Origin of the sequence: Kocuria dechangensis (assembly GCF_014636775.1) — a bacterium.
In the GTDB taxonomy this organism is placed as follows: domain Bacteria; phylum Actinomycetota; class Actinomycetes; order Actinomycetales; family Micrococcaceae; genus Kocuria; species Kocuria dechangensis.
Genome location: NZ_BMEQ01000002.1, coordinates 56,439 through 110,773, shown reverse-complemented (window position 1 = coordinate 110,773; position 54,335 = coordinate 56,439). Strand labels below are relative to the sequence as shown.

Here is a 54,335-nt window from a genome sequence, read left to right as displayed (position 1 = left end):
CTGGTGCTCGCCGCCTTTGTGCTCACCAACAAGGTCTACTCGCCGCAGTTCGTCCTGTGGCTCGTGCCCCTGCTGGTGCTGGCACGGTTCCGGACGGGGGAGTTCGTGGTCTGGCAGCTGGTCGAGGTGGTGCACTGGGCGGCCGTCTTCACCTGGCTGGGCCACGCCACGGCGCAGCTGCCGGGTGCCGAGGCCGCGGAGGACGTCTACTTCGCGGCGGTGGCCCTGCACACGGCGGCGGTCGGGTACCTGGTGCTGCGGGTCGCGGCGGACGTGCTGCGCGGACGAGGAGGCGGACGATGAGCACGGTCAGGATCCGGCGGCGCGGTGGCGGCGCGCTCCTGGTGGCAGGACTGGTCCTGTACGCGGCGGCGATGGCGTGGCTGCTGCGCCTGCCCTGCCGGGCCCCCGGCGGGGGCGAGCGCTTCCCCGACCTGTGCGCGGGGACCGCCCCGGCGGGCGGGAGCCTCCTCGCGAGCGGCCCCGACGCGGCGGCGCCGCCGCTCGTCGGGATGATCACCACGGTCGTCGGCTGGTTCGCCGCGAACCTCTCCATGCTGCTGGGCGCCGAGGCGGACCGGGGCGCCCTCGCGGAGCTGCCCGTCCTGCTGCTGGTCCTCGTGTGGCTGGCCACGGTCCTGGCCGTCCACCGGTCCGTGGGGCGCGGGCCGGACGCCCTCGTGATGGCGATCGCCCCCGCGGTGCTGCTCGCCGGCTTCACCACGTGGGACCTGTGGGCGGTGCTGTTCCTGGTGCTGGCGCTGCTGTTCCACGCCCGCGGCAGCTGCACGACCTCGGGCGTGTTCCTGGGCCTGGGGGCGTCCGTGGCCCTGTTCCCCGTCGCCGCGCTGCTCGCCGTCCTGTTCCTCGCCGCCCGGCGCCGGCAGTTCCGGGACTTCGCCCTGGTGCTCCTGGGCGCCGTGCTCACGTGGGCGCTGGTCAACGGACCCTCCGTGGTCACGTCCTGGGACCGCTGGACGGCCGGCCTCGGGACGCTCGCGCAGCGGCCCGTGGCGGACTCCTCGTTCTGGGGCGTGTGGGGCCGGCTCGTGCCCGCGCTGATCGGGACGGCCCCGGCGGGCACGGGGCAGGGGGTGCTGCTGACCCTCGTCCTGTGCCTCCTGGGGGTGCTCGTGGCCGCCCTCGTGGCCCGCCAGGACCCGGGCGTGGTGCAGGTCTCCTTCCTGGTCCTGGCCGTGTTCGTGCTCTTCGGGACGGACTACTCGCTGGTGCAGGTGCTGTGGCTGGTGCCCCTCGTGGTCCTCGCCCGCCGGCGCTGGCCGGAGTTCGCGGCCTGGCAGCTCGTCGAGCTGGCGCACTGGGCCGTCCTCGTCCTGCCCGGGCAGACCTGGCCCGAGCTGCCGTGGACCGGCCCCGGCGCGCTGGAGCTGCTCGCCGTGCTGCGCCTCCTGTTCCTCGTCTACTTCGTGGTGGTCGTGACGGTCGACCTGCTCCGCGGCCGCAGGGCCACGGCGACCAAGGTCTCCGAGGTCGGCTGAGGACCCCACTCTCCCGCGGACGGGGCGTCCACGGGCTCGTCCTTCCGGCCGCGTCGCAGCCGCTCCCGTAGGGTCGGAGGAGGCCGGACCAGACGAGCGCTCGGGAGGAGCCCCGGTGATCGAGATCGAGAACCTGACCAAGACCTACGGTGACAGGACGGCGGTGGACGACGTCAGCTTCACCGTGCGGCCCGGTCGCGTCACCGGCTTCCTGGGCCCCAACGGTGCCGGCAAGACGACCACGATGCGCCTCGTCGTCGCCCTCGAGCCCGCCACGCGCGGGCACACCCGGGTCAACGGCCGGCCCTACGCCCAGCACCGGGCGCCGCTGGCCGAGGTCGGGGTGCTCCTGGACGCGAAGGCCGTCCACCCCCGCCGCACCGCCCGCGCGCACCTCTGCGCGCTCGCGGCCACCCACGGCATCTCCCGCAGCCGGGTCCAGGAGGTCGTGGACCTCACCGGGCTGGGCGGCGCGGCCGACAAGCGCGTGGGCGGGTTCTCCCTGGGCATGGGCCAGCGCCTCGGCATCGCCGCCGCCCTCCTGGGCGACCCGCAGACCGTGATCCTGGACGAGCCCGTCAACGGCCTGGACCCCGAGGGCGTCGTGTGGGTGCGCCACCTCGCGAAGCACCTCGCCGCGGAGGGGCGCACCGTGTTCCTGTCCTCCCACCTCATGTCGGAGATGGCGCAGACCGCCGACCACCTGGTCGTCATCGGCCGGGGCCGCATCCTCGCGGACGCCCCCATCGAGCAGGTCCTCGCCGGGGGCGGCACCCGCACCCGGGTGCGCACCACCGACCGCCGGGGGCTGCGCCACGCCCTGAACGGCACGGGCGCCGACGTCACGGACGTCGACGACGACGGCGCCGTGGTCGCCGGCCCCGAGCCGCGGCGCATCGCCGAGGCCGCGCTGGCCGCCGGGATCCTGATCTACGAGCTCACCCCGCTGACCGAGACGCTCGAGGACGCCTACATGGCGATGACGCAGCACGAGGTCGAGTACCGCTCCGGCGGCGCCCCCGCACCGAGGACACCGGCGCCCTGGGCGGACGCCGCAGCACGAGACGGAGACCGAGCATGAGCACCAGCACCTCGACCGCACCCCGACCGGAGGCGGAGCACCCGCGACCCGACCGCCCGGACCGCGCCGTCCCGCGGGCGCGGCTGAGCTTCGGCGGGGTGCTGCGCTCCGAGTGGATCAAGTTCCGCTCCCTGCGCTCGCACTGGATCCTGCTGGGCATCGCCCTGGTCCTGGGGCTGGGCTTCGCCGCCCTCACCGCCTCCAGCGCCACGACGTTCCAGGAGTTCAACGAGCAGGCCGCCCAGGAGCAGGTCGACGCGGCGCTGGGGGGCCGGTCGGCCGAGGAGCTCGGCCTCAGCGAGGAGGAGGTCCAGCAGCAGAAGGACGAGATCCTCGCCGAGCTGGACCGGCAGACGGCCGAGAGCTCCCAGGTGCCCCTGCCGGAGGGCATGGGGTTCAGCGAGTACCTGGCGATGTCCAGCGCCAACGGCGGCCTGCAGCTGGTGATGCTGCTGATCGGCGCGCTCGCCGTGCTGGCGATCGGCTCCGAGTACGCCACCGGGTCGATCAGGACCACCATGACCGCGGTGCCGCGCCGCACGCCGGTGATGGTGGCCAAGGCCGTGGTGCTCTCCGTCGTCGCGCTCCTCTTCGGGCTGCTCAGCGCCGGGCTGGCCCACCTGCTCGTGCAGCCGGTGCTCGCCGCCGGGGACATGGCCTATGACGTGGCGCAGGAGGCCGTGCTGCTCAACATTCTGGCGGTGGGCCTGTTCCACATGGCCACCGCCTGGCTGGGCTTCGGCCTGGGCGCCCTGCTGAGGTCCACCACGTGGGGGATCGTGGTGCTCGTGGTCCTCCTGCTGGTGCTGGAGATCGTCCTGTTCGTGCTGTCCTTCGAGTGGGTCGAGGACCTCAGGCCGTGGTCCCCGGCGGCCGCGGGCGGGCAGCTGACCACGATGTACCAGTCCTCGGACGCGGTGCTCGACCAGGTCCAGTCCGGGCTCGTCTACGGGGGATGGGGCCTGCTGCTCGTGCTCGCGGGCGTCCTCGTCACGAAGCGACGCGCGCTGTAGCCGCCGACCGGCGCGGGAGCTCCCGCCCTACGATGTGAGCTCTACGATGTGATCCGGAGGACGAGAGCCGGGCCCGTGGCCCGGGCGGACAGGGGGCGGCGGTGCCAGGGATGCGCGGGGCCCCCGGGCTGCTCCGCGCCGAGCGCGCCCGCGCCCTGCACCGCGCCGAGCTGGGCTGGTTCGTGATGGTGCTGGTCCTCGTGACCGTGGTCAGCACGACCTTCAACTGGGCGTTCGTGGACCGGCGGCCCGAGGACCCGGTGCGGGCGTGGCTCGGCGGCATCCAGGACGGGCGCTCGCGCCAGCTGCTCTCCCACGCCGCGGAGGTCCGGGCGGACCCGACGCTGGGCATCTTCTCCAACCGGGTCTACCGCGGCGCCGCGGGGCGGATCAGCGGCCACGAGATCCTCGACGTGCGCCCGGACGGCGACCGGGCCGAGGTCCGCGCCCGCGTGTGGTGGGACGACCCCGAGGGCGGCCCCCGCCGCGAGGAGGTCCACGCCTACGCCGTCCACCGGGTGGAGCGCACCGGGCCCCTCAACGACCGGTGGGAGCTGGACTCCCCGGACGCCGCGGTCGTGTCGGTGCACCTGCCGGCCGCGCTCGACGAGCTGTCCGTCAACGGTGAGAGCCTCCGGCCCGCGGCCGACCGGCGGGTGCCGGACCCCGAGGGCCCCGGCGGGACGTGGCGCTTCGAGGCGCTGCCCGGTGAGTACGCGATCGGGCTGCCGGGAACCTCCTACTACCGGGTGGCCGAGCCGCTCGCCCCCCGCACGGTCGCGTTCCGCGACCCGCAGCCGGTGGCCGTGGCCCTCGACATCGAGCCGTCACCGCGCCTGTGGGAGGAGACGGACCAGCGGATCCACGACTGGCTCCTGGGCTGCGCGGGCGCGGACGAGCTCGCCCCCGAGGGCTGCCCCGCCTCCCGGCGCTACACCGCCTCCGGCGAACCGCTCGTCCCGGCCCCGACCCCCGGTGAGGGTCCCGGGGCGTCCCTCCCGCCGGGGCGCGAGGGCGCGGACATCACGGACGTCCGGTGGCGGATCCTCTCCCGGCCCGGCCTCGTGCTCGTGCAGGACGAGGCCGACCCGCTGCTGTGGCGGGCGGACCCCTGGCGGCCCGCCGTGGCGGAGCTGACCTACCGGGAGGACGGCGAGCGGGTCGTGGAGCGGATCGAGTTCCCCCTCCGCGCGAGCGCGCGCTCGACGGGCCGGAGCGCGGAGTTCAGCGTGGGGACGGGACCGGCCGGGTGACGGTCTCGCCCACCGGGACGGCAGCGACGGCGCCGTCGACCAGGACGAAGACCCGGTCCCCGGGACGGTAGTCGACCAGCGGGCCGTCGACCATGCGGGACATGGCCTCCGTCCCGTCCGCCAGCTCGAAGGCCACCAGCGTGTCGTGGCCGTGGTAGTCGACGCGGCGCACCACGGCGGGCACGCCCCGTCCGGCCTGCGGGGTGCGCCGGTGCGTCATCAGCACCTGCTCGGGCCGGACCACCGCGGCCATCGGGCCGTCCCACGGACGGTCGTCGTCGCGCAGGGTCAGGGGGCCCAGGGGGGAGGTGTGCCGGCCCCCGGGTGCCTCCCCGTCGAGCGGCACGATGACCGCTTCGCCCACGAACCCGGCCACCCAGACGTCGGCGGGGTGGCGGTAGACCTCCGCCGGGGTGCCGACCTGCCGGATCCGCCCGCCGTTCATCACGGCCACGCGGTCCGCCATGGACAGGGCCTCGGCCTGGTCGTGGGTGACGAGGATCGCGGTCGCGCCGTCCTCGCGCAGCGCGCGGCGGACGTCCCGGCGCAGCTCGGAGCGCAGCGCGGCGTCGAGCGCGCTGAAGGGCTCGTCGAGCAGGACCAGGGGAGGGCGGGGGGCGAGCGCCCGGGCCACGGCCACGCGCTGGCGCTGCCCGCCGGAGAGCTCGTGGGGCATGCGCCGGCCGTAGCCGCCCAGGCCCACCAGCTCGAGGCACTGCTCGACCCGGGCGGCCCGGTCCCGGCGGCCGCGGCCGAGCCCGTAGGCGACGTTGCCGGCGACGTCCAGGTGCGGGAACAGGGCCCCCTCCTGCGGGACCACGGCGACGTGGCGCCGGTGCGGGGGCACGTGCACGCCGGGGAGGGCGACCAGGCGCCCGCCCAGGGCGATGCGCCCCTCGTCGATCTGCTCGAAACCGGCCACGCATCGCAGCAGGGTGGTCTTGCCGCACCCGGAGGGCCCGAGCACGGCCAGGAACTCGCCGGAGCGCATGCTCAGGTCCACTCCGGACAGGGCCCGGAGCGTGCCGAAGAACTTCCCGACGTGGTTGATCTCGACGTCAGTCATGGGTGAGCAGCTCCTCCTTCAGGGTGCGTGCCTGCTTGGCGGGCGGGGCGCCCCCGACCACGCCGCTGCGGCGCACCAGCGCCCACGTGGGGACCGCCGCCAGCAGCACCAGCAGGAAGGCGTAGGGGGCCGCCTCGGCGTAGCGCTGGTAGCTCGTGGCCTGCCACAGCTCGGTGGCCAGGGTGTCGAGTCCCGTGGGGCGCAGCATGAGGGTCGCGGGCAGCTCCTTCATGCAGGTCAGGAAGACGAGGGCCGCGCCGGCGCCGATGCCGGGCAGCGTCAGCGGGAGGGTCACGGTGCGGAAGACCTGCGCGGGGGAGCGGCCCAGGGACGTCCCCACCTCCTCGAGGGCGGGCGGGGCCTGGGCGGCCGCGCCGCTGACCGCCGCCACGCCCAGCGGCAGGAAGAGCGTCGCGTAGGCGAACGCGAGCAGCCACGTGGTCTGGTAGAGCGGGAGCAGCACCGTGACGCCCAGGAAGACGAGGGACAGGCCGACGACGACGCCGGGCAGGCTGTGCGCCACGTAGGCGGCCCGCTCGGTCAGGGCGCTGAGCCGTCCGGGGTGCCGGGCGGCCAGGATGCCGATGGGCAGGGCCAGGACCATGGTGAGCAGCGCGCCGGCCAGGGACACGGTGAGCGAGCCGGCGGCGGCGCCGAGGAGCTGGCCCCACGAGTCCGCCCGGGAGGTCCCGGCCGTCATCCACCGCACCATCGACAGGGCGGGCACGCCCAGGGCCAGCACGGCGACGGCGGCGAGCCCTCCCGCGGCCCACCAGCGGCCGCGGCCCAGGCCCACCACGTTCGTGCCGTGGCTCGCGCCGCCGGACTCGTAGCGGGCGCCCCGCCGGCGCGTGCGGCCCTCGAGGAGCAGGACGAGCACGGTCAGCAGGACCAGGACGGTGGAGAGGCTCAGGGCGGTCGCACGGTCGAAGCCCGCGCTGAAGGCGGTGAAGATGGCCCGGGTGAACGTGTCCACCCGCAGGATGGACACCGCCCCGAAGTCCGAGAGGATGTAGAGGATCGCCAGCAGCCCGCCGCCGGCGATGGCGGGGCGCACCTGCGGCAGGGTCACCGTGGCCAGGGTGCGCCAGGTGCCACGTCCCAGGGACCGCGCGACCTCCTCCTGCGCCGCGTCCGCGCCCGCGAACGCAGCCGCCACGGGCAGGTACACGTACGGGTAGGTGTAGAGGATCAGCACGGCGACGGCCGGCCAGAACCCCTCGAAGCGCGCGGTGGAGGACCACAGGTCCGCGACGGACACCCACGTGTAGGCGGCCACGTAGCTGGGCACCGCGAGGGGGAGCGCCGCGAGCACCGCGAAGGCCCGCCGGAACGGGACGTCCGTGCGGGTGACGAGGTAGGCGCTGCCCACCCCCAGCAGCAGGCAGCCCGCGGTGACGACGACGGCGAGCGCGAAGCTCGTGCCGGCGAGGCGCGCGGTGCGCGCGGTGGTGACGAGCTCCCACCACTCGCCCACCCCGTTCTGCCCCGTGCGCAGCAGGATGTAGAAGAGGGGCACGAGCGCGACCACCGCGGCCAGGGCGGCCGCGGTGGTCAGGACGGGACGGGGACCTCGGCCGCTCAGCTGAGACCCGCCTCCGAGATCATCGTCACCGTGGTCTGCAGGTCGTCGAGGTCGTTGAGGTCGACGTCGGGCACCTCCAGGGTGTCCAGGGCGGGCAGGCCCTCGGGCGGCTCGACGCCCTCGGCCATCGGGTACTCGTGGGTCTCGTCGCGGAAGTACTCCTGGCTCTCCTGGCTCAGCACGAAGTCGACGAAGGCCTGGCCGTCGCCGTCCTCCTGCTCGTTGACCAGGCCCACGCCGGAGACGTTCACCAGGGCGCCGGTGTCCCCGCCGGGGAAGAAGTGCAGGGCGGCGTTCAGGTCCTCGACCGGCACGCCGTCCTCCTGCGCCTTCTCGTAGACGTAGTAGTGGTTGACCAGGCCCACGTCGATCGCGCCGCTGTCGACGTCGGAGACGATCATCCCGTTGCGCTCGCGGATCTGCGGCTCGTTGGCGGCCAGGTCCTCGAGCCACTGCCGGGTCCGGTCGTCGCCGTGCTCGACGCGCATGGCGGTCACGAACGCCTGGAAGGAGGCGTTGGTGGGGGCGATGCCCACGCGGCCCTTCCACTCCGGCTCCGTGAGCTCGAAGACCGACGTCGGCAGCTCGGCCTCCGGCACGCTGTCCTTGTTGTAGACGAGGACGCGGGAGCGGCCGGTCACGCCGACCCAGGTGTCGTCCTGGGCCCGGTAGGTCTCGGCGACCTTCGCCACGGTCTCGGCGGGCAGCGGCTGGAGCATGCCCTCGTTCGACACGGCGGAGAGGGCCCCCGCGTCCTGGGCGAGGAAGACGTCCGCGGGGGAGTTCGCGCCCTCCTCCAGCAGCTGCGCGGCCATCTCGGAGGTGCCGCCGTAGCGGACCTCGACGCCGACGCCCGTCTCCTCGCTGAACCGGTCGATCAGCGGCTGGACCAGGCCCTCGTCGCGGCCGCTGTAGATCACGAGCTCCTGCTCGCCGGCGGGGGTCCCCACGGTCCCCTCCGGCTGCTCCTCGGAGGAGCCGCACGCGGCGAGGCCCAGGGCCAGGAGGGAGGTGGTCAGCAGTCCCGCGGTGCGGGCGAGACGTCGAGTCGTGCGCAAGGTCGGCTCCTGGGATGGCGCGGGGTCACGGTCCCGTGGGGGCCTGTGACTCAGGTCATCCTAAGTTCAACACGGATCGGGGGGCGGAGGCAATTCGAGCACACGCGTGTGCGCTTATGGGGACAGCCGGGGCGCCGGCCGCGGAATACCGGCCCCCCGGAGGCCGTTGGACCGTTCGAGGGCCAGGCGTCCGCCGCGGCCCCGATCCTGTTCTCCCGAAAGGACCTTCGTGGCCCCCGAGCCCGAGTACTACCGCCCCGTCCCCCTGGACACCGACCCGCGCCGCGCCGGCCACCCCGGCGCGGCCTACGGCTCCCCGTTCGGCCGCGGCCCCGGGGTGCCGGCACCCCCGCCCGTCGTGCACGTGGTGGGCGGGAAGTCCCTGGCCCTGGCCTACGTCCTGTGGTTCTTCCTGGGCTGGCTGGGCGTCCACAAGTTCTACCTGCGCCAGCCGATCTGGGGGCTGATCTACCTCGTCCTCGGCGGCCTGGGCTGGGGCATGGCCGGGATCGGCATCGGCTTCCTGTTCCTGGTCCCGTGGGCCCTGCTGATGTTCCTGGACATCTTCACCATGCCGTTCCGCACGGCGATCGTGAACGCCTCCATCGCCCGCAGCGCCTACCGGTACTGAATGGGTCGCTCCCGCACCGTCGTCCGGAGCTCCTCCGCGCACCCCCGCCCCCGTTGGGCGGGGGTGCGCGGATGTAGTAGTGTTGGAAAGTCTGTGTGCCCGCCGCCCGACGTGCGGCGCCGGCGCCCGGACGACGCACAGAACCTCCTGCTGCGGAAGGACCGCAGCCGCTCAGCCCGAAGGAGGTGGGTTCGAACATGCGTGAATACGAACTGATGGTGATCATCAACCCCGAGGTCGAGGATCGTGCCGTGGAGCCGACTCTCAAGAAGTTCCTCGAGGTCGTCACCAAGGAGAACGGCACCGTCGACAACGTCGACATCTGGGGTCGCCGTCGCCTCGCCTACGAGATCCAGAAGAAGTCCGAGGGCATCTACGCGGTGGTCCGCTTCACCGCGACCCCGCAGACTGCCCAGGAGCTCGACCGCGTCCTGAACCTCAACGAGGCCATCATGCGCACCAAGATCACTCGCCCGGAAGAGCAGAAGATCTCGGCCGAGTAAGGACTTCACAGGCTGACCACCAGGGTGCCCCTCCGGGCGCGCCGGTGAGATGCTGAGAATTCCCAGTACGTCCCGTACGACCGCGAACTTCTTGACCCGGGAGGTCCACATGGCTGGTGACACCGTCATCACCGTAATCGGCAACCTGACCGCTGACCCCGAGCTGCGCTTCACCCCCTCGGGTGCGGCCGTGGCCAACTTCACCGTTGCGTCCACGCCCCGCACCTTCGACCGCCAGTCCAACGAGTGGAAGGACGGGGAGACCCTGTTCCTGCGCTGCTCCGTGTGGCGCGAGGCGGCCGAGAACGTGGCGGAGTCCCTGCAGAAGGGCATGCGCGTCATCGTCCAGGGTCGGCTCAAGTCGCGCTCGTACGAGACCAAGGAAGGCGAGCGGCGCACCGTCACGGAGCTCGACGTCGACGAGGTCGGTCCCTCCCTGCGCTACGCGTCCGCCAAGGTCAACCGCAACGCCCGCTCCGGCGGGCAGGGCGGCGGCTTCGGCGGTGGCGGCGGCCAGGGTGGCGGTGGCTTCGGCGGCGGCCAGCAGGCCGGCGGATTCGGGGGCGACTCCGGGTTCGGCGGTGGCGGTGGCCAGCAGGCCGCCGGCTTCGGCGGGGGTCGTGGCGGTGGACGCCAGTCCGCCCCCCAGGCCGCGCCGCAGGCAGCACCCCAGAGCGACCCCTGGAGCCAGTCCTCCGGGGGGAACTACGACTGGGGCGGCGGCCAGGACGACGAACCGCCGTTCTGAGCCTTCCCCCTACCAAGACAGAACACCCCATCCCGCGGTGACAAGCCGCGGGCTCCACTGGAAGAACAAGGAGCACCACGATGGCCAAGGCTGAACTTCGCAAGCCCAAACCAAAGCAGAACCCGCTCAAGGCGGCCAAAGTCACTGAGATCGACTACAAGGACGTCGCGCTGCTGCGCAAGTTCATCTCTGACCGCGGAAAGATCCGCGCCCGCCGCGTCACCGGTGTGACCGTGCAGGAGCAGCGCAAGATCGCGCTGGCGATCAAGAACGCCCGCGAGGTCGCACTGCTGCCCTACTCCGGCGCCGGCCGCTGATCAGAGAGGACAGACACTCATGGCAAAGATCATTCTGACGACCGAGGTCACCGGCCTCGGCTCCGCCGGCGACGTGGTCGAGGTCAAGAACGGGTACGCCCGCAACTACCTCCTCCCGCGCGGCTTCGCCACTCCCTGGTCCCGCGGCGGCGAGAAGCAGATCCAGAGCATCAAGGCCGCCCGCGCCGCGCGCGAGGTCGCCTCGCTCGAGGACGCCCAGGCCCTCGCCCAGAAGCTGACCTCGGCGACCGTGACCATCCCGGTCAAGGCCGGCGCCGAGGGTCGTCTCTTCGGCACGGTCAAGGCCGAGGACGTCGCCAACGCTGTCGAGGCCGCAGGCCTCGGCACGGTGGACAAGCGCAAGGTCGAGCTGAACCAGCACATCAAGACCACCGGTGTGTACCAGGCCTCCGTGCGTCTGCACGAGGACGTCAACGCGAACGTCGAGTTCGAGGTCGTCCCCGCCTGATCGGCTCTGCTGACACGGAAAAGGCCCCCGCGGTTCGCCGCGGGGGCCTTTTCCGTGCCCGGGTGACCCGTCCCAGTCCGGGGTCCCTCCGTGCCCGGAGCCTGGCCGGGCTCAGCGGGCGCGGACGGCCTCCAGCACGACGTCGAGCGCCGTGCCGCTGGTCCGCACCTCCTCGGCTCGCCGGACAGCCAGCCCCGTGCCCTCCAGCGCCCGGAGCGTCTCCTCCAGCCCGGGGCGGGGGACGCCGGCGGGCGGGCCGTCCACGCTGTCCGGGGCGTGGGTGAGCCACAGCAGCGTGCCGCCGGGGGCCAGCCACCCGGAGGCGTTCCGGAGCAGCTCCAGGCTGTGCTGGAAGTAGGCGGCGAGGACCAGGTCGAACTCCTGCGGGACGTCGGCGCGTCCCTGCTGCCGGGCCTCCTGCGGGGACCAGGTCCGGAGGTCGCCCACCACGCCCCGGCCGGGCAGCCCGTGCCGCCGCAGGGCGTCCTCGAGGACGCGGACGGCGGTGGGGGAGAAGTCCACCCCGGTGGCGTCGTAGCCGGCCCGCGCGAGCGCCAGGACGTGCCGGCCCGGGCCCGAGCCCAGGTCCAGGGCCGTGCGGGTCCCGGCCCGGGGCTCCCGCTCCAGGCGCTCCAGCAGGGCCACGACCTCGGGGTGCGGCGCGACCCCGTCCGGGGACTGCTCCCCGGCGGCATACCGCCGCTCCCACATCTGCTGCATCTCGTCCACGGTCGCTCCTCGGGTGCTCGGTCGTCCAGGATCCGGTCAGGCGCCGCGGCGCTGCCGCTCGGAGGCCCGGGGGACAATGGACCCATGCCGTCCCTGATCTCCCGCGTCACGCCCTCCGCCCTGTACTGGTTCGGAACGGGGTGCCTGCTCTTCACCGTACTGGCATTCGTCGTCGCCTTCGTGGGCGGGAACTCCGGCGGGGCCGGGACCGCCATGACGGTGTTCGTCGTCGGGCTGGTGACCGCCGCGGTCGCGGCGAGCGTGACGGCGGTGGTGGCCCTCGCCGGGATGATCGCGTTCTCGTCGGCCCGGATCCGCTTCCTGGTGCTGCTCGGCCTCTCGGTGCTGTTCCACCCCCTGCTGTGGCTGTGGCTGCTCGCCTCCGTGGCCTGATCCCCGGCTCTCCCGCGCCGGGAGCTCGCACCGTCACCCCCAGGTGTGCTGTGGACGACACCGGTGGTGTCCACTTCCTCCCTGCACAGGGTGTGCATCGACGTCGTCCCAGGTCAGAGAGGACATTGGGGTAACCTGTGGAGAACTTTCCACAGAGTTTCCCCCAACCTGTGCACAGCCGTCCTCGGCGTTTTCCATAGGTTGTCCACAGGTGGGGATTCCACGTCACGCCGGACACCGGAGCACCGTGTCCCGGGCGCGCCCGGGACGGGGAGCGCTACCCTCTGAGGACCCGGCCGGCAGCACGGCGGAAGGAGCCGTCCATGTCCAGCCCGACGCGCGTGGCGCTCGCCCTGGGCAGCGGCGGCGCCCGCGGCTACGCGCACATCGGCGTGCTCCAGGTGCTCGAGGAGCGGGGCTACGAGATCGCCGTCATCGCGGGCAGCTCCATGGGCGCGCTGGTGGGCGGTCTCCGCGCGGCCGGGCAGCTGGACGCGTACACGGACTGGGTGCGGGGCCTGACCCAGCGGGACGTGCTCCGGCTGCTCGACCCCTCCCCGTCGGCGCCCGGGGTGATCCGCGCCGAGAAGATCATGGCCAAGGTCCGCGAGCTGCTCGACGGCACGCTCATCGAGGACCTGCCGATCCCCTTCACCGCGGTGGCCACGGACCTGCTGGCCCGCAAGGAGGTCTGGTTCCAGGAGGGGCCGCTCGACGTCGCGATCCGGGCGTCGATCGCCCTGCCGAGCATCATCACCCCCGTCATGCTCAACGGGCGGCTGCTCGCCGACGGCGGCATCATGAACCCCGTGCCGATCGCCGCGACAGTGGCCTGCCACGCGGACGTGACCGTGGCGGTCTCCCTGGCGGGCGAGCAACTCCTGGGCGAGGGCAGGGTGCCCGCGCAGGAGACCTCCGCGCCGCGGCCCACCGAGGAGTGGGCGGAGCGGTTCCGGCGCAGCGCCTCCCACGTCCTGGACCGCGAGCTGACGCGCAGCTTCATGGAGCGCTTCGCCGAGGCCCGCGGCCGGGGCGCGGACGGCCGGGCGCCGCGCGTCCCGGAGGTGCTGCCCGAGGAGGTGTTCGGCACGCTGCCGCCGGGGCTGCGCACGCTCGACGTCATGCAGATGTCCCTCGAGGTGCTGCAGGGCATGGTGCTGCGCTACCGGATGGCCGGCTATCCGCCGGACCTGCTGATCTCGGTGCCCAAGCGCGCGGGCCGGCTGCTCGACTTCCACCGGGCCGGGGAGCTCATCGACCTGGGCCGGCGGCTGACCGAGGAGGCGCTGGACCGCGCCGACGAGTTCCCGCCGGCGCGGCCCCGCACCGCGGATCCCGGTGCGGGAGAGACGTTCTAGCCCTCCGCCCGCCCCGAGCCGATTGCTCCGGGCCGTCTACTCCGGGCCGGCTACTCCGAGCGGATGATCTCGTCCAGCTCCGGCTCGTTCTCCACCACGCCGTACTTCACCATGAGCTCGGAGAGCTGCTCCAGCTCCTCGCGGTCCGTCTCGGCGTCGAACTCCTCCAGCCGCAGCTCGCCGGCGACGTCCTCCGGCATGTTGAGGAGGCTCACGATGGTCTCCTGCACCCGCTCCGGGTTCTGCTGGGCGAACTCGAGGGTCTCGGCGACGGCGGCCTCGTAGTCCTCCACGACCTCCGGGTTCTCCTCGACGAACTTCTGGCTGCTGAAGGTCACCATGGTGTCGAGGCCGGGGACCGTCTCCTGGTAGTTATAGCCGACCAGCTCGGTCGACTCCCCGTTGACGAGCTGGGTCAGGAAGGGCTCCGGGACCCAGGCGGCGTCGATCTCGCCGCGGTCGAGCTGGGCCGGCATGTCCTGGAAGGGCATCTCCACGAAGTTCACGGCGTCCGGGTCCCCGCCGGCCTTGCTCACGGCCTCCTTGATGGTCAGGTCGCCCTGGCCGTTGATGGTGTTCACCGCGACCGTCCTGCCGGCGAGGTCCGCCCAGGACCCGATGCCGGCGTCCTTGTTCGCCGCGACGCCCGTGATGTCCTCGCCCTCGGGCAGGGAGCTGCTGTAGCCGCTGAGGATCTGCATCTCCAGGCCCTGGTCCTTCGCGAGGATCACCGACAGCGGGTTGCCCACGCCGATGTTCATGGACCCGCCCGAGACGGCCGGCAGCATGGCCGCGCCGCCCTGCGCGGTCTCGAGGGTCACGTCCAGGCCGTGCTTCTCGAAGATGCCCTCGTCCACGCCCAGCTGCATGGCGGCCGAGGGCGCGATGGGGATGATGCCGATGGTCAGGGGCCGCAGCTCCCCGTCCCCGCCCCCGGTGTCCCCGGAGCCGCCGCAGGCGGTGAGTGAGAGCGCCAGCACCGAGCCGACGGCGGCCGCTCTGGCGAGTACGTGCTTCATGGGGAGTCCTCTTCCTCGGGTGGTCCGTGCCGGGCCGCAGCCCTCGCGCACCGGCTGTGATGCGCGTCACGCGCAGCGGTGGACCCACCGTAGGCGTCAACCATTGTGTTCGTCAACGGTTGAGGATGTGCATGTTCGTACGGTCGGGGCCACGAGCGCGCCCGCGGGGTCACCGCTCCTGCAGCAGCGCCTCGACCGTCCGGGCGAGGTCCAGCAGCACGGCGTCCGAGAAGGGGCCGCCGGCGAGCTCGAGGCCCACGGGCAGCCCCGCCGCCGTGCGCCCGGCGGGGAGGCTGATGCCCGGCGTGCCGAGGACCCCGGCGAGGTTCGCGTGCCGTGTGAAGGTGTCGAACGTGGGGGCCCTGCGGCCGTTGAGCTCCACGGTCTCGTCGTCGCCGACCGGCCGGGCCGTCAGCGGGCACGTGGGCTGCACCAGCGCCGTCAGCCCCTGCGCCTGGATCGCCCCCGTGTACAGCCGCAGGGCGGCCTGGCGCTCCACCAGGGCGGCGCGGTAGTCGTCGTCGGCCGCCCGGAACACCTCCGCCATTTCCCAGATCCGCCGGACGTCCGGGCTGCCGATGCCGGCCCGGAGGTCCTCGAGCGCCGGTCCCGTCCCCCGGGCCGCCAGGTAGGCCTCCACGTCCGGCAGGAACTCGTGCAGGGCGATCGTCATGCCCGCAGGCGTGGCCCGTTCCCACGCCTGGGAGATGTCCACCTCGACCAGCTCGGCCCCCGCCGCCTCGAGCGCTCGCAGGGCGGCGCCGAAGACGGCGTCCACGCCCTCCTCCAGGTCCCGCAGGAACAGCCCCGGGACGCCCAGCCGGACGCCGTGCAGGACGCCGTCGTCCTCCTCGTCGAGCGGCGGGAGGTGCCGCGGGCTCGGGGCGCCGTGGGGGTGCTCGCCGGCGAGCAGGGCGTCGAGCAGGACCACGTCGTCCACGGTCCGGGCCATGGGCCCGATCGTGTCCCGGGAGTGCGCGATGGGCAGGACGCCCGACGACGGGTAGCGGCCCAGCGTCGGCCGGAACCCCACGATCCCGCAGAGGGCCGCGGGGATGCGGGAGGACCCTCCGGTGTCCGCGGCGATGGCGGCCGGGACCAGGCCCACCGCGACGGCCACCGCCGAGCCACCGCTGCTGCCGCCCGGGCTCAGGGCCGGGTTCTCCGGGTGCCGGACCGCGCCGAAGCAGCCGTTGTTGGAGGTGATGCCGAAGGACAGCTCGTGCAGGTTCGTCTTCACGGGGAACAGCGCGCCCGCCACCCGCAGGCTGCGCACGGCCGCGGCGTCCCGGCCCACCACGTCGTGCTCGAGCGCGCGGGTGCCGCCCGTGGTGGGAAAGCCGGCGACGTCCACGATGTCCTTGACCGCCAGCGGGATCCCCGTCAGCGGCCCCCGGGTCTCCCTGCGGTCCAGGGCGTGGCCGAAGGCACGGGTCAGCTCGGGGTCGGCGGCGATCACCGCCCCGAGCCGCTCCGCGACCGGCAGCCGCTCCAGCAGGGCGTCGAGGTGCTCCACGTGGCTGATCCGCCCGGCGGCGAGCTCCTCCCGCGTGGTCCTGATGTCCCACGAGCAGGGGCCGGTGGAGCTTGTTGCGGAAGTCATGGCTCATGGTGCCCGCGCGCGGATCGGCCCGGCAAGCACCGGGCGGCCGTGTGTCGGCCCCCGTGCCGCTCACCTGGGCCTGTGTCGAGGCTCATGGGCGACGGTGCCCACAGGAGGCTCCCCGCCGGTCTGCGGCGTCCGGGGTCGGTGCGAGAATGGAGGGGCTGCCCGGAAGGCCGGGGCGGCGTCGTCGTAGTTTGCGCATCGTGCCCCCTCACGGTGCGCGGGGGAGAGGTGGACTCGTGTCGGAGCAGTCGTCCGGGAGCGACCGGGAGTACGGTCGGACCCCGCCGCAGGACAACGTGGCGGAGCAGTCCGTGCTCGGCGGCATGATGCTGTCCAAGGACGCCATCGCCGACGTGGTCGAGGTGCTGCGCGGCGTCGACTTCTACAAGCCGGCCCACGAGTCCATCTACGAGGCCATCATCTCCCTCTACGGGCGGGGCGAGCCGGCCGACGCCATCACCGTGTCCGACGAGCTGACCAAGCGCGGCGAGATCGAGCGGATCGGCGGGCCGGCCTATCTGCACACCCTCATCTCCTCGGTGCCCACCGCGGCGAACGCAGGGTTCTACGCGGAGATCGTGCGCGAGCGCGGTGTGCTGCGCCGCCTCGTGGAGGCCGGCACCAAGATCGTGCAGCTGGGCTACAGCGCGGACGGCGAGGTCGACGACATCGTCAACGAGGCGCAGGCCGAGATCTACCAGGTGGCCGAGCGGCGCTCCTCCGAGGACTACACGGTGCTCAAGGAGGTCGTGGAGGCCACGGTCGACGAGATCGAGGCCGCCGGCACCCAGGGCGAGGGCATGCGCGGCGTGCCCACCGGGTTCATCGAGCTCGACGAGCTGACCCAGGGCTTCCAGGGCGGGCAGATGATCGTCATCGCGGCGAGGCCGGCGATGGGCAAGGCGCTCGCGCTCGACACCGCCATCCCCACGCCCACCGGCTGGACCACCATGGGTGAGATCGCGGTCGGCGACGAGGTCATCGCCGCGGACGGCACTCCCTCCCGCGTGGTGGCTGCCACCGAGGTCATGACCGAGCGCCCCTGCTACAGGGTGACCTTCGACGACGGGTCCGAGATCGTGGCGGACGAGCAGCACCAGTGGCTGACCTCCACCGACGACACCTCCGCGGTACGGACCACTGAGCAGATCCTGGCGTCCATGGTGGTGGGCGAGCGGCACGTCGTCGCCAACGCCCCTGCGCTGGACCGGCCCGACGCCGTGTACGAGCCCGAGGGACGACGACGCATCACTGCGGTGGAGCCGGTCGAGTCGGTGCCCGTGCGGTGCATCGAGATCGACCACCCGTCGCACCTTTACCTGGCGGGGAGGACGTTCATCCCTACGCACAACTCGACGCTGGCACTCGACGTGGCCCGGTCCGCGGCGATCAAGCACAACATGACCACGGTCATCTTCTCCCTGGAGATGAGCCGCAACGAGATCGCCATGCGCCTGCTCTCCGCCGAGGCGACCCTCAACATGCAGGACCTGCGCAAGGGCCGCCTGCAGGACGAGCAGTGGGCCAAGATCGCCACGACGATGGGCAAGATGGACACCGCTCCGCTGTTCATCGACGACTCCCCGAACATGTCGCTCATGGAGATCCGCGCGAAGTGCCGCCGGCTCAAGCAGAAGCACGACCTCAAGCTCGTGGTCCTCGACTACCTCCAGCTGATGAGCTCCGGCAAGAAGGTCGAGTCCCGCCAGCAGGAGGTCTCGGAGTTCTCCCGTGCGCTCAAGCTGCTGGCCAAGGAGCTCGAGGTGCCGGTCATCGCGCTGTCGCAGCTGAACCGTGGCTCGGAGCAGCGCCAGGACAAGAAGCCGATGGTGTCGGACCTCCGCGAGTCGGGCTCGATCGAGCAGGACGCCGACATGGTCATCCTGCTCCACCGCGACGACGTCTACGACAAGGAGTCGCCGCGTGCGGGCGAGGCCGACGTGATCGTGGCGAAGCACCGTAACGGCCCGACCAAGACGATCGTGGTGGCGTTCCAGGGCCACTACTCGCGCTTTGCGAACATGGCGCACGAGGGGCTGTAGGACTGGGAATCTCTTAAGCGCCCAGCTCAGCTTCCCCACGTGAGGACTGACCGCACCCGCCGCCGGTCACCGGACCTGCGACCTGCGGTGCGCGTCGACTGCTACGGTCGCTCCAGCAGGCACCGGACGCACCGGCGCTCCAACGCCTCCGACTCCACCAGGAGCACCACGTGGCCGATGAGCCCACCGCTGCGCTTCGTCGCATGATGGGACGCACGGTCGACTGAGACGAGAGGAACGGGCGCGGTGGAGGAGCGGAGGATGCTCAACAAGGACGGGGCCGTCTACGTCGGCGCCCGCGCGGTGGTCATCCCCGCCCGGACCGGCACCACTGGCGAGCCCACCACCCGCCAGGTGGTCGTGGCCTCCGACCACAAGAGCTTCACCCTCGACGACGGGCACATCTACGAGCGGCTCTCCGGGGCGGTCTGGGCCAAGCGCTACTCCGTGGACATCGGCACCCTGATGGTCCGGCAGGCCTACACCGAGGGCGCGGCCCTGTTCGAGAGCCTGTGGCGTTCCGCCACCGACCCAGCACCCCGGACACCGGACGAGGTCGCTCAGGAACAGGAGCAGTTCCTGGTCCAGACCCTGCGCGCCCGGCACCGCATCCCGCCGTGGGCGAGGGCCGACTTCCACTACGACGTGGCCCGGGCGCGGACCACCCTTGCGGGCCTGGCCACGGACTTCGCCCGGATCCCGGAGGAGAAGCTCTGGGCGGTGCTCGAGCACTACCGCCGCACCCCGGAGGAGATCGCCGGGCTGAACCAGCCGGTGGGCCCGGACTGCCTCACGACCGAGCACGGCACCTGCGACCGGTGCCGGCCGGTACTGGTGTGGGCCTGGGCCGCCGAACGCCGCTGGAGCCACCACGGCGGGGACCCGTCCGTGCACTACGACGTCGAGGCGATCCTCGCCGCACTGGAGAGGATCGACCCCGAGCACCGCAACACCCCCGGGCGGGTGCTGTCCCGGGTCCTCGACGAGCACCACCGACCCGACCAGGGCGCCTCCCGCTGAGTGCTCCGTCCCCGACGTGCCAGCTGAGATCCCCGGAGTCGGCCGGCGACCGCGATGGCACACCGAGGAGTTCGGCCGATGGCGGTCACTTCAGTTCCGCCCGGACGCATACGCGTGCCACATGTCCTCAATCTGAAAGACCCGCAGCCTTAACGTGCTCGTGACACAGCCTGCCGGGTGCGCTTCTATCGTGGGTCACATCCCGAGGGTTCGTGCTGGAGAGAGCCAGCCCGTGGCCTGGCCGCCGAAGGAGCATGTGTCCGCCCACCCTCAGGATCCACAGCAGGGCGGAGACGGGGCCTCTGGAGAGCAGTCGCCATGCGTCTCACCGATGGGGCACGCGGTCGTGACATGGCCGTTGATCTCCACGTTCCAGGACAGAGAGGACACGCCATGATCCCGATTTCCGCCTCGGCCCAGGCATGGGCTGTGAAGGTCTGCGCGAATGCTTCCGAGGACAAGGTCCGAGCTCTCGTCCACCACCTCTACGACCACGAGTCGCGCCTGCTGGCCGAAGTCTGGGGTCTCTTCTGCGGCGACGAGGTCGAGGCCGCCGTGCTCGACGCCGACGCGTGCGTGGAAGGTGCCTTCCTGTGCCGCGGCGACGCGGCCAGGGCGGTCCGGGACGCCCGCAACGCCAGGGTCGCCAAGGACGCCGTCGCGGCCCAGGAGCACGCCGGGGTCGCCCGACGGACCGCCGCGAGGGCCGAGGCGTTCGCCCGGAACGCCGAGGACCTGCTGGCCGCCGTGGGCTCCCGGGCCGGGATCGGGGAGGCCGAGCTGAAGGCCCTGGCGGCCCGTGCCGACCACGCCCGCAGCCTGGCCGAGGAGGTCGGGGCCTCGGCCCGGGAGGCGGAGGCCCACGCGGCGGAGAGCTGCGCGCAGACCGGCTGAGAAGCGGGCCGGCTGAGAAGGGCCACGCTTTGCCGACGCATCTCTGCACTGCTCATGCCGACGACCGCCTGTATGGGCACCCATCGATGAATCACGTGCTACGCATGCCGCGCTGCGGGTTCCAGTGGTGCTAGTGCTTCTCGTGATGTGGCCGCTGGAGCAAGCGAGGCCGAAGCGAAAGGAGTCAGGCTCCGGTCCCGTCAACGGTGCGTCAGCGAAGTCTGGGGAGGTGGTCCGAGGCTGTCCGGTGGCTCATTCCGGTGGCCTCCAGCAGGTCCACCACCAGCGGCCGCAGCAGCAGGATCACGCCTTCGCCTTCCAGTCCGTGCACGCCCAGGGGCTTCGGGTGCAATCGGGCTGCTATCGCGATGAGCTCCTCACAGGCCCGGCGCATGTCCAGTTCCGGGCCTCCGCCGGCGGCCGGTTCGGTGAGGGCGCGGCCGAAGGTTTCGACGGCCTCTGCGGCATCGGTCAGCAGCCCCTGCAACGACTCCATCGCCTCGTTGCTCAGGGCGGCATTGTCGATGGCCGAGGCCAGTCGCCGCACCAGCGCATCGCTGTCGCGCAGGGCGCGGTCGATGAAATCCAGTGACCGGTTCAGATCTTCCAGTTCTGTCCGGTGCCGCCGATAGGCCGGTGCCAGCCGGGCCACCTCCTGGGCCGCCGGCAGCGAAGCCAGCAGCTCATCGACAAGCGGCTGAGCCTTCCGGGCGCGGGTCAATGCGTACCATGCGGTCCTCGCGTCATCGGTCTCCAGCGCGACAGCAGAGGACCGCAGGATCTTGGCGAGCTCGTCCAGCACCTTTCGGACATCGGTGTGGGGTTCCCGGCGCGGATCCCGCGGGACAAGGGCGGTGAGGGTCAAGGCCACAGCGCCTCCCACGAGGGCGTCGATGCTGCGGGTGAACGGTCCTCCGGCGGGAACCGGCAACAGCACCACGAGCACCGACTGAATGGCCATCTGGGTGGAGAAGAGCGAACCACTGTCGAGGAACCGGGCCAGCAGAATCGCGGTCAACAGCACCGTGGTGGCCTGCCACAGGCCCTCGCCGAACGCCCCCAGCAGGAGATCGCCGATGAGGATGCCGATGGTGCAGCCAACAGCCACTTCCAGCACGCGGCGCAGTCTCGGGTCGCGGGAGAACCCCAGGACGACGATGGTGGAGGTCGCGGCAAAAATCGGTCCTTCATGGCCCAGCAGCTCCTGGGCGATGGCATAAGCGGCGACGCTGCCCACGGACATCTGCAGTGCAGGCAGGACGGACTCCCGGGCCCGGCGCAGGCCCGAACGTGTCCGGGTCCGGGCCAGGTGCGGAAGAGTCCTGGACCATGAGAGGGCGGGCATGGCGTCAGTGTAGGGCCGGCCGCCGGAGGCTGCTGGAATGGTCTTCCCTGGGCGGACGCCTCCCGCGTTGCCCTGTGCCGGTCATGAATTGCCGTTCGACGTCGGGGTCGAAGTAATCGCTCTGCGGGCGCCGACAGCGGGAGGCACAGAAGCCTTCGAGGAAGGCGGGACCGTGCCCGCGCAACACGCTGCTGCGGGGGCGGTCCCGGAGCTCTCCCGGATCTCTCGAGGTGGTGGTGATGCGCCCGGCCGCGAGCTGAAGGGCTATGGTGCCCTTGACAGGTGACGACATGGTGCTGGACAGATGTGGCACTACATCACCAAGTATGCGGATGTTTTCTCCCCGAGGTTTCCCGAGGTTTCCCGAGATTTTCCGAGGTCTTCTCGGAGCGACCTCGAGCGGGGTGATCGTTGATGAGTGGCTGGAGGAGTCATGTTCGGGCCGGAGACGCCGAGCGAGCAGATCGAGCAGCACGTCGAGGCGGTGGTGGTGGAGCTGGTCGAGGAACTGGACCACTGGGCACAGCAGGACCCCGTGGCGGAGGGGTCTGATGACCGGGCCTACGTGCGGGCTTTCTCGCAGGTGCGGGACAACAGCACCCGGGACCAGACGGCGCTGCTGCACGCCGCGGTGGCCAGGCCGCACCTGGCCGAGTCCCTGGTCCAGCTCAACCGCCGGATGGACCGGGAGGACCTGGACCCGGGACACCCAGCAGGAATCATCGGGGTGATCGTCCGGCTGGCCATGGACGGACTGTGGGTCAGCGACATCCTCGACTCCACCCGCTTCAGTGATGATCAGCGCTGTCGGATCACGAGCATCCTCACAGGCCTGACCTATCTGACCGACGAGCGGCTGGAAGCGGTGCTGACCGAAGCAGCCCCCGGTGACAGTGCGTCCCAGGCAGGGGACTCAGCTCTGTCCTCGGACTGAGATCCGACCGGATCTGCCCCTGGTCCTCCGAGCGGAAAGCAGGCATCCCCAGTAGTGGAACCGTCAGAGCGGTACCGTCTACTGGCCCGCGCCTCGGGACGCCACGGCACCGAACGTCCACATCATGGAGGCTGCACCATGGGGATGCCGGTTGTTCCTGGCCGGGGTGGCGGGGGCCTCGACGTGTCCCGAGGGCATCGGCTCCGGCGGGAGAGAACGCTGTGCGAAGCGGCTCGTGGGAGCCCGTACGGCCGGCATGTGCGGTGTCGCGGAGGGGACAGCACGCATGTTTAGTCTTGCCGGCGGCAGCACAGTATGGTCGGCAGCAGTGCTGCCCTGCGGGCGCGATCGCAGCGCCGACGGGACAGGCACCACCACCCCGCCCAGTCAGGAGAACCACCCGAGACAGGCGATGCGACAGAAAGAGCGCCTGATGAACCACCGTTCCGCCCACCCCGTCCAGCCCTGGGACCCCCTCGACCTCCCGGATGCCCAGGAGATCTATCTGGAGCCCACGACCGGCTTCCCTTCGGATCTGTCGCACATGGCACTGTGGGAGCTGCAGGTGCTGCACAGCAGGCTCTGCCGCCAGCTCAACCGGGATCACCTCCACCGTGTCGGCGGTCCCCATCCGGTGACCATGGCCCGGTACTGCAAGGTGGTCTTCGCCCTGGACGCGCGAGCCGGAGTTCTCGGCTCCGTGCCGCCGGCCCGGCCGTAGGAGACGTGCCCCCGGCAGGCCGGGCTCCGGTGCACCGCAGGCGTCCTGCTGCTGAACGAGGGCCCCGAGAAGCGGCCACCGGCACATCGCATCGCCCGACAGGTCGTGATTGGCGAGGTGCCCCTCACCTCCCACGTCGTGGGCGTACCTGGGCTGCTCGGGCGGCGCGGGGAAGGGGAGGACGCGGTCCCTCGGGGTGAGTGCCTCCCTGGTCCGGGAGGCGGCTTCCGCTCGGGGCTTAAACCCCCGCGGGGTATCGAGGAACGGGCTATGGTCGGAAGGACAGTGCCTTTCGGGTGCCGCCTCTGCCCCGGATGGCAGACGAGACCCGCAACGCCCAGTCAGGAGTACCCCGAGACAGGCGACTGACCAGAAAGAGCCTCACATGGCGCCTCTGCATGCCTACCCTGTCCACCCCCTGGATCCCCTCAGCGGCTCCACCGCCCACCGGGTTTCCCCCGAGTGGATCTACCTCGAGCCCACCGATGCGTTCCCGGAGGACCTTCAGGTCCTGACGGTGACCCAGCTGCAGGTCCTGCACAGCCAGATCTGCAGCCAGCTCGACTGGGAGTACCTCACCGACCCCGCCGGGCCCCATCCCATCACCCTGGACCGCCGCCGCGCGCTGGTCGATGCCCTCGACGCCCGCGTCGGCACCCACGACCCGTACGGATGACCTAAGCGGCTCCCACCGCGGGCCACCAAACTCACAGACGCGAGCACCAGTGCGGAGCCAGCTCCGTGTGACAGATGCGCAGGAGAGGGTCCTGCACCGATACCAGGAAAGAAGCAGCGCCGCGGAGTGCATCGCACCGATCCCTGTTGTGCTGTCCGAGCAGGGTCGGGGTCGTGGCTGCCGGTCGAGTCGCTCACCTGGGTGGTCCCCGTCCTCTCCCGGGGCCTCGTCCGGCAAAGGACTCTTCCGGGTTCCATGCCGGTTCTCACCGCTCTGCCCAGCGAGGGCAACGTGGCCTGCGGTCGTCCATGGAAGTCCCGGCAGCACGCGCTTCCGATGGCGAGGTCGGACCGTCCCTCCAGAGAAGCAGAGACGAGGAAAGATGAGCACGAACAAGTACCACGTGAGGGTCCGGCGGGTCTATGAGGCTCCCTCGCCGGCGGATGGCACCCGTGTGCTGGTCGATCACCTCTGGCCACGCGGCCTGAGCAAGGACAGAGCAGCCTTCGACGAGTGGTGCAAGGCGGTGTCACCATCGACAGCGCTGCGCCGGTGGTACAGCCATGCTCCCGACCGTTTTGAAGAGTTCAGCTGCCGTTACCGTGCCGAACTCGAAGAACCCGAGCGCGCAGCAGCCTTCCACCACTTGCTCACCCTGGCCCAGCGCGGACCTCTCACACTGCTCACCGCCACGAAGTCCCCGGACCTCAGCGAAGCCAGAGTGCTCGCCGAACTGCTCCGCGGGTGACCGGACCGGCTAGGAACCCGCGCTTTCACAGAACACATCGCAGGGCATTGCCCAACTCCGCGCCTGCCGACCTCGCGGCGCCGCGGCCGGAGGGCGCGAAGGCATCAGACAGCCGGCACGTCCGATCTTCTGGTCCGGGCCGCCCCATGCCCCCACGTACAAGGAACCCACACCACCATGAATCCCAAGCTTTCCGTCCTCGTCCAGATCGACCTCGACGGCCGGCACGTGACCCTGGATGTCACCGGCACCCTGACCGAAACCAACCAGCAGGTCCTGTCGCCCCTGATCCACCGCGCTCGAACCACCTTCCCGGAAGCCGGACTGAGCGTGAACCTGCACCGGGCCCGACTGGGCGATTCTGCCGCGATCGATGCGCTGGCCGGGAGCCTCCAGGAGGATTTACCGGGCACGGTGCCGGTGCAGATCACCGCGCCGGCACACCCGGTCCCGCACCACCCCGGGCAAGCGACATCGGCGGCAACGGCCGGAGCCTGGACCGCGTCAGCACGCAGCGACAGGTTCGCCCCCTCGACAGGGCACTAGCCCTGGCAGCCCCCTTTCCAGTGCGTGCAGGGGGGAGGAGGACCGGGGAGGCCGTCGTCCGTCAGCTCACGGTCGCGGGGATGTGGGCGATGGCGGAGACCTCCACGAGGAACTGGGGCCGGGCCATGGGGGCGACGATCACGGTGGAGGTCGGGGGAACGGGGCCGGTGAAGTACCTGGTGCGCACCTGGCCCACGGTGGCGGCGTGCTCGGGTGCGGCCAGGTAGGTGGTGGTCGACACGACGTCGTCGAGGGTGCCCCCGGCGGCCTCGAGGACGGCGGTGAGGTTGTCGAAGACCTGCACGGCCTGGGCGTGGATGTCGCCTTCGCCCACGTAGGAGCCGTCGGGGGCGAAGGCGACCATGCCGGAGACGTGCAGGGTCTCCCCGTCGAGCACGCCGTAGGAGTAGGCGTTGGTGTCGGCGACCTCGGCGGGCAGTGCGGCGGGGGTGATCCTGCGTCGACGGCGCGGCATTCGGTTCTCCTCGATCTCTCCGTGGGACGGCACACGGGGTGCCGTGGAACTCCCACACTGGCACAGCCCCGGCCCCGGGAAGCGGCTGGGGGCGGACCAGCCGCGTGTCTTGTCCTCGGCCTTGGCGCAACGATCATCGCGCCGGACCCCCTGGGGCGCTCGACGCAGCACATGCCGGCGCTCGCGGAGGCCCTCCCTCGCCCGTTCTCATGTCCCGCTGCGTCGACATATTCCACCGGGCGGTTCCGGTCCGTGATCTCGTTCACTAATGTCGGGTGCACCTGCGGGCGAACGCGCGTCCCCCACCGGCGCGCCGTCTGCACCTCTGGGAGTCCTCCGCGTCCCCCAGTACGCCCGGTTCCACCCGGACCACCGAGGCCCAGCGACGGACCAGGGGTCACGGAAGCGGAGCACTCCACCGGTGTCCTCACGCCCTGCGTGGGCGGACACCGGCCCAGAACACCACTACAACGACGTAGGGAAGCGCAATGACCACAACGGCAACCAGCATCCACACCGGACCGATCCCGCCCGCACAGCTGGCACTGCAGGAGATCGAGGGCACCCTTCGGGGGCTCCGGGCTCATCCCCTGGAGCAGACCCGGCACGGCGCCTCACCGGTCGAGAACCTCGGGCATGTCCCCGGCCGTCGGAGTCCCGAGCGGGAACGCCCGGAGGACGACGAGGCGGTCCTCATCGCGGTGCCGGCTACCGTCGCCCACCGCTCCTTCCGGGAGCGCCCCGAGGACGACGAGGTGGTCCTCACCTACACGAGCGAGCCCGCCTGCCGGCGCATGAGGTGAGGCCTCGGACCGGGCGCGGTGGGGGCGGGTTCGGGCCCCGGCGCAGCGTGCGCCGGGGCCCGACTCGTGCTTTACGCCGGAGGCGTCCGGCGCTCAGCCCTTGCAGCCGTCGGCTGCTGCGTGGGCGGACGACGGCTCAGATCCCCCGTCGCATGATGCACCCGGGTACCTGGCCGGTGGCGGACGCCGGAGAGCACGTCATGCGGTGACCGTGGAGCCCACGGGACCATCGCTGGGCTGAGCAGCCGCCTGACCTGCATTGCGGAATGCCGGGACGACGTGCTTGACGAACAGCTCCAGCGACTCCTTCTTCTGGGCGTGGGTCATGCCGTTGTCGATCCAGTAGGCGAACTCGTCGACGCCCAGCTCCTGGTAGTGCTTGATCCGCTCGATGACCTCGTCGGGCGTGCCGATCATCGCCGACCTGTGCAGGCTGTCCAGCTCGAACTCGGGACGGTCCGCGAACTTCTCCTCGGGCGAAGGCTCGAGGAAGCCGTTGACCGGGGTGGTCTTGTTCCCGGCCCACGCGTCGAAGGTGCGGTAGTAGCGGTTGATCGCGGCGGCCCCTGCGCGCCAGGCGTCCGGGTCCTCGGGCGCGTGCACGTAGGTGTGCCGCAGGCACAGGATCTCCGGCTTGCGCGCGCCCGGGAACTTGGCCATCGCGGCCTCGGTCTTGCCGGTGAGGTCGGCGACCTCGGCGTCGTCCTTCATGAGGGGGGTGACCATGATGTTGAAGCCGTTCTCGACGGCGAACTCGTGCGACTCCGGGGAACGGGCCGCCACCCAGATGGGGATCTCCGCCTGTACCGGCTTCGGCACGCTGGTCGAGGTGGGGAACTGCCAGATCTCCCCGTCGTGGGCGTAGTCGCCCTGCCACAGGGCACGCATGGCCGGGAGGATCTCGCGCAGGTGCTGGCCTCCGGCGGCGGCGGGCATGCCGCCGGCGAGCCGGTCGAACTCGAACTGGTAGGCGCCGCGGGCGACCCCGAGCTCGAGGCGTCCGCCGCTGATGACGTCCAGCAGTGCGGACTCGCCGGCAGCGCGGATGGGGTTCCAGAACGGCGCGATGAGGGTGCCCGCACCCAGGCGGATGGTCTTCGTCTCGGCGGCGAGGTAGGCGAGAAGCGGCATGGGGCTCGGGGAGACCGTGTACTCCATCGCATGGTGCTCGCCGATCCACACGGTGCAGAACCCGCCGTCCTCGGCGACGTGCACGAGGTCGACGAGGTCCTCGAAGAGCTGCCGGTGGCTCACCTGGTCGTCCCAGCGTTCCATGTGCACGAAGAGGGAGAATCGCATTGTGGTTGCCCTTCTGTAGGTTGACTGCCTGCGGTCTGTTCCGGGGTGGCCGACCGGGGGCCGTCGGATGAAAGCCCCGGGTTGCGGCTCCACATCCGGCGACAGCGGCGTCTCCGGATGGCGTGTTCGGTACTGAGGTGGTTCTGCTCGCGGCCCAGGGGCCGTCAGCTCGGTCCGGTGCCGCTGTTTCTTTCCGCGATGGTCCGGTCGGCCTTGGACCAGTGGGTGGTCGGCACCTCCCGGACGATCACCGTGGTGTTCTCCGGCACCGCGCCGACGGTCTCCTCGGCGGCACGGTGGAGGGCCGAGACGAGGGCACGCAGCTGCTCGGGGCTGCGGCCTTCGGCGATGGACACGTCGATCAGGGGCATGACGGGGCTCCTCAGCTGCGCATGACGAAGGGATCCGCCACGGGGCCCTCGTCGGTGTTGATCCACACGCTCTTGAGGCGGGTGTACTCGTTCATCGACTCCAGGCCGTGCTCGATGCCCACGCCGCTGTTCTTGAAGCCCTGGCGCGGGGACATCGGGGACATGGCCCGGTAGGTGTTCACCCAGACGGTGCCCGCCTCCAGGCGCCGGGCCATCCGGTGGGCCCGGGCCAGGTTCTGGGTCCAGACCCCGGCGGCCAGGCCGTAGTCGGTGTCGTTGGCCAGTCCCAGGACCTCCTCCTCGGAGTCGAAGGGCATGATCGCGGCCACGGGCCCGAAGATCTCCTCCCGGGTGACGCGCATGCAGTTGTTCACCCCGGTCAGCACGGTGGGGGCGTAGAAGTAGCCCGGGAGCTCGACGTCGGGTCGGCCGCCGCCGGTGAGGACGGTGGCGCCCTCGGAGACGCCGAGCTCCACGTAGGAGTTGACCTTCTCCTGCTGGGCGGCGAAGGCCAGCGGTCCCAGCTCGGTGGTCTCGAGCATGGGGTCCCCGATCACGATGCTGCGGGCCCGCTCGGCGACCTTCTCCAGCAGCTCCTCGTAGATCGAGCGGTGGGCGAAGACCCGGCTGCCGGCGATGCAGGTCTGCCCGGCGGCGGCGAAGATGCCGGCGATCACGCCCATGGCGGCGTTGGACACGTCGGCGTCCTCGAAGACGATGTTGGGGCTCTTGCCGCCCAGCTCCAGGGTGCAGCCGATGAACCGGGAGGCGGCCGAGGCGGCAATGGCCGATCCGGTGGCGGTGGACCCGGTGAAGGAGATCTTGGCGATCCCGGGGTGGTCCACCAGCGGGGCACCGGCTTCGGTGCCGTAGCCGGTGACGACGTTGATGACCCCGTCGGGGAACCCGGCCTCCGTGGCCAGTTCGGCCAGGCGCAGCACGGTGCGCGAGGTGTACTCGGAGGGCTTGATGACCAGGGTGTTGCCGGCGGCCAGGGCCGGGGACAGCTTCGAGGTGGTCAGTGTCAGGGGCGAGTTCCAGGGGGTGATGGCCCCGACCACGCCCAGTGCTTCGCGCTGGGTGTAGTTGAGCATCTGCACGGAGCTGGTGGGGATCTGGCTGCCCTGCACCTTGTCGGCCAGCCCGGCGTAGTAGTAGAGGTACTCCGGCAGGGTGGTCAGCTGCCCGCGCATCTCCCGCAGGAGCTTGCCGTTGTCCTGGGACTCCATCCGCGCCAGTTCCTCGGCGTGCTCGCCGACCAGATCGCCCAGGCGACGCAGGAGGTGACCGCGCTTGGTGGGGGACAGGTCCCGCCACCGCGGGTCGTGGAAGGCCTGCCCTGCGGCCTGGACCGCGGCGTCGACGTCGGCGGCCGTGCCGCGGGCCGCCGAGTACAGGGTCTCCAGGGTGGCGGGGTTGGTGCTCTCGAAGTACTCCCCCTCGAGCGGGGCGACGGACTGTCCGTTGATGAAGTGGTCGTAGCGCTCAGGCATGGTCTTCTCGGCTCGATTCCTCGATGAAGTGGTGGATGATGCGGGCCAGCTCGCCGGGCTGCTCCACGGGGAGCATGTGGCGGGCGCCGGGCACCACGACGGCCTCGGCGCCGGGGATCGCCGCGGCCAGGCGACCGGTCATGGCCGGGGAGGACCCGGGGTCCAGTTCGCCGGTCACGGCCAGGGACGGGACCCCGATGCCCTGGAGCTCGGGGCCGATCTCGGCGTCCGCGGTGGCGAAGACCTCGTAGGCGTGCAGGTAGGACTCCACGGAGTTGGCCAGCAGGGTGCTCCGCGTTCCGGCCACCGTGTCCTGGTCCACCGCGCTGCCCGCGGGGTACCAGCGCTGGATCGAGGCCTCGACGCTGCCGGGGAAGTCCTCCCGGGCGCTCTCCAGCCGCCGGTGCACCGAGGCCGCCTCCTCGGGGGTGCGCCGGCAGACGGAGCTGACGCTGGTCAGGGTGGCGACCAGCTCCGGACGGTGCCGGGCGAGGTGCTGGGCGACGAGCGCGCCCAGGGAAAACCCCACCAGGTGGGCTCGCCCAGGCAGCCGGGCGGCGACGTCCTCGGCCAGCTCGGTCAGGGTGGCCGGTCCGGTCAGGGGCGGCTGAGCACCGTGGCCGGGCAGGTCCAGGGCCACGACAGGGCGGTCGGTGAGCCGGCCCAGCTCCGCGCGGAGGGGCTCCCACATGGCGTGGTCCAGCCCCACGCCGTGGAGCAGGACGATCGGCAGGGGCTGGACCATGGTCACTGCTCGGTGCTCAGCGGGGCGAGGCGCTGTTGGGGCCGTCCCTGGGCGGCCGCGGCCAGGGCGATGACGATCTCCCCGGGGTGCGGGGCGTCAGCCAGGCGGACCTCGATGCTCTGGTGGTGGGAGCGGATGGTGGCATCGGTGATGTGCTTGAGCGGGATGTCGAAGACGACCCCGGCGGGTCCGCGCTTCTCCACCGCCGGCAGCAGGGTGGTGGCGGAGGCGGCCTTGCGGAAGTGGTCGCCGAACTTCAGGGTGTGGATCAGGGCCGAGCCGTGCTCGATCTCCCCGTCCAGGCCCACGATGGCGGCCTTGCCGTAGGCCTCCACCGGAGCCCCGAGGGCCTCGACCACCCGGGCCGCCAGCAGGGCGCCGACGTCGGAGGCGGTCGCCTCGATGCCGGGGGCGAGGTCCTCGACGAAGCCCTGGCCCTCCCAGGGGTTGGCGATGATGGCGGCCACGACGGCCACGCGCGCGGCGGGCTCGACGGGACGACCGCCCTCGGTGACGACTTCTTCGACGAGGGTGACGATCTTGCGGGTGCTCATGCGGAGGCTCCTTCGAGGATGGCGGAGGTGACGGCGGGGTCGGTGGTGCGGTCCCCGATGCGGGGGTGCGGGCGGGGACCGGTGGAGCCGGCGACGACGACGACGATCTCGTCGGCACGGGGCCCGTCGCTCACCCGGGTGGTGATGGTCTGGTAGTGGCTGCGCGTGGCCGCCTGGGTCTTGTGCCACATGGGCACGACCAGGGCCTGGCCGGCGTCGGCGCGGTCGTCGGCGAAGCAGATGATGGAGGAGCCCTCGAGGAACTCGCGCACGAGGTTGCCGAAGTACGGGGTGTGGATGAGCGCCCCGGCGTGCTCGATCTCCCCGGCGGTGCCGACGATCGCGGCCTTGCCGAAGGCCTCGACCTGCTCGGTCCCGCCCAGGCTCTCCAGCAGCCGGTCGGTCAGCACGCGCGCCAGCAGCGGTGCCAGCTGCTCGGTGGCGGGGGAGAGGTCCGTGTCCGGGCCGGTCCCGGCCCAGGGGTTGGACACCACGGCCGCGACGGTGGCACGCACCGCCGGCACGGCCGGGGCCTGGCCGTTCTCCAGGAGGATCTCCTCCTGGTAGTGGACGATCTTGCGGATTCCGGCCGGCTCGGGAAAGCGGGGCGTCATGGTCGTCATCGCCCACCCACCAGGTGCGGGGTGTGGGGGGAGCGAGGCACGACCTTCTCGGAGAACAGCTCCAGGCGGCGCATGGCGTGGTCCTTTCGCGCCGGCGCGCAGCCGGCAGGGGTCGAAGCGGTGGTCAGGAGTGGAGGGGGCCGCCGGCCGTGCGGGAGTCGGTGAGGACCTCCCGGGCCGAGGCGTAGACGTGGTTGCGCATGGCGGCCTCGGCACCGAAGTGGTCCTTGTCCCGGATCATCTCCAGCACCACGCGGTGCTCACTGGTGGAGGCCTTGATGCGCCCGGGGTGCTCGGCGGTGCGCAGGACCAGGCGGTGGTAGGCCAGCTGGTTCATCAGCCGGTCGTAGTGCTCGGCCAGCTTCGAGTTGTCCGACCCGGTGATGATGGTGCGGTGGAACTCGTGGACGAGCTCCGCGTACCGGGTGGCGTCCTGGTCCGCTGCGGCCTGATCCGATTCGGCGATGTTGCGCTCGAGCACCTCGAGCTCGGGAACCGGTCCGCGGCGGGCCAGCAGACCGGCGGCCAGGCCCTCCAGGCCCTCCTTGAGCTGGAAGAGCTCGACGATCTCCCGGCGGGTGGGCTCCCGCACGAAGGTGCCCACCTTGGGGCGGATCTCCACGAGGCCCTCGTGCTGGAGCTGTTTGAGGGTCTCGCGGATGGGCGTGCGGCTGACGTCGAACTCCTGGGCCAGGAACACCTCGGACAGCGGGGCACCCGGCGGGAAGTCCCCGCTGAGCACCAGCTGCCGGACCCGGTCCAGCAGGGGCACCTCGGTGGAAGGCACCGCCTCCCCGGTCTCATTAGTCATCCGTTGCATGCATCACACGCTAGGCCCACTGCCATGCATCGTCAAGAGTGCGTCGCGGAAATCCATGCTTAACGGCTTGTTTACCAGGAGAAGCAGAAAATTTACCCCCACCCATTGACCGGGGCGTGTGACGGGGATTACGTTCTGTGCCATGCAACAGGAACTCGAAGCTACGCTCACCACCGTCTGGCAGGCCGCCTGGGACCGAGGAGAGGTCGCAGCGCTGGAATCCGTCGTCGCCCCCGACTACGTGCGGGTGAGCCGCTCCAGCGGACACACGTCGACGCTGGCGCAGGTGCAGGAGGAGATCCGCACCGTCCGTGCCGGCTTTCCCGACCTGGTCACCACCATCGACTCCGTGGTCACCCAGGGGGACGCCGCGGCGATCTTCTGGACCAGCACCGGCACCCACACCGAGACCTTTCTCGGGGTGCCGCCCACCGGCCGCCGGGTCCAGACCCGCGGGTGCAACCACGTGACCCTGGTGGACGGGCGGATCACCCGGGAGGAGGTGACCTGGGACGGCTCCGAGCTGCTCCACAGCCTGGGCGTCCGTCATCTCAGCGACACCCCGCTGCAGCCGGACGAGGTCGTGCTCGACGACCTCTCGGGCGAGCCGGACCCGCAGGTGATGAAGACCTTCAACCGGCAGTTCATCACCGGGGTCACCGTGGTCACCACCCAGGACAACGGCACCCCCAAGGGTCTGGCGGTCAACTCCTACGCCTCGGTGTCCCTGGAGCCGCCCCTGGTGATGGTCTGCATCCAGAAGACCTCCTCCACCTACCCCGCCCTGTTCGCCGCCACCCACCTGGGGATCAACATCCTGGGCACGGAGCAGCGGGCCACCATCGCCACCTTCGCCTCGAAGTCGCCCGACAAGTTCGCCGACGTCGACTGGCACCCCGGGCCCAGCGGCAGCCCCCTGATCGACGACTCCCCGGCGTCCCTGGAGGCAGAGATCCGGGAACGCTTCCAGGCCAAGACCCACACCGTGTTCATCTGCCGCGTCCGCCACGCGGAGGTGACCGAGGCCAGCCCCATCATCTACAAGGCCGGCCGCTTCTACGACAGCGACGACCTCACTCAGCTGTGACACCCGCCCGGAGAGCCGGCCGGTCCTCCATGCGCCAGAAATCGGAGAAACCCGTGGTCCAACAACTCGACCAACCTGTCTCGACCCGCCGCTCGGAGAACCGTCCGGCGTCCTCCACCAGACCGGGTGCGGTCCTCGCGGTCTCGGTCGGGCTGATCGCCGCCTTCGTCCTGTGGGCCGCGGTCTCCCCGGACGGCCTGGGCGCCGTGATGACCAGCAGCATGAACTGGGTGGCCGGCTCCGTGGGGTGGAGCTACCTGGTGGTGCCCCTGCTGTGCATCGGGCTGCTCCTCTACCTGGCCCTCAGCCGCTACGGCGACATCCGGCTGGGCTCCAACTCCGCTCGCCCCGAGTTCAGCACGTGGGCCTGGCTGGCCATGATCCTCTCGGCGGTGATGGGCATCGGGCTGATCAGCTACGGAGTCGCCGAGCCGATCTCCCACTACATGGCCCCGCCGCACGCGCTGGCCGAACCCGAGACCATGGACGCCGCCGTGCGGGCCATGCAGTTCAGCTTCTTCGACTGGGGGCCGCACGCCTGGGCGGTGTTCGGCGTGTTCGGTCTGGCCATCGGCTACTCCACCCACCGCAAGAACCGCCCGGGCCTGGTGTCCCCGATGCTGCGCCCGGTCCTGGGCAAGCTCGTCGACGGCTGGTTCGGCAAGGCGATCGACGTCTTCGCCATCATCGCCACCCTGTTCGGGACCACCACGTCCCTCGGTCTGGGCGCCTCGCAGATCGCCGAGGGCCTGAACCGGGTCTTCGGCCTGCCCACGGACCTGCCGGTCCAGATCATCATCATCGCCGTGATCACCGTGCTGTTCACCCTCTCCGCGCTGTCCGGGGTCCACCGCGGCATCCGGTACATCAGCGAGATCACCATGACCCTGTCGATCCTCCTGGCGGTCTTCGTCTTCGTGGCCGGGCCCACGAACTTCGTCTCGAACCTGTTCTTCCGTTCGATCGGGCAGTACGCCAGCGAGTTCTTCACCACCAGCCTCATCACCCCGTCAACGCCCGACGACCTGCAGTGGATGCAGTGGTGGACCTACTTCATGATGGCCTGGTGGCTCAGCTGGGGCGCCTTCGTCGGGGTCTTCCTGGCCAAGATCTCCAAGGGGCGCACCATCCGCCAGTTCGTCGCCGGCGTTCTCGGGGTTCCCAGCCTGGTGTTCTTCGCCTGGTTCACCATCTTCGGCGGCACCGCCATCAAGATGGACATGGACGGCGCCGGCATTGGTGAGGCCACCACCGCCAACATCAACTCCGCGTTCTTCGCCATGCTCGAACAGCTCCCGCTGGTCCAGGTCACCGCGGTGCTCACCGTCGTGCTGGTCGCGCTGTTCTTCATCTCCGGGGCCGACGCCAACACCTACGTGCTGAGCATGCTCTCCTCCAAGGGCACCCTGAAGCCGGCCAAGCCGGTGCTGACCCTCTGGGGCGTGCTCACCGGGGTGTGCGCCGTGCTGCTGCTGGTCGTCGGCGGACTCGTGGCCCTGCAGCAGGCGGCGATGCTCTCCGCCCTGCCGTTCACCATCATCGTGGCTCTGCTGGGCATCTCACTGATCCTGGAACTGCGCAAGGATCCGGAGTTCCAGCTGCTGCGCCACGCCCGGCTCCACGAGATCCCCGGAGCCGACGGCGAGCGCTCCCACTAGCAGCGTGTCCGAACGCGGTGCGGGACGGTCCCACGGGCCGTCCCGCACCGCACCCCTTGCCCGCACGACTCATCAGAAGGAGAACCAGGTCATGACAGTGGTCGAAGGCATCGTCGAGCACGGGGACGCCCGGGGCAGGACCATCGGATTCCCCACCGCCAACCTCCCGCTCGCCGGGCCCGGGATCGAGGACGGTGTGTGGGCCGCGCAGGTGCGGATCGGATCCCAGGACCGGGCCGTCGCGGCGGTGTCCGTCGGCCGGCGCCGGACCTTCTACACCGGCGAGGGCCCCCGGCTGCTCGAGGCCCACCTCCTCGACTTCGACGGCGACCTGTACGGGCGCACGATGCGCGTCGAGCTGACCTCCAGGCTGCGGGGTCAGCAGAGCTTCTCCTCCGTCCAGGCGCTCATGGAGCAGCTGCACCGCGACGTCGAGGCCACCCGTGAGTGGGCCGCCGCTCACTGTCCCTGGCTCCTGGGCCAGGGTCGCGGCGCCACCGTGGGACAGTCGCACTGAAGCCGGCAGGGCCTTCTGGGGCGGCGGACGTGCCGGGCGTCACTGCCCCGCATTGTTGAGCAGCGGTCAACTCTGTTGGGCAGTGGCCAACGCATGCGTCCGGCCCTCCCGTGCTGTGCGCCGGAGACCCCATGATCCTGGCCTCTCCGGCAGCGCCTGGACTGCTCGCCGACGGTCTGCGGCCGGCCCCTCGTGGGAGCGCCGTGGTGACCGGATCCCATCTGGACGCCGTGTCCGGCGGCGCCTGTGACGACTCGCCGGGGTGCGGGGACATCGACCTGAAGGGCTGGAGCGCATCGGACCGGTCCTGGAGCTGCACGTCGAGCAGATCTGCGCCGCGGTCCGGGCTGTCGCCGCGGAGGAGGAGTGCACGGTGGACCTGGTGGAGGAGGCGCTGCGCACCACCACGGCGCCCTCGCCGGCCCTGGTGTGCAGGGCCTCGCGGTGGTCTCCAGGCCGCGGAAGAGCACGGTCACCGGCACGCCCAGTGCCGGCCGTCTCCTGATCACTGGTCGTCATCAGCCCATGGCAGCCGGGGCAGGAAGCCTTGGTTGCCGGGTCCAGGACGTGGGTGGCGACGATCCGGGGCGGTCACGTTCATGGCATCTCCTGCCGCGAGACGGCGACCGGGGCGGCGGCATCCCGTCAGAGTGTCACCGCCCCGGCCGACCGGCGGGAGAACCCGGTGGTGCCGGCTCGGGCGGGCAGGCTCAGCGCGCGAGAGCGGCGGTCCCCGGCCGGAAGACGGGTGGGACGCCCCCTGTGCCGGTGGCGAGATCGGCGGCCATCGCCCCGATCAGCGGGGCGAACTTCCCCCCGTGCCCCGAGCACGGGGAGACCACGGTGATGCCGTCGGCGGTGTCGAGGACGAAGTGCTCGTCGGGGGTGTTGGTGAACAGGCAGGTGGTCTCGGCGTAGGGCTCCGGGACCAGCCCGGGCAGGTACCGCTTCACGTACTCCACGACCCGGTCCCGGTTGGCGGGGTCGACCACGCCGTCCTGGGCGGCGGCGGAGCGGATCGGGCGGCCCCCGTTGAACTCGGCGACCTTCTGCCCGGCGAACCCGGCGTCGCGCCCGCCGGGCAGGGTGTAGACCTGCATGGCGTCCTTGTGGATCGTCGTGGGCCAGGGCCGGCCGGGGTCGCGGTAGGGGAAGTGGTAGGCGTTCTCCTGCATCACGGTGAACTCCGGCAGCCCTGTGAGGAACGCACCCGGCAGGGACAGCTGCCCCAGCAGCTCCGGCAGCCAGCCGCCGGCGGCGACCACCACGTGGGCGGCCTCCAGGATCGCCCCGTCCGGGCCGGTGAGGGTGAACCCCGACCGGGTCCGGGTGATGGAGGTGACCGGCCACCGGGTGTGCAGCTGCGCCCCGGCGGCCACAGCGAGCTCCACCATGGCCTCCACCGTGGTCCGGGCGTCGAGGACCCCGGCGGAGGGCTGGTGCAGGACGGGGGTGTCGACGACGAGCTGCGGCCAGCGATCCCTGGCCTCGGCCGGGGAGTAGAGCGCGTGCTCCACCCCGACCTGCTCCAGCACCCGGGCCAGGGCCTCGGGGTCGCGGCCGGGGCCGTGGTCCAGGCAGCCGACCCGGTCGATCAGCTGCCGGCCCGACTCGCGCTCCAGCTGCACCCACAGGGGTTCCGCGTGGACGAGGAGCTCGGCGTAGAAGGGGTCGGGGTAGGCGTAGCGGTAGATCCGGGCCGAGCCGTGGGAGGAGCCCTGGTCGCCGGCGGGGACCTCGCGCTCCAGGAGCACGACCTCCGCACCACGGGTGGCCAGCTGCCACGCGGTGGCCGCGCCCATGAGCCCGGCACCGATCACCGCGTACGGGCCGGCGCTCACCGGGACACCCCGGCGATCCAGGTGGTGCCGGCCGGCGTGACCTTGGCCGGCGCGGCGTACTCGGCCCGGTGCTTCGGGTTGTTGTCCCCCAGGACGGCCAGTGCCGCGGTATCGATGGCCACGGCGTCGGCGTCGGCGACGGCGGGGGAGGGTGCGGCGGTGGGCAGGTCGGTGAGGGTCACTGGGAGCTCCTGATCGGTCGGGGGCGCGTCAGTACGCGGCGAAGTTGTCGGCGTGGAAGTGGTAGAGCGTGCGGGCCGAGCCCTAGCGGCGGAAGCCGGCGGGGTCGTCGTCGGGCAGCGGCGAGCAGCTCGGCGAGCTCGGCCAGGTGCTCGGCGCGCATCTCCTTCTCGACGCAGTCCGAGCCCCGCGAGGCCACGGTGTCCTTCACGCAGATGCGGGTCCGTAGAGGGATTCCCCTGAGGCTGTCCCCGGCGTCCCCGCAGACCACGAGGGGCCCAGCCTGGGCCGTGAACGCGGACATATGGCCCATGTCGCCGCCCACCACGATGTCGACGCCTTTCCTCGAGGTCCCGCAGCGGGCCGACGCGTTGCCGTCGACGAGCCCGCCGTGGCCGGTGGGTCCGGCCGCCTGGGCCGAGCACGCGCACTGACGACCTGGCGAGATCCACCACGGTGGTGCCCCCGCTCTCGGTGGTGATCCGGGCGGGCCCGTGGGCAGCAGCGGTCATGTCCTGGTCCTTTCGGGAGTAGTGGGGGCTCGGGCGCGCCAGGTGCAGCCCCGGCCGGGCTCGAACACGCGGGCGTTCTCGATGCCGGGCGGACAGGCCAGGGCCCGGGACCCGGAGGCCATCGCCACCCGGTCGTCGGACTCGGCGACCACGGCCGGCCGGCACGAGACGGGGTCGCGCACCACGGCCATGCCGTCCTTGGTGGTCAGGACCTGAGTGTAGAAGCCGTCGAAGACCTCGCCGAGGCGCTCCAGCGCGGTTTCGAGGTCCTCGTCGGCCTTCAGGCGGGTGACGAGGCAGCGGGCGGCGACTCCGAACATGTGCTTCTCCTGGGGGTGCAGGGCGGTGGATGCCCGGCCTGGAGGGCCGGGCCGGTCAGAGGCGGCTCGGGTAGGAGGTCAGCTCCCCCCTGGCTCACCTGGCTGTGTCCGAGCACCCCGGCGATGAAGGAGCAGGCCCACTCCGACAGCCCAGGCAGCGGTCGTCATCGAGTCGGCGCAGGCGAAGTCCTGTTCGAACTGCCCGGCGCCCGGCCTCCGGCCGGCCGGTCTGGCGGTTCGTCCACGAGAACTTCCGGTCGGCGTCACCCCTCATTGGCACGGGCGTCACCGGGTGCCGGGAGACTGCGGAGGTACGTCCCCCCACCCAGGAGTCCTGCCATGCCTGATGCTCTCTCCTCCTCCGTCCCGTCCTCCATCTCGCGCCGAGGCGCGCTCGCCGGTCTGGGTGCCCTTGCGGCCTCCGCGGCCGTCGGGGTGACTGCCACCCCGGCCTCGGCCGCGACGCGCACCTGGGGCGGCCCGGCCCCGCTGATCGGCCCCGCGGGCGGCGAGAAGCTGCACGTGATGAGCTTCAACATCCGCTTCGACAAGGCGGGCACCCGCCCGGGGCAGCCTGATTACTGGCCCGAGCGAGCGCCGCTGGTGGAGCAGCTGATCCGCGTGGAGAAGCCCACCGTCCTCGGCGTGCAGGAGGCCGAGTACACCCAGCTGCCCGCCGTCGAGGCGGGTCTGGGGGCCAACTACCGGATGCTCGGCTTCGGCCGCGACGGCGGCAGCGGCGGGGAGTACTCCGCGATCTTCTACGACACCCACCGCCTCACCGCCCTGGAGTGGGACCAGTTCTGGCTCTCGGACACCCCGGACACCGCCGGATCCGCCACCTGGGGCAACTCGGTGACCCGGATCGTGACCTGGGTGCGTTTCACCGACGCGGTCTCCGGTGTGGAGTTCGTTGCCGTGAACACGCACTTCGATCACGAGTCGGAGAACGCGCGGCAGCGCAGCGCGTCGGTGCTCGTCGAGCTGGCCGGTCGCTTCGCCGGACTGCCGGTCGTGCTGACCGGGGACTTCAACGCCCTCGCCGAGAACTCGGTCGCCTACAGCACGCTGGTGGGGTCCGGCGTGTTCGTCGACACCTGGCTGACGGCGGACCAGCAGCTGACCCCGGAGTGGGGGACCTTCCCGAACTACAAGGCGCCAGCCATCGGGGAGAAGCGCATCGACTGGCTGTTGACCACTCCGGGAGACGTCGTGGTCCACGAGGCCGCGATCAGCACGTGGACCAAGGACGGTCGCTGGCCCTCGGACCACACTCCCGTCCACGCCCTGCTCTCCTTCGCCTAGCGTCCCCCGGCGCGGGGCCGGTGATCAGGTGCGCAGGGTGGCGGTGGGGTTCTGCCCGTAGCGGGCGCGGTAGGCGCCGGCGAAACGCCCGGTGTGCGTGAATCCCCAGCGGGTGGCGATCTCCTGCACGGTGTCTCCGCCGGCGGGGTCGGCGGCCAGCAGGTCGGCGTGTGCGGCCTGCAGGCGCAGGGTGCGCAGGTGGGCTGAGGGGGTGGTGCCCAACTCCCGGCGGAAGGCCGCCTGCAGTCCGCGCGGGCTCATGCGCGCGGCGGCGGCGATCCGGGGCAGGTCGACGTCCTCGGCCAGGTGCTCCTCCATGAAGGCGACGGCGCGGCGGACGGCGGGCGCGGCGGGGCGGTCCTCGACCGGCTCGGCGTTCCGGTCGAGGAAGGTGCTCGGGAAGGTGTGCAGCAGGGCGGTGGCCAGGGACCGGTAGGCCTCGTTCCGGGCGAAGGGGGAGGCCATGGCTTCGCCGTTGCCCAGCTGGTCGCGGGTGAAGTGGGTGAGGGTGTCGGTCCAGTAGCGGGCCATGGCCGGGCTGAGGGGGGCGGATCCGGTGAAGCGCAGCCGGAAGTCCTCGACGCCGAGCAGTCCTGCGGCGTGGACCTGGAGAGCGCCCAGGTCCATCGACACGGTCTGGAGGTCGACCTCGTCCCACCGGCAGGCGTAGGGGCGCACCGGGAAGAGGAAGGGGGCGGGCGTCGGGACGGCCTCGGTGGCGTCGGTGAACGTCAGCCGCCCGCCCAGGACCTGGCCGACGCGCACGATGTCGGTGGCGTCGATCAGCGCGGCCGTGGGGGCTCCGGTGAGACGGGCTCGTTCGCAGCTGATGTGCTCGATCGACAGGGCGGTCTGCCGTAGGGAGAACGAGGAGTTCTCGGCCAGCCGGATCTGCCGCAGGGCGTAGACGCGCTCGAGCACGCCGATGCCCTGGTCCGGGTCGTCGGTGGCCACACGAATGCGCTGCACCGGCTGATGAACGGTCGTTCCCGCCTGCGCCCCCGGCGTCGTCGGGCCGTCTCCATGACCGGACGACCGCTGGGGGGCGGAGGGCTGTGCGGGGGTGGGCATAGAGGGAATCCCTTCGCGGCATCACGATGACCGCGGCCGCCTTCTGGACCGATGGATAGACCATAGATCCCGCGACCTCGAACAGCCAAGGACAGGGGCTCGCCACGTGTCGTCCGGTTTCCGGGGCGGCACGGCAGGGTCGCCCTCCATCCCCACCGCGGGGCCGGGATGAAAATCGCGCACTTCGCTGAGATCCTGTCAACCAAGGGGTGCGCTTTCCGGCTCGTATTGCGTAAAGTGTCTTGAACGTCCCTGGGGGATTCCCGACGACCCGTGTGAGCTCTTCGTCCCTGCGCCGTGGTGCTCTGTGCCTCACCCGGTGTCCCGGGCCGGACCGGGTGAGGGCTGTGGGGCGGCGACATCGGGGAAGGAGCCTGGACATGATGAAGCGGGAGCCGCTCAGCGCACCGTGGACCGATGCGGTGGTGATGCGCGATGCGCGGCTGCCGGACGTCTTCCTGCTGATGGACCTGGCCGATCAGGCGGGCTTCCAGATCAACGCCCAGTGGTTCCGCGCCCATCTCGGGGTGAACGCGGAGACGGAGGCGTACCTGGTGGCCACCCTCGACGACGCGCCGATCGCCGGGGCGATGCTGCACCTGGTGCCGGCCGGACACCCCTCCGGACCGCGCGCGGCGCGGCTGACCGCCCTGGTCGTGGACGAGGACCATCGCGGCGGCCGTCTCGGTCTTGCCCTGCTGGGCTACTGCGAGCAGCGGGCCCGGGACATGGGCGCCGACACCCTGGAGATCTGCCTGCCGACCGGACAGCACAGCCTGGACGGATTCTGGGACCACCACGGCTACGAACGCCACGCCGCCTACCGCCACCATCCGCCGACGCTGTGGGCCAAGACCCTCGCGGCCGGCCGGTGACCCGACCCCGAGGACGATCTCTTGCCTGCTGCTCCCGCTTCCCCCTCCCCGGTGGACTCTGCGCCCGGCTCCTTCCGAGACGCCGTTGCCGGCTACGCCACCACCCACGGGCTGGTGGCCACCGTGGAGACGGTTCGGGACAGGGGCGAGGGACCCGCAGCGGCGGTGGCGCTCAGCGCTGACCCGGACACGGTCTTCGACCTGACCATGGCCGCCGTGCGGCAGGGAGATGTCCCGGCGGACTTCCAAGACCGGCACGCCCCCACGGGCGCCGGCTCGGCCCACCTCACATGGGCGACCGCCTCGGCCGCCGCCTTCAACAGGCACCGGCTCGGCCGCCGCCTGCCGCGCTACCAGCACGACATCACCGCACTGGCCGCAGCCCACCGCATCAGCGCCGTCACCGTCCGAGTCCTGCCGCTGCGGCCGGCCACCGTGCTGCAGCAGCTGCTGGGCATCAAGCACGTCTGACGCCCCCGGAGGAGCTCAGGGCCTGCGCGTCGATGCGCTCCCGACGGCGGGCGCTCGCCGACTCAGAACGAGAAGCTGCCGGCGGCGTCCTTGCCGGTGAGCACCAGATCCCAGCCGGCCTCGCCGCGCACGACCGTCGCGCTCTTGACCGTGCCGTGCTGGTCGATCCAGCGCAGGTCGTCGCCGTGGACGCTGATCCGGTAGCCGGACTGGCGGGCCACCCACGCGCCCTCGGCCACGGCCGCGTCCCGGCTGTCCGGCCACGAGAAGTAGCTGATCGCTCCGGCGACGGTCAGGGCGAGGCTGATCACCATGGCCACCAGCCCGGTGAACGCCGGCAGGCCCGGGAGCAGCGTGAGGGTGACCGCCACGGTCACCGTGACGGGCATGACGCCGAGCGGGTTGTTCCACCACCTCGGCTCGGGCAGGCGCGGCGTGCGGGCGACGGCGGGAAAGACCCGCACCGGGTCGTCGGTGGTCGCGGGGCGGTGGTCGTCGAAGAACTGCTGCAGGCTCAAGGTGCGCTCCAGAGGGCAGGCGGGGGCATCCGCAGTGCGGTCGGTGAAACAGGTGGGGGTGCGAGGCCGGTGTGGGGACGAGGCGGCACGCCGGCGCGGTCGCTCCTACCGGTCTACCACTGCGCCCCGGTGGGATGCCCAGTCAGGAGGCCGTTCGATTCCTCACATGGAACGTCCGGTCCCACCTACGGTGCGCAGCACGGCGCGGGGTGGCGGGGCGGCCGGGGCGCGGAGCGCACCACGGCGCCCGGCACGGCGGGCGCGGCGGAGAGGTTCACGGTGTGCCCCTCGACGGGTCCTGGGACCGGTGGAGGCCGCCCGGCCGGAGGGACTGGCGGCGCATGCGCTGGTACTTCCGGCGCTGGAGCCTGCTGACCCGGTCGGCGACTCCTTCCTTGGGCGAGACGGGATCGGGACCCAGGAGCGGGTCGTCGCCGGACTGGTACCGGGTGGTCCACACCTGCAGGACCGCCCAGGCCACGGCGGTCAGGGGGACGGCCAGCACCGCCCCGGCGACCCCGCCGAGCACGGTGCCGGCCGACAGGGCCAGGAGCACCACCAGCCCGTGCAGGCTCAGGGTGTGGCCCATGACCACCGGCTGCAGGAAGTAGCCCTCGACGTGGTTGACGGCCACGACGATGAGGACGACGATCAGCGCCTCGACCGGGCCGTTGGCCACCAGCGCCACCAGGGCCGCCAGGGTCCCGGCGAGCAGGGCGCCGACGATGGGCACGAAGGCGGTGAGGAAGACGACGACCGTCAGCGGGACGACCAGGGGCACCCCGACGGCCCAGAGCCCGATGCCGATGAAGGTGGCGTCGACGGTGGCGATCAGCGCGATGCCGCGCACGTAGGAGCCCAGGATGCTCACGGCGCGGTCCCCTGACTCGGCCAGCCTGGCCCGGGTGTCCCCGGCGAACCAGCGCAGCACGAAGCTCCACAGCTTCGGGCCGTCCTTGAGGAAGAAGAACAGGATGATGATCATCAGCACGGTCCCGGTGAGGACCTCCGAGGCGACCGTCAGACCGCTCAGGGCGCTCTGCCGGGCGTCGTCACTGGTGAGGTAGCCGCCGAGCTGGGCGAGGGCGGCGTTGACGGTGGCCGCATCCACCGGGACGGGCAGGGGCCCGGCGGCGATGAGCTCCTGGACGTGCTGCCAGCCGGCGGCGGCGGCGTCGACCAGCTCGTCGAGCTCTCCCCGGATCCCGAGCACCACTCCGGTGACGACCCCGCCCAGCACGCCGAGCAGGGCCACGAAGACGGCCACGGTGGCGCCGGTGTTGCTCCACCCGTGCTCCTCCAGCCGCCGCACCAGCGGGTGGACCGCGGAGGCGAGGATCAGGGCGATCAGGGTGGCCAGCACGATCATCTTGACCGCCAGCAGGACCCACAGCACGAGCGCGGCCACGGCGGTCAGGGCCAGCAGCTGGATCGCCCGCGAGCCGGCCCGTCCCAGACCGTCGGCCCACGGGGAGAGGGCCGGCGGGGGGTCGGGGACCGGCGGCACCGAGGTCACCGGCGGCACCGGCGCCGGTCCCTCCGGCGTCGACGACGTGCCGGTGACCTCCTCCGTCCTCCGTGCGGGCCGGACGGCGCTCGAGAGGAGCCGCGTCAAGGAGCGCATGCGGATCACTTCCTGTGGCCGGAGCGAGCCGATGCGCACATCGTACGCCCGGCTGGGGCCGAGGGATCCGGGATGTCGGCCGCTGTTTCGGGGGACGGGAGGCACGGCGGGCAAGGGGTTTACGGCGGGCGCGTCCAGGGCCAGAATGTGGCCCACAGCGGTGGCCCCCGGGAGGGCCACCACCTGTTCCAGCGAGGACGCGGTGACCGCCATGGGCCGGATCGAGGACTACGCCCTCATCGGGGATCTGCACACCGCCGCGCTGGTGGGCACGGACGGGTCCGTCGACTGGCTGTGCCTGCCCGACTTCGACTCCCCGGCGTGCTTCGCCGCTCTGCTCGACACCTCCGAGGCCGGGCGGTGGCTGCTCGCCCCGGCCGGCCAGGGGCATTGCGCACGACGACGGTACCGGCCCGGGACGCTGATCCTGGACAGCGAGTGGGACACCCCGACGGGCCGGGTGAGGGTCGTCGACTTCATGCCGCCGCGGGACGGACAGTCCGACGTGGCGCGCATCGTCGAGGGCCTGAGCGGGACCGTGGCGATGCGCACGGAGCTGGTGCTGCGCTTCGACTACGGGCACGTCGTGCCGTGGGTGCGGCGCGACCACGGGGGGATCCGTGCCGTGGCCGGGCCGGACGCGGTGTACCTGGCGACCCCGGTGCCGGTGCACGGGGAGCACTTCCGCACGCTGGGCGAGTTCACCGTCCGGGCGGGCGAGCAGGTGCCGTTCGTGCTCACCCGTGCCCCCAGCCACCTCCCGCGGCCCCGCGCGGTCGACGCGTCCGCCAGCCGCGACACCACCCAGGCGTTCTGGGAACGCTGGTCCGCGCGCAGCCGGGCCGCCGGCCCCTACCGGGAGGCCGTCCAGCGCTCGCTGATCACGCTCAAGGCGCTGACCTACGCGCCCACCGGCGGGATCGTGGCCGCCCCCACCACGTCGCTGCCCGAGCAGCTCGGCGGGCCCCGCAACTGGGACTACCGCTACTGCTGGTTGCGCGATGCCACCTTCACCCTGCAGGCCATGCTCGTGGCCGGCTACACCCAGGAGGCCGTCGCCTGGCGGGAGTGGCTGCTGCGCGCCGTGGCCGGGGACCCGGCCGAGCTGCAGATCATGTACGGGATCGACGGCCGGCGCCGGCTGCCCGAGACGACGCTGCCGTGGCTGAGCGGGTACGAGCGGTCCGCCCCGGTGCGGACCGGCAATGCCGCCGCCGACCAGCTCCAGCTCGACGTGTGGGGTGAGGTCCTCGACGGCCTCTCGCTGACCCGCAATGTCCTGCTGAGCGCCCCGGACGACTCCTGGGACGTCCAGACCGCCCTGATGGACCACCTCGAAGGCGCCTGGCGGGGCCCCGACAACGGTCTGTGGGAGGTGCGCGGAGCCCGCCGGCACTTCGTCCACTCCAAGGTCATGGCCTGGGTGGCCGCCGACCGGATGGCCGAGGGGGTGCGCCGCTCCCGCCTGCCCGGTCCTGCCGCCCGCTGGGAGGCGCTGCGGGAGACGATCCACGCCGAGGTCCTCCGCGAAGGCTTCGACGCCGGCCGCCGCACCTTCGTGCAGGCCTACGGCGGCACCGCCCTCGACGCCGCCCTGCTGCTGATCCCGCGCGTCGGCTTCCTCCCCCCGAGGGATCCGCGGGTGCTGGGCACGATCGAGGCGGTCCAGCGGGAGTTGACCGAGGACGGCTTCGTGCTGCGCTACCGCCCCGAGGAGGTCGACGACGGCCTGCCGGGTGAGGAGGGAGTGTTCCTGGCGTGTTCGTTCTGGCTGGTGGACGCCCTGGCCGGGGCCGGACGACGGGCCGAGGCCGTGGCGCTGTTCGAGCGCCTGCTGAGCCTGCGCAACGACGTCGGGCTGCTCAGCGAGCAGTGGGACCCCCGGGGCCGGCGCCAGCTGGGCAACACACCGCAGGCCTTCAGCCACTTCAGCCTCATCGGCAGCGCCATGCAGCTGCACCACGGCCGCGCCCACCGCAGCAACGCCGCCATCCCCTCCCGCGCCGCGGTGCCCGTCAGCCCAGGGAGTGCAGGCTGAACGCGGCCAGGAAGCCCAGCGTGGCGATCAGCCCGGAGTACAGGGCGGCCTTCTCGAAGGCCTCGGGGATCATGGTGTCGGTGATCATGGCCAGGATGGCCCCGGCCGCCAGCGCGTTGACGAAGGCCAAGGTGGTCGGGGCGGCCCCGTCCAGGAGCAGGTAGCCGACCAGAGCCGCCAGTCCCGAGGCCGCCGCGATCGCCCCCAGATGCCGAAGACGTAGCCGGGACCGCGCCCGGCGTTCTTCCACCCCGCGGTGCTGGAGAGCCCTTCCGGGACGTTGGAGATGAACACGGCGGCGAACATCGGCAGGCTCAGCCCAGGACCGGTCAGGAAGCTCAGTCCCAGCACCATGGACTCCGGCACGCCGTCGAGCAGGGCGCCGATGGCGATCGCCCCGCCGCTGCTGCTGCGTTCCGCCTGCGAGGGCTGCTGCGTCCCGGAGCGCTTGCGGTGCCGGGCGCCGTGCCGGGCCAGCAGGACGTTCAGCCCCACGTAGACGACCGAGCCCACCAGGAAGCCTCCCGCGGTGGGAGCCAGCCCTCTCTCCTCCACGGCCTCCTGGACGAGCTCGAAGGCCAGGGCCGAGATCAGCACGCCCGACCCGAAGGCCATCACGACCGCGACGAGCTGGGCCGGCACGCGGACGAACCACGCGACCGCGCTGCCCAGCAGCAGCGCGCTGCCCGCGATCAGGCCGGCGCCGCCGGCCATGAGCCACTCCGGCACAGGCGCTCCTTCCGTCTCCCTCGTCACGCCACAGCACATACCCGTCACGGGGGATCGTCAATGCTCGCCTCCGGCGGGGGACGGGTGGAGGTGCGACACTCCTGCCTCTGCCGTGCGGGATGTCGGGTTCGTGGCATCTCCTGTGGGGGATGGCCTCGAGGACCGGCCCGGCGCCGGACCGGTCCTCGAGAGGAGCAGTGTGTCGATGTGCGGCGGTGGTTCAGGCGGGGACGTCCTCCTCGATCGGGGTCCGGTCGTGGTCGTGGCGGTGGCGCAGGTGCTGGACGGCGCTGATGATGAGCCCGAGGGCCAGGACGGTGTAGAGGGTGATGGTGATGGGGCTGTCGACGAGAATCCCGGGATCGCCTTCCGAGACGGCCAGGGCGCGGCGCAGCTCGGTTTCGGCCAGGGGACCCAGCACCACGGCGATCAGCACGGGGGCCACCGGCACGTTGTAGCGGCGCATCATGAAGCCCAGGGCGCCCAGGCCCAGCAACAGCCACAGGTCGATCAGGGAGGCGCTGATCGCGTAGACCCCGAGCATCGACAGCACGGTGATCCCGGCGTAGAGGTAGTGGCGCGGGATGCTCAGCAGCTTCGCCCACACGGGGGCGAACGACATGTTGAGGACGACGAGGATGACCAGCCCGATGAACAGGGACGCCAGCAGGGCCCAGACAAGGTCGCCGCTGCGTTCGAAGAGCAAGGGCCCCGGTTGCATGCCGTACTGCTGGAAGGCGGCGAGCATGATCGCGGCGGTCGCGGAGGTGGGCAGGCCCAGGGCGAGCAGGGCTCCCATGGCGGTGCCGGCGGTGGCGTTGCCGGCCGCTTCGGGGGCGGCCAGGCCGCGGATGGACCCGGTGGTGCCGAACTCGGGGTCGTTGCGGCGTCTGGCCAGTTGTTTCTCGGTGCCGTAGGCCAGGAAGGTCGGAACCTCGGCTCCGCCGGCGGGGATGAGCCCGAAGGGCGCGCCGAAGGCGGTGCCGCGGATCCAGGCGGGCAGGGCCTTGCGGAAGTCGGCGGCGGTGAGCCAGGTCCTGCCCTTGGGGCGGATCTGGGTGGCCACGAGATCGCGGTGGATGCGGGAGGCGACGTGGAGGACTTCTCCGAGGGCGAGCAGGCCGACGGTGATGACGACGATGGAGATGCCGTCGAACAGCTGAGGCAGTCCCAGGGTGAAGCGGGCGGTGCCGCTGGGCCCGTCCACCCCGACCAGGACCAGGGCCAGACCGATGCCCAGGGCGGCGATGCCGCGGACGACCGACTCGGCCACGACGGCGGAGATGGCCAGGAAGGCGAAGACGGCCAGGGCGAAGTACTCGGCCGGGCCGAAGACGGTGGCCAGCCGGACCAGGGTGGGGGCGAAGAAGACGACCAGGGTGGTGGCCACGATCCCGCCGAAGAAGGCGCCCAGGGCGGCGGTGGCCAGGGCCTTGGCGGCCTGGCCGTTCTTGGCCATGCGGTGGCCTTCGAAGGTGGAGGCGATCGCCGAGGAGTTGCCGGGGGTGTTGAGCAGGATCCCGGAGGTGGAGTCGCCGAAGAGCCCGCCGAAGTAGACGCCGGCGAACATGATGAACGCCGCGGTCGGGTCCAGGGAGAAGGTGATGGGCAGCAGCAGGGCCACGGCCATGGCCGAGCCCAGGCCGGGCAGCACGCCGACGGCGGTGCCCAGCAGGGCGCCGATGAGCACCCACAGCAGGTTCATCGGGGTCAGGGCGTTGCTGAAGCCTTCGAGCAGGAGGGTGAGCTGTTCCATCAGAGCAGTCCTTCCAGGAATCCGGGGGGCAGGGGCAGTCCCAGTCCGGCGTTGAAGGCCAGCTGGATGACCGATGAGAACAGCAGGGCCACGCCCACATCGAACACCGGTCGCCTGCTGCCCAGAGCGCGGGAGACGACCCAGAACAGGAAGGCCGCGCAGAGGACCCAGCCCACCACCTTGAGCAGGACGATGAAGATCACTGCGGCGCCCACGATCTGTCCGAGGGTCTTCCAGTCCGAGTAGGTCTTCCACCGGGGGGAGATCCCGTATTCGTGGGCGTCGGTCCGCTCCCCGGTGACGTGGCCCAGGTCCTTGAGCATGTCGGCGGAGAAGTCGCCGTGGCCGGGGTGGGGGTCGGTGTCGGGCAGATGCGGGTGGCGCAGGAGGTGGACGGCCAGCACGGTGGCCGTGGCGTAGAGCAGCACGCACACGATGACCGGGAAGAACCTCGGTCCGGGCACGGCCTCCCCCTGGACGTTCATGGTGGCGGTGCCGATGGTGAGCAGTCCGGCGATGAGGTACAGCAGCCCGACCAGGGCGAACTCGCTGCGGCCGGTCCAGAAACTTCTCCGGGGCGGGATGGCCGTGGCGGGTGCCCCGGTGGAGGTGGTGGTGTCGATGATGCTCATAGTCCGAGGTCCTTTACGATCTGCTGGGCCGTGGCCACTTCGCCGTCGATGAAGTCCTCGAACTCCTCGCCGGTGGAGAAGGTGTCGTCCCAGTTGTTGCGGGCCAGGGCGTCCTGCCACTCCGGGGTGGCGTGCCACTCGGTGACGATGTCGATGAATGCCTCCTTGTCCTCCTCGGTGATGCCCGGGGCGGCGACGACGCCGCGCCAGTTGGGCATGGAGACGTCCACGCCCTGTTCCCGGAAGGTGGGCACGTCCACGCCCTCGAGGCGTTCGGGGGAGGAGATGGCCAGGGCTCGCAGGCTGCCGGCCTCGACCTGGTCCTTGACCTCGTTGTAGCCCGACATCCCGGCTGCGGTGGTGTGGGAGAGCAGGGAGTTCAACGCTTCTCCGCCGCCGGAGTAGGCCACGTAGTTCACCGCGCTGGGGTCGATCCCGACCTCCTTGGCCAGCAGGCCGCTGAGCAGGTGGTCGATGGAGCCAAGGGACCCGCCGCCCATGGAGTTGGCTCCGGGGTCCTGCTTCCAGGCGGCGAGGAAGTCCTCGAGGGTCTGGAACTCGGAGTCGGCCGGGACCACCAGGGCCGCGTAGTCATCGGCCATCCGGGCGATGGGCACCACATCGTCGAAGGACTCGGGGTTGTCGGCCAGCTCGATGGCCCCGACCATCACTCCGCCGGTGACCATCAGGGCGTCCTCGCGTCCGGGGTCCTGGACGAACTGGCTCAGCCCGATGGTGCCTCCGGCGCCCGGGATGTTGACCACCTGGGGGTTGTTGACGACTCCCTGGGCCCGCAGGGCCTGCTGGCCTTCGCGTGCGAACCCGTCCCAGCCGCCCCCAGGGGCGGCCGGGGCGATGAGGGTCAGTTTGTTGCGGGCGGTGCTCACTCCTCCGGAGGAGGCCGCGTTGACCAGGGCCAGCACGGTCACCACCGCCACCAGCAGGCCGAAGAGGCCTGTGCGGAGGGGCTTTTTCATGATCCTCGTTCCCTGACGACGTTGTCGGCTGCTCGGGCACCTGGTCGATGACCGGCCCCACGCGGTGGTGCCGAGGGGATCATCCATCGTGCATACCGCTGTACACATTGGAATACAGTTATACGGTGTGACCCTCATCACCGCAAGGCCCCTCGCCCCTCAGGTCGCGTGGTGAGCTTCAAGAGTCCCCATAAGCCGGGGTTCCTGCCTCGAAAAGATCTTGGCAAGCGGGTCGGCAGTACTGTATACAGTTGTGTACAAACAACTTCAGGAGGCACCAATGTCAGCTCAGAACACGGACATGCAGATCGAGACGACCGACGTGGTGGTGGTCGGTGGCGGCAACGCCGGCTTCACGGCCGCCCACGCGGCAGCGGTACGGGGCCGGTCGGTGATCGTGCTCGAGAAGGGGGAGCAGGACACGGCCGGGGGCAACAGCTTCTATACAGCCGGCGCCACCCGCATCGTCCACGACGGGTTGGAGGATCTTCAGGGGTTCGTCGAGTCCGACGACCGTCATGAAAAGACCGTGGTCCCGCCCTACAGCGCCGAGGAGTACGCGGCCGATCTGGCGAAGGTCACCGAGGGCCGCAACGATCCGCAGCTGACCGAGGTGCTCATCAGTGAGAGCCAGTCGACCCTGCGGTGGCTCAACGGCCTGGGATTGAAGTACCGGCTGATGTACGAACGTCAGGCCTATGAGCGCCCCGATGGTAGCTACCTGTTCTGGGGCGGGCTGCACGTGGGCAACGTCGGCGGTGGCGAAGGCCTGATCGCCGACCACACGCGGGTCGCCGGGGAGCTCGGCGTGCAGGTGCGCTACGGACACAGGGCTACAGAGCTGTGCGTGGAGAACGGGCGCGTGGTCGGCGTGGCCGTCGAGACCGCCCGGGGTCGCAAGGTGATCCGGGCGGAGTCCGTGATCCTCACCGCCGGCGGCTTCGAGTCCGACCCGACCTGGCGCCGCGAGCACCTCGGGGAGGGGTGGGAGAACGCCAAGGTGCGCGGCACCCCCTACAACACCGGGGACATGATTGCCGCAGCCCTGGAGGTCGGGGCGGCCAAGGGCGGGGACTGGTCCACCTGCCACTCCGTGCAGTGGGACGCCTTCACCCCCACCAACGAGTCCAACCGGGAGCTGACCAACCGTCTCACCCGCCAGAGCTACCCGATGGGCATCATCGTCAACACCGAGGGCAAGCGGTTCCTGGACGAGGGAGCGGACTTCCGCAACTACACCTACGCCAAGTACGGCAAGGAGATCCTCAAGCAACCCGGCTCGGTGGCCTACCAGATCTTCGACGCCACCCTGCGCCCGATGCTGCGCACCGAGGAGTACGACATGCCCGGCATCTCCGTGGCCACAGCCGACACCATCGAGGAGCTCGCCACCAAGATCGGGCTCGACCCCCGGGCGCTGGCGAAGACCGTCGAGGACTACAACGCCTCCATCGACCGGACCGTCGACTTCGACCCCACCGTCAAGGACGGGCGCAAGGCCGAGACCACCCCGCCCAAGAGCAACTGGGCCGCTCCCCTGGAGACCGGCCCGTTCTACGCCTACGGGGTCACCTGCGGGATCACCTTCACCTTCGGCGGCGTCAAGGCCGACACCCACGGCCGGGTCCTCGACGCCGACGGGAAGCACATCGAAGGCCTCTACGCCGCCGGGGAGATGCTCGGAGGACTGTTCAGCACCAACTACCCCGGTGGTACCGGCCTGGCCGCCGGATGCGTGTTCGGACGCCGCGCCGGAGCCCTGGCGTAAAGTTGGTGCCCATCCGGCCACCGCAGGCCGCCGACCATGCAAGGGGAACCCCAGTGACGCACACCGTGGCCTCCGCCCGCCCGGACGGCGATGCCATCTTCGTAGCCCTGCGCGACGAGATCCTCACCGGCATCCACCAACCGGGCACCCCCATGCGCGAAGTGGCCCTGGCCCAGCGGTTCGGCGTCTCCCGGACACCCGTCCGGGAGGCGCTCTCCCGCCTCCAGCAAGAACGACTGCTCGAACGCGTTGCCCGCGGTCTGCAGGTCCCCCAGATCGATCCCCAACAGGTCATCCAGATCTACGACATGCGCATCCTGCTCGAACAGGAAGCCGCCGCCCAGGCCGCCCGCGCCCGCCAGTTCCCCGACCTCATGCGCCTGGAAGCTCTCGTGGAGCGCGACCGCGGCCTCGTCGACCCCGACGACCACACCCGGATCACCACCAACCTGGAGTTCCACGCCGCGGTGTGGGCGTGCACCCACAACCCCGTGCTGCAGGACCTGCTCGAACGTCTCTCCACCCACCTGGTCCACGCACCCAAGTCCACCCTCTCGACGGAGGACCGATGGGACGCCGCCCTCGACGAGCACGAACGGCTGGTGCGCGCCATCGAGGACCAGGACGAGAAGACCGCCCGCACCATCGCCCGTGAGCACATGGAGACCGCCCGCCGACTCCGCCTCCAGCTCCTGCGCAAGACGGCACTGCAACAGCCGTCCCCTGACCCCAACCGCTCCCGCTAGTCGATCCACGTGTTCCGAAAGGGGCGATCCAGCCTCTGCCGAACCTTGTGGGGATCGCTTGCGCACATGCGATCCCGGCACTCCGGGTGGGTGTCACTGGGCGGCCTTGGAGTCGCCGTCGATGGGGAAGGACTGCCCGGAGATGGAGCGGCCGTGCGGTCCGGCGAGGAAGAGCGCCAGGGCGGCGATGTCGGCCGGGTCGACGAACCGGTCGACGGCCTGGTTGGCCAGGGCCAGCTGCGTCTCCTCCTCCACGCTGCGCCCGGAGACCGCGGCGCGCCCGGCCATCACCTGTTCGATCCGCGGCCCCTGGACAGCGCCGGGATGGATGGTGTTGGCGGTGATCCCGTGCGGGCCCAGCTCCAGGGACAGCGTCTTGGCAAACCCGACCAGGCCCCACTTGGTGGTGGAGTAGGCCACCCGGTTGGGGTAGCCGAAGCGCCCGGCGATGGAGCTCATGACGATGATCGATCCCCGCTGGGACTCCTTCAGCAGCGGGATGGCCTGCTGGGTGACGAGGAAGGTGCCGGTGAGGTTCACGCCGAGCACGGCGTTCCAGGCCTGCCGGTCGTAGTCGGCCACCGGTTGGGTGGGGCCGGCGATGCCGGCGTTGTTCACCAGCACGTCCAGCCCGCCGAGGGTGCCGCGGACGTCGTCGAACAGCCCCTCGACCGCGGCCGGGTCGCTGACGTCGCAGACGGAGCCGGTGACGGCTCCGGAGCCGGCGGTGGCCTGCTCGAGGGCGGTGGGGTCGACGTCGCCGATGTGGACGCGGGCGCCGTCGGCGGCGAAGGCCCGGGCGATGGCCAGGCCGATGCCGTTGGCGCCGGCGGTGACCAGAACGCGCTGGGGTGTCATGGTGAGTGCCTTTCTCGTGGCTGAGGTGGGTGTCGATTCCGGAAGGTGACGGTGTCCGGGGTCGGACGGTCGAGGAGAACCGTTCTCCTCAGGGGTGTCGCCGTGCCAGGATCCCGTTATGCAGAACAATTCCGAGGCCGCTCCCCTGCAGTCGGTCGACCGGGCCCTGCACCTGGCGCTGCTGCTGCGCGGGGGCCGTCGGCTCTCCGTGCACGAGGCCGCCGAGGTGCTGGGCACGGCCCCCTCCACCGCCCACCGCCTGCTCAGCGCCCTGGCCCACCGCGGGTTCGCCGCGCAGGACCGCGAGCGCCGGTACGTGGCCGGGCCGGTCTTCGTCCCGCAGGCCGCGCAGGTCGGTGCGGGACTGCTGCGGCGGCTGGCCTACCCGGTGCTGCAGGAGCTCCACGAACGG

The 54,335-nt window shown here is 71.4% G+C and carries 56 protein-coding genes and 1 pseudogene (2 of these 57 cut by a window edge); 31 read left to right on the top strand and 26 right to left on the bottom strand.

The features are described from left to right. The 5 genes from IEW07_RS02695 to IEW07_RS02675 all read left to right on the top strand — a co-directional run. Window positions 1–303 carry the 3' end of a glycosyltransferase 87 family protein gene (locus IEW07_RS02695; protein ID WP_188534304.1) on the top strand. Its footprint begins 990 nt before the window's first position, so 303 of the gene's 1,293 nt are visible here — the last part of the coding sequence; its start codon lies off the left edge, out of view; it ends in the stop codon at window positions 301–303. Then, window positions 300–1,499 (top strand): glycosyltransferase 87 family protein, encoded by a 1,200-nt coding sequence (locus tag IEW07_RS02690; RefSeq protein WP_188534303.1) that lies wholly within the window; start codon window positions 300–302, stop codon window positions 1,497–1,499. Before IEW07_RS02695 ends, IEW07_RS02690 begins: the two co-directional genes overlap by 4 nt. 115 nt (window positions 1,500–1,614) lie before the next feature. Beyond that, complete coding sequence (locus IEW07_RS02685; protein ID WP_188534302.1) at window positions 1,615–2,580, top strand: ABC transporter ATP-binding protein; 966 nt, start codon at window positions 1,615–1,617, stop codon at window positions 2,578–2,580. Continuing rightward, window positions 2,577–3,593, top strand: a complete 1,017-nt coding sequence (locus IEW07_RS02680) for an ABC transporter permease subunit (RefSeq protein WP_188534301.1) — start codon at window positions 2,577–2,579, stop codon at window positions 3,591–3,593. The genes IEW07_RS02685 and IEW07_RS02680 overlap by 4 nt, the downstream gene beginning before the upstream one ends. Before the next feature lie 110 nt (window positions 3,594–3,703). Further along, entirely contained in the window at window positions 3,704–4,846 is a 1,143-nt protein-coding gene (locus IEW07_RS02675; protein ID WP_188534300.1) for a hypothetical protein, read from the top strand. On the opposite strand, the gene IEW07_RS02670 is transcribed toward IEW07_RS02675, so the two are convergent. The 3 genes from IEW07_RS02670 to IEW07_RS02660 all read right to left on the bottom strand — a co-directional run bounded on the left by IEW07_RS02670 (window position 4,818) and on the right by IEW07_RS02660 (window position 8,555). Then, on the bottom strand, window positions 4,818–5,912 hold the full coding sequence (locus IEW07_RS02670; protein ID WP_188534299.1) for an ABC transporter ATP-binding protein: 1,095 nt from the start codon (window positions 5,910–5,912) through the stop codon (window positions 4,818–4,820). The genes IEW07_RS02675 and IEW07_RS02670 overlap by 29 nt on opposite strands. Beyond that, a complete protein-coding gene (locus tag IEW07_RS02665; RefSeq protein WP_229741516.1) occupies window positions 5,905–7,431 on the bottom strand; it encodes an ABC transporter permease in 1,527 nt (508 codons plus the stop codon). Before IEW07_RS02665 ends, IEW07_RS02670 begins: the two co-directional genes overlap by 8 nt. 62 nt (window positions 7,432–7,493) lie before the next feature. Next, window positions 7,494–8,555, bottom strand: coding sequence for an iron ABC transporter substrate-binding protein (locus IEW07_RS02660; protein WP_188534298.1), 1,062 nt, complete (start codon window positions 8,553–8,555; stop codon window positions 7,494–7,496). Window positions 8,556–8,784: 229 nt separating this feature from the next. On the opposite strand from IEW07_RS02660, the gene IEW07_RS02655 reads away from it, so the two are divergent. The 5 genes from IEW07_RS02655 to rplI all read left to right on the top strand — a co-directional run bounded on the left by IEW07_RS02655 (window position 8,785) and on the right by rplI (window position 11,223). Beyond that, complete coding sequence (locus tag IEW07_RS02655) at window positions 8,785–9,186, top strand: TM2 domain-containing protein (protein ID WP_188534297.1); 402 nt, start codon at window positions 8,785–8,787, stop codon at window positions 9,184–9,186. Between the two features lie 197 nt (window positions 9,187–9,383). Then, entirely contained in the window at window positions 9,384–9,689 is a 306-nt protein-coding gene (rpsF, locus tag IEW07_RS02650) for a 30S ribosomal protein S6 (protein WP_188534296.1), read from the top strand. Window positions 9,690–9,798: 109 nt separating this feature from the next. After that, entirely contained in the window at window positions 9,799–10,437 is a 639-nt protein-coding gene (locus tag IEW07_RS02645) for a single-stranded DNA-binding protein (protein WP_188534295.1), read from the top strand. 80 nt (window positions 10,438–10,517) lie between these two features. Next, window positions 10,518–10,754 (top strand): 30S ribosomal protein S18, encoded by a 237-nt coding sequence (gene rpsR / locus IEW07_RS02640; protein WP_017835048.1) that lies wholly within the window; start codon window positions 10,518–10,520, stop codon window positions 10,752–10,754. 19 nt (window positions 10,755–10,773) lie between these two features. Next, the gene (gene rplI / locus IEW07_RS02635; RefSeq protein ID WP_188534294.1) at window positions 10,774–11,223 is read left to right on the top strand and encodes a 50S ribosomal protein L9; all 450 of its coding nucleotides are present in this window, start codon (window positions 10,774–10,776) and stop codon (window positions 11,221–11,223) included. Window positions 11,224–11,334: 111 nt separating this feature from the next. Here the strand turns inward: rplI and IEW07_RS02630 are convergent, their stop codons facing one another. After that, window positions 11,335–11,943 carry a class I SAM-dependent methyltransferase gene (locus tag IEW07_RS02630; RefSeq protein WP_229741541.1) on the bottom strand — a complete coding sequence of 203 codons (609 nt, stop codon included), beginning with the start codon at window positions 11,941–11,943 and terminating at the stop codon, window positions 11,335–11,337. 93 nt (window positions 11,944–12,036) lie between these two features. Between IEW07_RS02630 and IEW07_RS02625 the strand changes: the two genes are divergently transcribed. Then, window positions 12,037–12,345 carry a hypothetical protein gene (locus IEW07_RS02625; RefSeq protein WP_188534292.1) on the top strand — a complete coding sequence of 103 codons (309 nt, stop codon included), beginning with the start codon at window positions 12,037–12,039 and terminating at the stop codon, window positions 12,343–12,345. Between the two features lie 323 nt (window positions 12,346–12,668). Further along, complete coding sequence (locus IEW07_RS02620) at window positions 12,669–13,703, top strand: patatin-like phospholipase family protein (protein WP_188534291.1); 1,035 nt, start codon at window positions 12,669–12,671, stop codon at window positions 13,701–13,703. 50 nt (window positions 13,704–13,753) lie between these two features. Here IEW07_RS02620 and IEW07_RS02615 read toward each other — a convergent pair whose 3' ends face one another. Together IEW07_RS02615 and IEW07_RS02610 are read right to left on the bottom strand one after the other, a co-directional pair. Further along, a complete protein-coding gene (locus IEW07_RS02615; RefSeq protein ID WP_188534290.1) occupies window positions 13,754–14,722 on the bottom strand; it encodes an ABC transporter substrate-binding protein in 969 nt (322 codons plus the stop codon). Window positions 14,723–14,891: 169 nt separating this feature from the next. Beyond that, complete coding sequence (locus tag IEW07_RS02610) at window positions 14,892–16,325, bottom strand: amidase family protein (RefSeq protein WP_188534289.1); 1,434 nt, start codon at window positions 16,323–16,325, stop codon at window positions 14,892–14,894. A gap of 242 nt (window positions 16,326–16,567) precedes the next feature. Between IEW07_RS02610 and dnaB the strand changes: the two genes are divergently transcribed. From dnaB to IEW07_RS02595, 3 genes are all read left to right on the top strand, one after another. Continuing rightward, a complete protein-coding gene (dnaB, locus tag IEW07_RS02605) occupies window positions 16,568–18,373 on the top strand; it encodes a replicative DNA helicase (protein ID WP_229741515.1) in 1,806 nt (601 codons plus the stop codon). A 261-nt stretch (window positions 18,374–18,634) separates the two neighbouring features. Continuing rightward, window positions 18,635–19,393 (top strand): hypothetical protein, encoded by a 759-nt coding sequence (locus IEW07_RS02600; RefSeq protein ID WP_188534287.1) that lies wholly within the window; start codon window positions 18,635–18,637, stop codon window positions 19,391–19,393. Between the two features lie 393 nt (window positions 19,394–19,786). After that, window positions 19,787–20,287, top strand: coding sequence for a hypothetical protein (locus IEW07_RS02595; RefSeq protein ID WP_188534286.1), 501 nt, complete (start codon window positions 19,787–19,789; stop codon window positions 20,285–20,287). Between the two features lie 211 nt (window positions 20,288–20,498). Here the strand turns inward: IEW07_RS02595 and IEW07_RS02590 are convergent, their stop codons facing one another. Next, complete coding sequence (locus IEW07_RS02590) at window positions 20,499–21,632, bottom strand: FUSC family protein (RefSeq protein WP_188534285.1); 1,134 nt, start codon at window positions 21,630–21,632, stop codon at window positions 20,499–20,501. A 433-nt stretch (window positions 21,633–22,065) separates the two neighbouring features. On the opposite strand from IEW07_RS02590, the gene IEW07_RS02585 reads away from it, so the two are divergent. The 5 genes from IEW07_RS02585 to IEW07_RS02565 all read left to right on the top strand — a co-directional run bounded on the left by IEW07_RS02585 (window position 22,066) and on the right by IEW07_RS02565 (window position 25,257). Continuing rightward, a complete protein-coding gene (locus IEW07_RS02585) occupies window positions 22,066–22,566 on the top strand; it encodes a TetR family transcriptional regulator (protein ID WP_188534284.1) in 501 nt (166 codons plus the stop codon). A gap of 433 nt (window positions 22,567–22,999) precedes the next feature. Next, a complete protein-coding gene (locus IEW07_RS02580; protein ID WP_188534283.1) occupies window positions 23,000–23,287 on the top strand; it encodes a hypothetical protein in 288 nt (95 codons plus the stop codon). Between the two features lie 385 nt (window positions 23,288–23,672). Beyond that, the gene (locus IEW07_RS02575; RefSeq protein ID WP_188534282.1) at window positions 23,673–23,963 is read left to right on the top strand and encodes a hypothetical protein; all 291 of its coding nucleotides are present in this window, start codon (window positions 23,673–23,675) and stop codon (window positions 23,961–23,963) included. A gap of 382 nt (window positions 23,964–24,345) precedes the next feature. Beyond that, window positions 24,346–24,711, top strand: coding sequence for a DUF488 domain-containing protein (locus tag IEW07_RS02570; protein WP_188534281.1), 366 nt, complete (start codon window positions 24,346–24,348; stop codon window positions 24,709–24,711). Between the two features lie 177 nt (window positions 24,712–24,888). After that, complete coding sequence (locus tag IEW07_RS02565; RefSeq protein ID WP_188534280.1) at window positions 24,889–25,257, top strand: hypothetical protein; 369 nt, start codon at window positions 24,889–24,891, stop codon at window positions 25,255–25,257. Between the two features lie 61 nt (window positions 25,258–25,318). Here IEW07_RS02565 and IEW07_RS02560 read toward each other — a convergent pair whose 3' ends face one another. Next, window positions 25,319–25,732, bottom strand: coding sequence for a RidA family protein (locus tag IEW07_RS02560; RefSeq protein WP_188534279.1), 414 nt, complete (start codon window positions 25,730–25,732; stop codon window positions 25,319–25,321). 488 nt (window positions 25,733–26,220) lie between these two features. Here IEW07_RS02560 and IEW07_RS02555 point away from each other — a divergent pair, with 488 nt between their 5' ends. Next, window positions 26,221–26,535 (top strand): hypothetical protein, encoded by a 315-nt coding sequence (locus tag IEW07_RS02555; protein ID WP_188534278.1) that lies wholly within the window; start codon window positions 26,221–26,223, stop codon window positions 26,533–26,535. Window positions 26,536–26,733: 198 nt separating this feature from the next. On the opposite strand, the gene IEW07_RS02550 is transcribed toward IEW07_RS02555, so the two are convergent. The 7 genes from IEW07_RS02550 to IEW07_RS02520 form a co-directional block, all read right to left on the bottom strand. Next, entirely contained in the window at window positions 26,734–27,834 is a 1,101-nt protein-coding gene (locus IEW07_RS02550) for an LLM class flavin-dependent oxidoreductase (protein WP_188534277.1), read from the bottom strand. Window positions 27,835–27,998: 164 nt separating this feature from the next. Beyond that, window positions 27,999–28,205, bottom strand: a complete 207-nt coding sequence (locus tag IEW07_RS02545; protein ID WP_188534276.1) for a tautomerase family protein — start codon at window positions 28,203–28,205, stop codon at window positions 27,999–28,001. A gap of 11 nt (window positions 28,206–28,216) precedes the next feature. After that, the gene (locus IEW07_RS02540) at window positions 28,217–29,698 is read right to left on the bottom strand and encodes an aldehyde dehydrogenase (RefSeq protein ID WP_188534275.1); all 1,482 of its coding nucleotides are present in this window, start codon (window positions 29,696–29,698) and stop codon (window positions 28,217–28,219) included. Beyond that, a complete protein-coding gene (locus tag IEW07_RS02535) occupies window positions 29,691–30,443 on the bottom strand; it encodes an alpha/beta fold hydrolase (protein WP_188534274.1) in 753 nt (250 codons plus the stop codon). Before IEW07_RS02535 ends, IEW07_RS02540 begins: the two co-directional genes overlap by 8 nt. Before the next feature lie 2 nt (window positions 30,444–30,445). Further along, on the bottom strand, window positions 30,446–30,997 hold the full coding sequence (locus IEW07_RS02530) for an amino acid synthesis family protein (RefSeq protein ID WP_188534273.1): 552 nt from the start codon (window positions 30,995–30,997) through the stop codon (window positions 30,446–30,448). Then, entirely contained in the window at window positions 30,994–31,620 is a 627-nt protein-coding gene (locus IEW07_RS02525; RefSeq protein WP_229741514.1) for an amino acid synthesis family protein, read from the bottom strand. Before IEW07_RS02525 ends, IEW07_RS02530 begins: the two co-directional genes overlap by 4 nt. Window positions 31,621–31,744: 124 nt before the next feature. Continuing rightward, the gene (locus IEW07_RS02520; protein ID WP_229741513.1) at window positions 31,745–32,431 is read right to left on the bottom strand and encodes a GntR family transcriptional regulator; all 687 of its coding nucleotides are present in this window, start codon (window positions 32,429–32,431) and stop codon (window positions 31,745–31,747) included. A 151-nt stretch (window positions 32,432–32,582) separates the two neighbouring features. Between IEW07_RS02520 and IEW07_RS02515 the strand changes: the two genes are divergently transcribed. From IEW07_RS02515 to IEW07_RS02505, 3 genes are all read left to right on the top strand, one after another. Beyond that, entirely contained in the window at window positions 32,583–33,527 is a 945-nt protein-coding gene (locus tag IEW07_RS02515) for a flavin reductase (protein WP_188534271.1), read from the top strand. A gap of 29 nt (window positions 33,528–33,556) precedes the next feature. Continuing rightward, complete coding sequence (locus IEW07_RS02510) at window positions 33,557–35,185, top strand: BCCT family transporter (protein WP_188534270.1); 1,629 nt, start codon at window positions 33,557–33,559, stop codon at window positions 35,183–35,185. Window positions 35,186–35,276: 91 nt separating this feature from the next. Beyond that, the gene (locus IEW07_RS02505; protein WP_188534269.1) at window positions 35,277–35,702 is read left to right on the top strand and encodes a riboflavin kinase; all 426 of its coding nucleotides are present in this window, start codon (window positions 35,277–35,279) and stop codon (window positions 35,700–35,702) included. Between the two features lie 710 nt (window positions 35,703–36,412). On the opposite strand, the gene IEW07_RS02500 is transcribed toward IEW07_RS02505, so the two are convergent. From IEW07_RS02500 to IEW07_RS02490, 3 genes are all read right to left on the bottom strand, one after another. Next, complete coding sequence (locus IEW07_RS02500; RefSeq protein WP_188534268.1) at window positions 36,413–37,543, bottom strand: FAD-dependent oxidoreductase; 1,131 nt, start codon at window positions 37,541–37,543, stop codon at window positions 36,413–36,415. Then, window positions 37,540–37,725 carry a hypothetical protein gene (locus IEW07_RS02495; RefSeq protein WP_188534267.1) on the bottom strand — a complete coding sequence of 62 codons (186 nt, stop codon included), beginning with the start codon at window positions 37,723–37,725 and terminating at the stop codon, window positions 37,540–37,542. The genes IEW07_RS02500 and IEW07_RS02495 overlap by 4 nt, the downstream gene beginning before the upstream one ends. A gap of 506 nt (window positions 37,726–38,231) precedes the next feature. Then, the gene (locus IEW07_RS02490; RefSeq protein WP_188534266.1) at window positions 38,232–38,555 is read right to left on the bottom strand and encodes a class II glutamine amidotransferase domain-containing protein; all 324 of its coding nucleotides are present in this window, start codon (window positions 38,553–38,555) and stop codon (window positions 38,232–38,234) included. 339 nt (window positions 38,556–38,894) lie between these two features. On the opposite strand from IEW07_RS02490, the gene IEW07_RS02485 reads away from it, so the two are divergent. After that, window positions 38,895–39,860 (top strand): endonuclease/exonuclease/phosphatase family protein, encoded by a 966-nt coding sequence (locus tag IEW07_RS02485; RefSeq protein ID WP_188534265.1) that lies wholly within the window; start codon window positions 38,895–38,897, stop codon window positions 39,858–39,860. Between the two features lie 24 nt (window positions 39,861–39,884). Here IEW07_RS02485 and IEW07_RS02480 read toward each other — a convergent pair whose 3' ends face one another. Then, window positions 39,885–40,829 carry an AraC family transcriptional regulator gene (locus tag IEW07_RS02480; protein WP_188534264.1) on the bottom strand — a complete coding sequence of 315 codons (945 nt, stop codon included), beginning with the start codon at window positions 40,827–40,829 and terminating at the stop codon, window positions 39,885–39,887. 566 nt (window positions 40,830–41,395) lie between these two features. Here IEW07_RS02480 and IEW07_RS02475 point away from each other — a divergent pair. Beyond that, window positions 41,396–41,806, top strand: a complete 411-nt coding sequence (locus IEW07_RS02475; protein WP_371870201.1) for a GNAT family N-acetyltransferase — start codon at window positions 41,396–41,398, stop codon at window positions 41,804–41,806. Window positions 41,807–41,857: 51 nt separating this feature from the next. After that, window positions 41,858–42,277, top strand: coding sequence for a hypothetical protein (locus tag IEW07_RS02470; protein WP_188534262.1), 420 nt, complete (start codon window positions 41,858–41,860; stop codon window positions 42,275–42,277). 62 nt (window positions 42,278–42,339) lie between these two features. On the opposite strand, the gene IEW07_RS02465 is transcribed toward IEW07_RS02470, so the two are convergent. Together IEW07_RS02465 and IEW07_RS02460 are read right to left on the bottom strand one after the other, a co-directional pair. Beyond that, a complete protein-coding gene (locus IEW07_RS02465) occupies window positions 42,340–42,795 on the bottom strand; it encodes a hypothetical protein (RefSeq protein ID WP_188534261.1) in 456 nt (151 codons plus the stop codon). Between the two features lie 274 nt (window positions 42,796–43,069). Continuing rightward, entirely contained in the window at window positions 43,070–44,419 is a 1,350-nt protein-coding gene (locus IEW07_RS02460; RefSeq protein WP_188534260.1) for an AI-2E family transporter, read from the bottom strand. Window positions 44,420–44,630: 211 nt separating this feature from the next. On the opposite strand from IEW07_RS02460, the gene IEW07_RS02455 reads away from it, so the two are divergent. Further along, entirely contained in the window at window positions 44,631–46,457 is a 1,827-nt protein-coding gene (locus IEW07_RS02455) for a glycoside hydrolase family 15 protein (RefSeq protein WP_188534474.1), read from the top strand. Here the strand turns inward: IEW07_RS02455 and IEW07_RS02450 are convergent. From IEW07_RS02450 to IEW07_RS02435, 4 genes and pseudogenes are all read right to left on the bottom strand, one after another. Then, a pseudogene (locus tag IEW07_RS02450) lies at window positions 46,435–47,186 on the bottom strand (ZIP family metal transporter). The gene IEW07_RS02455 and the pseudogene IEW07_RS02450 overlap by 23 nt on opposite strands. Before the next feature lie 220 nt (window positions 47,187–47,406). Beyond that, window positions 47,407–48,942 carry a tripartite tricarboxylate transporter permease gene (locus tag IEW07_RS02445; protein ID WP_188534259.1) on the bottom strand — a complete coding sequence of 512 codons (1,536 nt, stop codon included), beginning with the start codon at window positions 48,940–48,942 and terminating at the stop codon, window positions 47,407–47,409. After that, the gene (locus IEW07_RS02440) at window positions 48,942–49,574 is read right to left on the bottom strand and encodes a tripartite tricarboxylate transporter TctB family protein (protein WP_188534258.1); all 633 of its coding nucleotides are present in this window, start codon (window positions 49,572–49,574) and stop codon (window positions 48,942–48,944) included. The genes IEW07_RS02445 and IEW07_RS02440 overlap by 1 nt, the downstream gene beginning before the upstream one ends. Then, window positions 49,571–50,551 carry a Bug family tripartite tricarboxylate transporter substrate binding protein gene (locus IEW07_RS02435; RefSeq protein WP_188534257.1) on the bottom strand — a complete coding sequence of 327 codons (981 nt, stop codon included), beginning with the start codon at window positions 50,549–50,551 and terminating at the stop codon, window positions 49,571–49,573. Before IEW07_RS02435 ends, IEW07_RS02440 begins: the two co-directional genes overlap by 4 nt. Before the next feature lie 280 nt (window positions 50,552–50,831). Here IEW07_RS02435 and tcuA point away from each other — a divergent pair, with 280 nt between their 5' ends. Continuing rightward, complete coding sequence (gene tcuA, locus IEW07_RS02430; protein ID WP_229741512.1) at window positions 50,832–52,319, top strand: FAD-dependent tricarballylate dehydrogenase TcuA; 1,488 nt, start codon at window positions 50,832–50,834, stop codon at window positions 52,317–52,319. Between the two features lie 53 nt (window positions 52,320–52,372). Beyond that, complete coding sequence (locus IEW07_RS02425) at window positions 52,373–53,065, top strand: GntR family transcriptional regulator (RefSeq protein WP_229741511.1); 693 nt, start codon at window positions 52,373–52,375, stop codon at window positions 53,063–53,065. A 93-nt stretch (window positions 53,066–53,158) separates the two neighbouring features. On the opposite strand, the gene IEW07_RS02420 is transcribed toward IEW07_RS02425, so the two are convergent. Continuing rightward, window positions 53,159–53,923: an SDR family oxidoreductase gene (locus IEW07_RS02420; protein ID WP_188534255.1), complete on the bottom strand. Its 765-nt coding sequence runs from the start codon at window positions 53,921–53,923 to the stop codon at window positions 53,159–53,161. 118 nt (window positions 53,924–54,041) lie between these two features. On the opposite strand from IEW07_RS02420, the gene IEW07_RS02415 reads away from it, so the two are divergent. After that, on the top strand, window positions 54,042–54,335 hold the 5' portion of the coding sequence (locus IEW07_RS02415) for an IclR family transcriptional regulator (RefSeq protein ID WP_188534254.1). The gene runs 480 nt beyond the window's last position; the window shows 294 of its 774 coding nt (coding positions 1–294); it begins with the start codon at window positions 54,042–54,044; its stop codon lies off the right edge, out of view.

Excerpts from the sequence above, each read along its gene's own strand:
- IEW07_RS02690 (WP_188534303.1), top strand. The coding sequence starts at position 300 with ATGAGCACGGTCAGGATCCGGCGGCGCGGTGGCGGCGCGCTCCTGGTG.
- IEW07_RS02680 (WP_188534301.1), top strand. The coding sequence starts at position 2,577 with ATGAGCACCAGCACCTCGACCGCACCCCGACCGGAGGCGGAGCACCCG.
- IEW07_RS02675 (WP_188534300.1), top strand. The coding sequence starts at position 3,704 with ATGCGCGGGGCCCCCGGGCTGCTCCGCGCCGAGCGCGCCCGCGCCCTG.
- IEW07_RS02670 (WP_188534299.1), bottom strand. The coding sequence starts at position 5,912 with ATGACTGACGTCGAGATCAACCACGTCGGGAAGTTCTTCGGCACGCTC.
- rpsF (WP_188534296.1), top strand. The coding sequence starts at position 9,384 with ATGCGTGAATACGAACTGATGGTGATCATCAACCCCGAGGTCGAGGAT.
- IEW07_RS02645 (WP_188534295.1), top strand. The coding sequence starts at position 9,799 with ATGGCTGGTGACACCGTCATCACCGTAATCGGCAACCTGACCGCTGAC.
- rpsR (WP_017835048.1), top strand. The coding sequence starts at position 10,518 with ATGGCCAAGGCTGAACTTCGCAAGCCCAAACCAAAGCAGAACCCGCTC.
- rplI (WP_188534294.1), top strand. The coding sequence starts at position 10,774 with ATGGCAAAGATCATTCTGACGACCGAGGTCACCGGCCTCGGCTCCGCC.
- IEW07_RS02630 (WP_229741541.1), bottom strand. The coding sequence starts at position 11,943 with ATGCAGCAGATGTGGGAGCGGCGGTATGCCGCCGGGGAGCAGTCCCCG.
- IEW07_RS02625 (WP_188534292.1), top strand. The coding sequence starts at position 12,037 with ATGCCGTCCCTGATCTCCCGCGTCACGCCCTCCGCCCTGTACTGGTTC.
- IEW07_RS02620 (WP_188534291.1), top strand. The coding sequence starts at position 12,669 with ATGTCCAGCCCGACGCGCGTGGCGCTCGCCCTGGGCAGCGGCGGCGCC.
- IEW07_RS02615 (WP_188534290.1), bottom strand. The coding sequence starts at position 14,722 with ATGAAGCACGTACTCGCCAGAGCGGCCGCCGTCGGCTCGGTGCTGGCG.
- IEW07_RS02610 (WP_188534289.1), bottom strand. The coding sequence starts at position 16,325 with ATGACTTCCGCAACAAGCTCCACCGGCCCCTGCTCGTGGGACATCAGG.
- IEW07_RS02600 (WP_188534287.1), top strand. The coding sequence starts at position 18,635 with ATGCTCAACAAGGACGGGGCCGTCTACGTCGGCGCCCGCGCGGTGGTC.
- IEW07_RS02595 (WP_188534286.1), top strand. The coding sequence starts at position 19,787 with ATGATCCCGATTTCCGCCTCGGCCCAGGCATGGGCTGTGAAGGTCTGC.
- IEW07_RS02590 (WP_188534285.1), bottom strand. The coding sequence starts at position 21,632 with ATGCCCGCCCTCTCATGGTCCAGGACTCTTCCGCACCTGGCCCGGACC.
- IEW07_RS02585 (WP_188534284.1), top strand. The coding sequence starts at position 22,066 with ATGTTCGGGCCGGAGACGCCGAGCGAGCAGATCGAGCAGCACGTCGAG.
- IEW07_RS02580 (WP_188534283.1), top strand. The coding sequence starts at position 23,000 with ATGAACCACCGTTCCGCCCACCCCGTCCAGCCCTGGGACCCCCTCGAC.
- IEW07_RS02575 (WP_188534282.1), top strand. The coding sequence starts at position 23,673 with ATGGCGCCTCTGCATGCCTACCCTGTCCACCCCCTGGATCCCCTCAGC.
- IEW07_RS02570 (WP_188534281.1), top strand. The coding sequence starts at position 24,346 with ATGAGCACGAACAAGTACCACGTGAGGGTCCGGCGGGTCTATGAGGCT.
- IEW07_RS02565 (WP_188534280.1), top strand. The coding sequence starts at position 24,889 with ATGAATCCCAAGCTTTCCGTCCTCGTCCAGATCGACCTCGACGGCCGG.
- IEW07_RS02560 (WP_188534279.1), bottom strand. The coding sequence starts at position 25,732 with ATGCCGCGCCGTCGACGCAGGATCACCCCCGCCGCACTGCCCGCCGAG.
- IEW07_RS02555 (WP_188534278.1), top strand. The coding sequence starts at position 26,221 with ATGACCACAACGGCAACCAGCATCCACACCGGACCGATCCCGCCCGCA.
- IEW07_RS02550 (WP_188534277.1), bottom strand. The coding sequence starts at position 27,834 with ATGCGATTCTCCCTCTTCGTGCACATGGAACGCTGGGACGACCAGGTG.
- IEW07_RS02545 (WP_188534276.1), bottom strand. The coding sequence starts at position 28,205 with ATGCCCCTGATCGACGTGTCCATCGCCGAAGGCCGCAGCCCCGAGCAG.
- IEW07_RS02540 (WP_188534275.1), bottom strand. The coding sequence starts at position 29,698 with ATGCCTGAGCGCTACGACCACTTCATCAACGGACAGTCCGTCGCCCCG.
- IEW07_RS02535 (WP_188534274.1), bottom strand. The coding sequence starts at position 30,443 with ATGGTCCAGCCCCTGCCGATCGTCCTGCTCCACGGCGTGGGGCTGGAC.
- IEW07_RS02530 (WP_188534273.1), bottom strand. The coding sequence starts at position 30,997 with ATGAGCACCCGCAAGATCGTCACCCTCGTCGAAGAAGTCGTCACCGAG.
- IEW07_RS02525 (WP_229741514.1), bottom strand. The coding sequence starts at position 31,620 with ATGACGACCATGACGCCCCGCTTTCCCGAGCCGGCCGGAATCCGCAAG.
- IEW07_RS02520 (WP_229741513.1), bottom strand. The coding sequence starts at position 32,431 with ATGACTAATGAGACCGGGGAGGCGGTGCCTTCCACCGAGGTGCCCCTG.
- IEW07_RS02515 (WP_188534271.1), top strand. The coding sequence starts at position 32,583 with ATGCAACAGGAACTCGAAGCTACGCTCACCACCGTCTGGCAGGCCGCC.
- IEW07_RS02510 (WP_188534270.1), top strand. The coding sequence starts at position 33,557 with ATGCGCCAGAAATCGGAGAAACCCGTGGTCCAACAACTCGACCAACCT.
- IEW07_RS02505 (WP_188534269.1), top strand. The coding sequence starts at position 35,277 with ATGACAGTGGTCGAAGGCATCGTCGAGCACGGGGACGCCCGGGGCAGG.
- IEW07_RS02490 (WP_188534266.1), bottom strand. The coding sequence starts at position 38,555 with ATGTTCGGAGTCGCCGCCCGCTGCCTCGTCACCCGCCTGAAGGCCGAC.
- IEW07_RS02485 (WP_188534265.1), top strand. The coding sequence starts at position 38,895 with ATGCCTGATGCTCTCTCCTCCTCCGTCCCGTCCTCCATCTCGCGCCGA.
- IEW07_RS02475 (WP_371870201.1), top strand. The coding sequence starts at position 41,396 with ATGGACCTGGCCGATCAGGCGGGCTTCCAGATCAACGCCCAGTGGTTC.
- IEW07_RS02460 (WP_188534260.1), bottom strand. The coding sequence starts at position 44,419 with ATGCGCTCCTTGACGCGGCTCCTCTCGAGCGCCGTCCGGCCCGCACGG.
- IEW07_RS02455 (WP_188534474.1), top strand. The coding sequence starts at position 44,631 with ATGGGCCGGATCGAGGACTACGCCCTCATCGGGGATCTGCACACCGCC.
- IEW07_RS02445 (WP_188534259.1), bottom strand. The coding sequence starts at position 48,942 with ATGGAACAGCTCACCCTCCTGCTCGAAGGCTTCAGCAACGCCCTGACC.
- IEW07_RS02440 (WP_188534258.1), bottom strand. The coding sequence starts at position 49,574 with ATGAGCATCATCGACACCACCACCTCCACCGGGGCACCCGCCACGGCC.
- IEW07_RS02435 (WP_188534257.1), bottom strand. The coding sequence starts at position 50,551 with ATGAAAAAGCCCCTCCGCACAGGCCTCTTCGGCCTGCTGGTGGCGGTG.
- tcuA (WP_229741512.1), top strand. The coding sequence starts at position 50,832 with ATGTCAGCTCAGAACACGGACATGCAGATCGAGACGACCGACGTGGTG.
- IEW07_RS02420 (WP_188534255.1), bottom strand. The coding sequence starts at position 53,923 with ATGACACCCCAGCGCGTTCTGGTCACCGCCGGCGCCAACGGCATCGGC.